The sequence below is a fragment of the Alkalicoccus luteus genome (assembly GCF_012034335.1).
In the GTDB taxonomy this organism is placed as follows: domain Bacteria; phylum Bacillota; class Bacilli; order Bacillales; family Salisediminibacteriaceae; genus Alkalicoccus; species Alkalicoccus luteus_A.
Window position 1 is genome coordinate 1 of record NZ_JAATHJ010000020.1, and the last position, 57,671, is coordinate 57,671.

Genomic DNA, 57,671 nt, shown 5'->3' on the forward strand with positions numbered 1-57,671 from the left:
CCTCCCGTCACCCCCCATCCCCAAATCCTCCATCCACCTCCGCAGGCTCCTGCCTGCCTTTGTTAAAAACGATCTTTCAGAGGCGGTTTCAGCTGGATGGCTGTTGGATGTTTGTCTGATCTCGCCGTTCAGGACCGAGCATACAAAAAGCCTCCGCCCGGAATTCCGGACGGAGGCTGCATGAAAAAGCGTATTAGAGGCTGCGCGCACCGATGTAAGTGCGGCTCCAGTATGGGTTGCTCAGGCTGGAAACTGTTACACCTGTAGAAGAACCAGAGTGGATGAACTGGTTGTTTCCAAGGTAGATTCCTGCGTGAGACGGGCCTGTGCGAGTTTCAAAGAATACGAGATCGCCGACAGATGGGCTGGATACGCGTGATCCGGCGTTCCACATTTGTGCTACTGTACGTGGCACGCTCTTGCCGTTCTGTGCGAAGCTGTACTGAATGAATCCGCTGCAGTCAAATCCGCGCGGGCTTGTTCCGCCCCATACATACGGGCTGCCGACGAGGCTGCGCGCTGTAGAGATGACACCGCTGTTGCTGCTTGAAGAGCTTGCGCCTGCTACAGAAGTAGACTGGCTGCTGTTGCTGCTTGAGCTGGAAGAGCTCGCCGCAGTGGAGTTATTGCTTCCGCCTGATACGCCGAGGGAGCTGAGCGTACGTGGACCAGCTACGCCGAAGAAGTTACCGCGCGGGCTGGAGATACGGTTGGAAAGCTGATACGCCTGAACAGCTGCGAGTGTCTTAGGTCCGAAAACGCCGTCAATGTTAGAAGAGCTGTTGTAGCCCTGGCTTGCCAGAGACTGCTGAAGTGTTTCCACGCTGTTTCCGCGGTCACCCATCTTTACTGAAGCTTCTGTAACTTCCGGAGCAATAAAAATCGCACCTGCAACTGCCAATGTCATCATAAGTTTTTTCATGTTTTTCGTCTCCCACTTTCTTATTTTGTTTTTATATTTTTTGTTTTTGTTTTAGGTTTCCTGCTAACGAGATTAATCATATTAAATTTCTTCAGAGAAATAAACCTATTTTAGAAAATGACAACAAACTTCAATCAACCTGACATGCTTATGTAACAATTCGTCTTATTTGAACCATTTATTTCCTTTTAAATGTTCTTAAAGTCCTTTAATTAGGACAAAACTTGTCGTACGACCGTTTATTTGTTTGTTACAGAGCTAATTTAGCATCAAAATGGCTGGTTCTATTGAGTGAATTGATTGTGAAATACCCTCAATTCCCTTTTCTACTATAGCATTATGCTTTCTTCCGCTGCAGAGCTGATACGGCATCATGGGAAAATAGTTATTTTTCTGAAAGATTATCGTTCGTCCGGCTTCATCGGCATCGCTTTCATGCTATACTGGACAGCGACAGCCTTACATAAGAAAGTTTGATTACATGCATGGAGGGACAATCATGAGCTATTTTCCAGAAAATACACCTGTTGAGGAGCTTCAGCTGCTCGGTGCAGAGACCGCAGCTTCTCCGAAAAAACGAACAGAGGAAAACGACGAGCCTGCACAAACAGAGCTTTCGCTGCACCCGGACTGGGACGTAACCGAAACCGACCAGGCCGCATTTGAAAAACTGCACGGCGATTTGAATGAATTGCAAAAAGACCAGCTTTCGCTTGCCGGAATCCGCTGGGACCAGCAGGAAGACGGCGACTATGTCTTTCTTGCTTTCATTCGTCAGACGCTTGAGAAAAGCGCTGCATTTAAGTATACGGTCATCGAGCTTTACGACGAAGCGGACACGCTGCTTGGCCGCAAAGAGTTTGATCTGACCGACCTCGGCGAGCTGCCTGCCATGAGCAGCCGGCCATATACATTTACGTTCGGCGAAAAAGATATGTTCGGTCACGATGTGCCGGAGAGCGGCTGGAAGCTCGTCTTTAAGAAGAAAAAGAAAGAAATTCCAGAGCATCAGCTCTCACTCACGCCTGCTTGGCGGAAACGACTGACAGCGGAAAACAAGCGTCAGCTGAAGCAGGTCGTCGACAACATGAAGCCGCCAAAGCATGGACAGGTTAACTTCGTCGGACTCCGCGCTACATTTTTACGGGATCGGAAAGAACTGCACGTTACGATGCTGATCCGAAACGGCAGCGACCGTAACGTGAATATTGAGACACTCCCGCTTCAGGTAGAAGATGCAACAGGAGAAATCGCTGCCCGCGGCGGCTTCCGTCTTAAGCCGAAGCTTCAGGTGAAAGCACATACGACAACGCCTTGGAATTTCGTATTTCCAGAGCGCATGCTGCTAAAGGAAAAGCCTGATCTGACGAAGTGGAAGGCGTATCCGCCGAAACGTAAAAAGGAAGAAGACAAAACCGAAGAATAATCACCGAACGCCGCAGCTGTCTGCGGCGTTTTTCTATTGCGAGCATATGAAAAAGCCGCCCGGATGGACGGCTTTTTCGCTACGGCGTGTGAAATTTTTGCGTGAAGAACGGCCGGTCATCTTCGCCGTAATCGGCTCCGACGCCGAGCTGTTCAAAATCAGGGCTGAGCAGGTTTTCGCGGTGGCCCATTGAATTCATGAGGCCTTGCTGGGCAAAAATTGCACTCGCCTGTCCCGACGCCAGGTTTTCGCCTGCTCTGGAATAGTTCAACCCTGCTTCCCGCATCCGGTTAAACGGCGACTGGCCTTCCGGAGATTCGTGCGCAAAGTAGTTTCGCTCCGCCATGTCGCTGCTGTGCGCTTTCGCCACCTCTGCAACCTCGTCGTTCCAGTCAAGCGGGTCAAGGCCGTGTTCAACACGGTCCGCATTCACGACTTCAAACATGAGCGCCGATGCTTCTTCTGCAGCTGCTTCAGAGCCTTCGCCGTAGTAGCCGTCCAGCGACTGCTCCGTTTCGGTCTCAATCAGCTGAATCGCGGCCACTTCCATGTTTTGATGCACATCGTAAAATACCGTTAAATAGCCTTCCTCTGTTTCAAATAAATCAAACTCGTCGCTCTCTGCCTGAGAATAACGCGTATTGCCTTTCGTTATATATGCGGCAGGTTCGCCTAGTGCCTCACGTGCCTCGGTTTCGTCCGCCGGCATCGATCCGTCCGGCAGCTGCCATTCTGTATTGCTGTAAAGCGCCGTGACTTCGCCATCCTCCATCCCGATCAGACGGAAGTTGTCATAGCCTTCATGATAGCTGTGCCAGTCAAAGCCGTAATGGCTTTCCATCACACGCTCCGGCTCACCGAACAACGCTTCCACGTCCTCGGCGCTGTCACCGATCGCAACACCGTTCACTTCAATTACTTCCCGTTCTTCCTCCGGCTCCTGTTCATGCTCGGACGGTGCCTCTCCCAGTTCCGGCGCATCTGAACCAGCGCGGCTCATCATCACCGTTACTTCCTTGCGTCCGTCATGAATAACAGCACGGTCCTGTCCCTCTTGAAAATCCGTATCGACATCCAGAGTCTGTTCCAGGAAGGAAAGCGGCAGATACTGGTCCTCATCGGCGCTGTAAACCGGCTTTTCCAGTTCGACATAATCACCGTTCACGTTTATTTCTTCGTCTTCCGGCGCGAACTGGAAGATGACGCCTTCCCGCTCTGCGGTATACAGGTTTTCCTCTTCATTCCACGTGAGCTCGGCCTCAAGCTCCGTCATCGTATCGTGGAACGGCACCATCGGCACGTCGTCCAGGATAAGGCCTCCGTCTATCGTGACATCCTCCGATCCCATCGTCGTCGTAAGCTCCGGCTCCTGCTCCCGGACATCACTTACTTCATCAAAAGGAAACCAGAATACAAATACGATAACGGCGAAGAAAAAGAAAATAGAAAATCCGGGTGTTGCTGCTCGTCGATGACGCATCACGCAAAACTCCTTTATCCTTACGCATCCTCCATCGTAAAGTAGCGGCGGAGTTCTTCCAGCTTTTTCGCTCCGATGCCTTTTACGCGGATCAGTTCGTCGATGCTCTCAAAATTTCCGTTCTCTTTACGTTCCCGAATAAAGCTTGCTGCAAGCTCAGAACCAACCCCGGGAATCTGAAGCAGTTCCTCTTCATAGGTTCGGTTTGGATGAATAAGAACCTCATCGTCCTCTTCATCAGCTTCCGCTTTGCTCTCTGATTCACTCTGTTCGTCTTCCTGCGGCACTTCCGAATCCTCTTCCGGTTCGCTGTCCGATGCTGCATCGTTCTCCGGTTCTTCCTCAGCGGCTTCTGCGCCGCCATCTGACTCTGATTCAGCCGGCTGTTCCTTTTCCTCTGCCGGTGCTGAATCCTCTTCCTGCACGTTTGAATCAGCCTCTTCTTTACCCGGTGCCTTTACCGGCTCATCCTCCAGCCAATTCAGCAGGCTGCGTCGTACGGCAGGGAAAAACTTATAGGCTGCTCCTGCTGCAGTTAAAAAAGCGATGATTTTCTTAAGCATGTTCCAGGTCTCCTTCCGTACAGGCAGTCTGAAACTGCGGCCGGCTGTGTGAAACAGTATATCAGCCTTCCGCAGCTGTATCCTCCTGTATCAGGTCTTTTTTATCATATTCCACATTATACCTGGAAACAAACCGGTATAACAGCAGGTTCAGGCAGGATTTTAAGCGTTTATGTCGAATAATACAAGACGCTGAAACCATTGGCCCGCATGAGCCTGGTTTTTATAAGTCGTGATGACCATTATGTGCTTCCTCATTTTCCCACATTCCTTCAGAATTCCCCTAAGCGAATGCCTCTTCATGACATTTTCAGTAAAGGAACGATGTCCTGTGACCTCACCTGCTGTCCATGCCCTGCGCCTGCGCTCACCCAGACTGGCGGAAACTGCCGCCGAGCTCGACCTGCTTTTGCACATAACCGCTTCCATGAAGCAAAAGCAGCCATTTTCTCTGTTAAGCTACACTGTCTTAGACGATGCTTTTCACCTGACGTTACAGCACGAAGGTATTCGGCCGCTCCGCCTTCTGCAGCAGCTAGCCGCCCGTTACCACAACTCCCTGATAGAGTCAGGCCGCGGCCTCGTCCGCAGCGATTTTCAATGCCGGACGCTTGTTACACGCCGCAGCCTGCTCGAAACCGTCAAGTATCATCATCTCCTGCCGGTTTTGCACGATTACCATCCTTCCCCCGATGCCGGAGCACGCTCCAGCTACGCCGCATATATCCGGGAAGAAAACGGTTTTATCGATCGTGAAGCTGTTTTACAGTCCTTTCCTGGAGGCACCGATGCCTTCTGCCGGTTTCACGAGCGCGAGCTTTCTACAGCCGCCTCCAGCCTTCAGCTCCGTGAATATTCGGAGGCTTATCTTACAGCGCTGTATACGGTTACCGGATCGAACACGGTCAATATATAACATTTGCACACCCTCGGCTGATAATCCCTGTTTTTCTCATGCATAAATAGGACTGTAAACGACGAAAAAGCCAGTTATCATACTACTATTGGCCTGATACTTATGCTATACTTGCCTTACTTAAACAGACTGTATAAGAAGGCAGGTGAGGTCGTGCAGGAATCGCTTATCGTGTTAGACGTGCTTTATGACTGGAGGCTTGTGCTGTTCTCGGTGGTCGTCGCCATCGTCGGTTCCTATGTGGCACTGGAGATTAATACGAGATTAACCATCCTTCATTCATCAAAGAATCAGTTTTTATGGATGGGGATCGGTGCCGTCACGATGGGCGTCTCGATCTGGTCGATGCATTTCATCGCGATGTCGGCATTTCAGCTGTACGTTCCGCTCACCTACAATTGGTGGCTCACGGCCTTTTCCGTGCTGCCTGCGATTATCGCTGCGTTTACCGCCTTTTTCGTGCTGCACCGCCTGAAGCTGCGGGCGCTCACCATTCTTGCGGCAGGCCTTTTTATAGGCTTCGGGATTGTCGCGATGCATTACAGCGGCATGCACGCCGTCACGTTTGCAGGTGTCGTGACTCATTCTCCTGCACTCGTTGTCACCGCCTCTACCGTCGCGGTCGTCGTATCGTTTGCGGCGCTGCTCCTGTTTTCCCTGACGAAAAATATCCGCTCGATTCCCGTCCGGGCGCTGGTCGCGTCGGTGATGGGCCTTGCGATCGCTTCGATGCACTATACCGGCATGGCAGGTACGGATTTCTGTCTTCCCACCGGCATGAGCTCCATTATTCAGCCGGAGCCGGTAAGCTCAACGAACGTGTTTGGTGCCGCAACGCTGTTTACAGCCGGCACTATCTTTGTCGCGGTACAGTTTATTCTATACAGTGAAAATCGCTGGTTTAACCGGATGACGTTTACGGATGCCGCAACCGGACTGGCCAACCGCCGCCAGCTGGAAGGACTCTCTGCTGCCGCTCTTCAGCGCTTCGGTGTTGCCTGTGCGCTGGAGATTAACGACATGAAAGACTGGTCGCTGAACTACGGCTATGCTGCGGCGGACCGTCTGACAAAGCAGGCGGCTGAGGCACTGGAAAAGAAACTTCCGCTCCAGGCCGAGCTCTACAAGACGGAGGAAAACCGCTTTACCGTATTCCTCCCCTCTGCACCAAAAGAGGCCATGCGTGAATCGATCGCCGAGCTTGCTCAGCCGATTCAGGCGGAGCTCCCGGAATCAAATCAGATCATGGAGCTTACCTTTTCTGCAGGTGCTGCCTGTGCAGTTGATAAAAAACCGCTCGCTGAATTATTGAAGGAACTGGATCACGCGCTCAGAACGTCACTGCGAACGAAGCGGGACATTGTGTTTTACGATGAAGACGCAGCCGAGCAGGTTCGTGAAGAACGGATCATTCAGGAGCTTCGGCATGCGATTACCGAAGAGACGCTCGAAGCATATTACCAGGTGAAAGTCGATTTGCAGACGATGCGCTCAGAAAAAGTAGAGGCGCTTGCCCGCTGGACGCACCCGGAGCTGGGGATGATTTCACCGGGTGAATTTATCCCAGCCGCAGAGCGGGCCGGACTGATTGTGCCTCTGACCGAATACATGCTGCACCGCGTCTGCAGGCAGCTTCTGGAGTGGGATCAGTCCAGTGTACCTGTCCGGGAAGCGGCCCTGAACCTGTCTCCGGTCCACTTTCAGGCGGTCGGTGCGAACAAACGGATTCAGGATATCGTCTCCGGCTACGGGCTCGATCCCGGCCGAATTGAACTCGAAATCACGGAAACGGCGATGATGCGCAACCTGGAAACAGCAGTTGCCCAAATGGAGGATCTCCGCGCGTTCGGCTTCCGGCTTGCGTTAGACGACTTCGGCACCGGTCTGTCGTCGCTTACGTACCTGCAGCAGCTGCCGGTGCATACGTTGAAAATTGACCGCAGCTTTATTTCGCGTCTGACCCGGTCCCCGGAAGATCAGGCGATCGTGAAATTAATGATCGATTTCGCAGCAACGACCGGTCTGCACGTAGTCTGTGAAGGAATCGAATCCCGCGAAGAACTGCTTGCCCTGAAGCTCATGGGCTGTCAGGACGGTCAAGGCTTTCTCTTCCAGCGTCCCGTTCCCGCTTCGGAGATAACCATCCGCTACGACTTGGATCTCACCTCCTGAACAACGAAAAAAGCTGTCTCAGGTGATACACGGAGACAGCCGTAGTAAAAATGGCACAGCCAGCCCAGATTCGCAGGCAAAGCTGTGCTTTTTCGTACAAACGATCAGCTTACTTTACCGTCCATTTTTTCCTCAATCAGATTGCCGACGCGCGCCAGCAAAATTGTCACGATAACCGCCGTTACAGCAAGACCGTAAAATCCGGCCGCAATACTGATGCCGACTCCGCCGACGAAAAAAATCATCGCCGCTGACGTCAGTCCCGTCACGTTAAAGCCGTCTTTTAAAATAACGCCCGCACCGAGAAAGCCAAGTCCGGAAACGATCTGCGCCGCGAGACGCATCGGATCCATCATGATATTGTCAGACATCTCTGAAAAGTGTACGACGCTGTGTATCGAAATCAGCGTGATCAGGCAGCAGGAGGCGCAGACGTACATATATGTTTTGATGCCGGCTGGTTTGCTTTTGGAGTAGCGGTCCCAGCCGATCAGAAAGCCAATGACCGCGCTGCCGATAATTTGCAGCAGCATCACCGCGTACGGGGTAACGTAACTGCCGACTGACGTGATATCCACCATAACCAGCCACTCCCTTCCATGTGTTACTGTAAGTATACCGGAAACTGTCTTTTCTTAAACAGACGATTTTCATTTTACCCGGTTATTTAGTATCATAGAGAGTACAGGAGGTGGCGCGGATGAGCGAAGAAAAAGAAGAACTGCAAGAAAGAGTGATGGCCGAGCTGGAAAACGTGGTGGACCCGGAGCTAGGCATCGATATCGTCAATCTCGGGCTCATTTATGAAATCCAGCTTGATGACAACGATAACGTCACGGTTCTGATGACCCTGACTTCCATGGGCTGCCCGCTTGCAGGAACAATCGTAAGCGATATTAAAACAGCGCTGCAGGAGCTTCAGGAAATTCAGGAAATCGGAGAGGTCGATGTGCAGATCACGTTCAACCCTCCGTGGGATAAAAAAATGATGTCCCGCTATGCGAAGCTTGCCCTTGGTGTAGCCGACAACTAAAAAGAAAAACAGAGCTCCGCGGTGCGCCGCGGAGCTCTGAGTTTAGACAAAGTCGGTTTAGGTGAATCATGTTGCATCTGCCTGTATCTACGGGCACTCGCTTTCCGGAGGGAACGGGCTCAGCTAATCGCTTCCTCCTGCTGTCGGAAGCGCTGGATCTTCACCTCGTTCTGATCCTCACGGAGTCGAGGCCCTTCGATGTCGGCAGCTGGCAGTACGGTTCAACTGTGTCGTTACGGTTGGCACGAGCTTATAAGATGCAGATGAACCTTTCGTTATGCGATGTTTCTACGTGGAACAGCACTGCCTGTACGTTATCGAATTCATCAATAAAGCCAAAAAGCAGTCGCGTCTGCCTATCGTAACGTTATACTTCAATAAGCAGATCTGTTTTCTCAGACGTGTCCGGCGGGGGAGCAACAAGCAGTCTGAAGATTCAGTGCCGTTCAGATCTGTGAACGGCATGAACGCACGAGTGAAGCCTCATAGCCGTTCGATCTTGAACGGCATGAAAAGCGCGAGTGGAACCGGACCGGGTCTTAAAGGCTTCTCGCGAGAAGCCTGTGTCCGTGTGAAGCCGCGCCATCCTACGTGCCTATCTTCCATTCATACAGGATCCCCCTGAGAAATGGCTGAGGACAAGTCCACGGCAGGCTCGGTAAGAAGAGGGGAAAGACAACCAAACGAATAAACACGTAAGAAGATTTACTTTGTCAACAGCTAAAGCTCCGCGGTGCGCCGCGGAGCTTTTTTCGTTTGCGCTGTGATAATTGGCTTGGAGACGGGTATAGAGTCGTTGAAGGGAGAGGATTAAACATGGTTACGATGATACTTGTCGGTCTGACGCTGCTCCTGCTCGGGGCGACACTCGTCAGCTACTTGCGACATAAACGTTTTCAGGGAAGCCGCGTTCATATGGGGCTGCTTATTCATATGTTTTTTTGTGCTCACCGCGATTACCATCGGATTTACATTCATTTACTAAATACTGAATCTGCAAGGTCCGATCTTGCACGTGAACGACCCGACTGATGATTTCTGGGACCCGTCCTTTATGGACTTGCTGTACTTCAGCGGAGTGACGATTTTGTCCGTTGGTTACGGTGATTTTGTTCCGATCGGCGCCGCCCGCTTCTTTGCCCTGCTTCAGGCAGCGCTCGGGCTGCTCGTGCCGTCTGCGTTTTTCATGACGATGCTCGGGGAAAAGATACAGGAAAAGCATAAGTAAAGGAGCTAACGCCGTGAAACCCCTATTGACGATGCAGTGGGAGCACGTTTTGTTTTTACATTGGGAGGCTGACGCAGAGGCCTTCCAGGCGCAGCTCCCGGAAGGAATGGAGCTCGATACGTTCAACGGCCGGGCGGTACTCGGCATTATTCCGTTCTGGATGACGGGCATCTCGCTTACCCGTCTGCCAGCTTTGTCCCGCCTGTCTTTTCCGGAACTGAACTTACGAACCTACGTCCGCGTAAACGGTCGGCCCGGCATTTATTTTTTCTTTTTAGATGCGAGTCACCCGCTCGCCAATCGGATTGCGAATACATTTTTCCTGCTGCCGTACCGGCCTGCCCGCTTTCACGTAAGCGACAAAGGAGCCGTTTCGTTTCAGCACCGGCAGAAGCAGGGGGAAACGTTTCACGTCCGCTACCGTCCGGACAGTCCCGTGTTTGAAGCGGAACACGGCAGCTTCGCATGGTGGGCAACGGAACGCTATCATTTTTTCACGAAAAAAGCAGGGTCGATCTGGCAGGGAGACATCCAGCACCGTCCGTGGCCGCTTCAGAAGGCATCAATGACGATACTCGATAATACGATTTCATCGCGGAATATGCAGCCTGGCCGTATGCTGGATCCACTCTACAGCAGAAAGCTCGCCGTTACCGCGGCAGGAATAAAGCGGGTTCAGCTCTAACGGCTGACCCGCTCTTTTTTTTGGCTCCGTGCCTGATGAAAAGCCTGCTTTCGCTCCTCAAGCGACGCATCCAGGTCGACGATCGGAAACGGATATGTCTGTCCGAGCTCGACCGCGGCTTCCTTCAATCCTCTTTCATCGAGCTTAAACGGTTCGTAAATGTATTTATTCGGGACATAGTTGAGCTCCGGCAGAAAGAAGCGGACGAAGTCACCTTTTGAATCGTAGCGTTTGCCTTGATTGACGACGTGAAACGCGCGAAATTCCTTTGCATCCGATCCGACACCGGCGACATACTGCCAGTTGCCGTAGTTGCTTGCGACATCGTGATCGAGCAGGTGCGCTTCAAACCAGGCAGCACCCCAGCGCCAGTCGATGCCGAGGTTTTTCGTGAGAAAGCTCGCCGTATTCTGACGGCCCCGGTTGGACATAAAGCCGCACTCCTTTAACTGACGCATCGACGCGTCGATCAGCGGATAGCCGGTCATCCCGTCACACCAAGCCTGAAACAGCTCTTTATCGAGCTTCCATTCAATCGGCAGCTGCTGAAGCCCTTCTGCCAGAAACATATCTCTGCCCTTTTTTCGCATGAGCAGATGAAAAAAGTCCCGCCACAGCAGCTCGAAAAAGAGCCAGTAGGTCGAGTCGTTAGCGTGTACTTCCTCCTCAAACCGCTTCAGCTCCCAATAGACTCTACGCGGGGAAAGTGAGCCGGAAGCAAGCCACGGTGAAAGCTTCGAGCTGTCGTTAAAAACGAGCATGCCATTGCGTCGTTCCTTATAATCGAGAATATCGCGCGATTCGAATAAATAAGCCTGCAGCCGGCGCAGCCCTTCCTGCTCGCCGCCGTTGACGAACGTCTGCACATCGAGGCTGCGGAACGCTTCCATCAGTTTTTCGCCCGATGCGGCGTGCTCTTCCAGATAAAGGGGCTGCTGTTCCTTTGGCGCCGCGGCCTCCTCGCGCGGGAGAATGTCCTGCTTCTCCACTTTTTTGCGGAAGCCGGAAAAGCCTTTCGGCAGCTCGGAAATGGCAAACGGCAGATCCTCTGTATGCAGCAGCGTATCGCCCTCGTACCAGATGACGGGAATGCCGGCTTGTTCCGCTGCTTCCGCCACCGCCTTTTCGTCCACCTGTTCCTCTGTTCCCGGGTATGTGTAAGCGTGGATCCGCGTAACGTGAAAGCGGTCAATCCAGTCTGCCGCCTCCTGGCCGGCCTCTCCTTCAGCAAGCATAAGCGGTACGCCGATTTGGGACAGCTGCTGGTGAATCTCCAGCAGAGACTCGATTAAAAATTTATGCCGTTTCGTATCTTCACGCGCGAACCCTGCTTCCGTCAGCTCCTGACGCCGCCGATTAAATAGATAGCCTGCCATTACCGGGGTATCGGTTTCGAGCGCCTCTGAGAGCGGAGCGTGATCATGTACGCGCAAATCGCTGCGCAGCCAAACCAGTTCCATGCCTTTTCACCTCGCTTCTGTTACGTGCTCTATTCCCCGCTGTGCCGGGAAAGAAACAAGCAGTCTTGGATTATGTATAATGGAGACAGGGAAAAAGAAGCAGGACAGAGGAGGATGAGACATGAAAATCAAAACAGCACTCGTACAAATGGACGTCGTCTTCGGTGATCCCGGGGCGAACCGGCGGAAGGTCAAACAAGCGGTGGAAGACGCCGTCGCAGAAAAAGCTGACGTGATCGTCCTGCCGGAGATGTGGACGACCGGCTATGACTTTGATTTCATTAAAGAAGAGCTCGAGGACGAAGCTTCGGACACAATTTTATTTTTACAGGAACTTGCCCGCGGCCATCGTGTGAACCTGATTGCAGGCTCTGTGGCGAAAAAAACGGAAGACGGTACGTTCAATACGCTGCTCGTGTTTAACCGCCACGGCGGTCTCCGCAAGGAATACAGCAAAGCGCATCTGTTCCGGCTTATGAATGAGGAAAAGCACCTGACGCAGGGAGACGAGGGCGGTATGTTTAAGCTGGAGCACGGCTATGCGGCCGGGTTTATCTGTTACGACATCCGCTTTCCGGAATGGATGCGCACGCACATGCTGCATCCGAAGTTTACACCGGACGTGTTTTACGTCGTCGCCGAATGGCCGAAAGCGCGGATTGAGCAGTGGCGTGCACTGCTGATTGCCCGCGCGATTGAAAACCAGGTCTTTGTCGTCGCCTGCAACCGCACCGGTTCGGATCCAAACAATGCGTTCGGCGGCCATTCCCTCGTGATCAGCCCGCTCGGTGAAGTACTCGCTGAAACCGGCGAAGAGGAAACGACGCTTTACGCGGAGTTTGATACCGAAGACGTGCAGGAGATCCGCGAAAACATTCCCGTCTTTCAGGACAGACGAACGGATTTATACCGCCAATAGGAAAAACACCACCGGCGCATCAGGCTTCCGGTGGTGTTTTCGTTTCGGACAGATTACTGGAAAAAGATCAGGTTAACCGCGGCGAGCGCAACGGTGATCCCTGCAATGCGGCGCATATTATCCTGCGACAGCTTCTTGAAGCAGGCGACGCCGAGCCTAGTGCCGACGAGCACCGTCAGCAGTCCGACTGCGAAATAAAATGGAAATTCGGAGGAGAAATCTCCGTTAAACGCATGCAGCAGCACCGTCGTTAAATTGGTCACGAAAAACGTGACCTGCAGGTTGGCGCTGTAGCGGTATTTGCTGTCTGCGAACAGCAGCATCATGACGACGACGAAAAATGGGCCTCCGACGGCATAAATGCCGCCGACAAATCCGCCGAGAAAGCCAAATACGACCGGAATCCAGATCGTTTCCTTTGGAAGCATCTGCGCATATTTACTCCCGAAAAATAAGTAGGCCGTTACGAGCAAAAGAAACAAGCCGAGTATGTCGCGCATGACGTCAAGCTCTCCGTACGCGGAGAGAACGAGAAATCCGCCAAAGCGGCCGACGAATGCTGCTGATAGAATGACGAGCAGCGAGCGCCAGACGATATGCCGGCGCAGTTGCCAGGCGATGCTTGTACACACCACAAGTGCAAGAGAAACGACGAGCAGCGTGCTGTCCTTAACGGTAAAAATAAGCGGCATGAAGCTCATCGCAATCAGGCCAAATCCGAAGCCGCTTACCCCCTGGACAAAGCTTCCTGCCAGTAGAATAATGGTAATCAGTAACAGTTCGATCCACATACATAAAACCTTGCTTTCTATTTATCATTTTCAGCCGCTGAGGAGGACTTTATGGACGTCATCACCGTCGCGACCGCCATCTCTGTGATGGGCATTATTATTGGAATAGGCGTGCTGCTTTCCTCCAGAATGGAAATCGGCACGCAGGCAAAACAGGTTCTCGTCATCACCGTGCTGAACGTCGCGGTCCCATCCGTCATTTTAAACGGTGTATTCAACACTGATGTGTCCGATGACCTGCTCCGCCAGGTAGGGATCATATTCGGTCTTTCCGTCGGGCTGCATCTTGCTGCCGTCGTACTCGCTCTCGGCATGGCGAGACTGCTCGGCTTTACAAGCACAAAAGCGCGGCAGCTGACCGTGCTTGCCGCACTCGGCAATACCGGGTTTATCGGCATCCCGCTTTGCGCAACAATCTTCGGTCCGGTCGGCGGCCTGCTCGCAGCTGTCGTCGACGCGGGACTCGACTTTGTCGTTTTTACCGTCGCGATCTATCTGCTGCAGGCTGGCAGCAGCTTTCGTCTGCGTCAGCTGAAGTCGCTCTTGAACCTGCCGCTTGCCGCCGTCATTGTCGGAATCAGCTCGGCCTTTATCGGCTTTGAACCGCCTGCCGTCGTACGCCAGCTGGTTGAGCTGCTTTCCGGACTCGCGGCGCCGCTTGCTATGCTCTATATCGGCATTCTGCTGCAGCAGCTGCTTGCTAGAACCGGGTTCCGGATCGAAGCAGCCGTCTTCTTCCCGCTCGTCTTCCGGCTGCTTCTGTTTCCAGGGCTCATGCTGCTCCTGCTCGCTGCGCTTCCACTGGCCGAGCTCACGCGCAACGTGCTGATCATTTCGTTAAGCATGCCGACCTTTATGCTCGCGGCAATCCTCTTTTCCCGCTACACCGATCAGGAGGATACGGCGGTCATGACGATCTCGTTTTCCACGATTTTATCCCTTGCGACGATTCCGCTTATCACGTATGTGAGTCTGTTGCTTTTTTAGAGCTGCCGGCATACGTCAGCTTACGCCAGAGCGCCTCCATTGGGCCATACTGCCAGCGCCTCAGAATGATCGGACTCCACCAGAGCTGGAGGGCGACCACGGCGATCACGACGATGACGTTGCCTGTGACAGTCAGCGTATTGAACAGGCCGCTGACGTGAATGAAGAGGACGATCAATACCGTATGGCTCAAATAGTTCGTCAGCGCCATGCGCCCCATCGCACCGAACCGGTTCAGCAGCGGCCCAGCGCCGCGGGACGTGACGTACAACGTAATCGCGCTGATGTAGACGAGCGCAAGCGGCAGAGAGCCGATCCGGAGCAGCAGGTCATACTGATAAATGACTCCCGGATCCGTAAAGAACGTATCGGATAAACGCATCGGAATCATCAGCGCAAGAAACGGCACCGCGGCGATCAGTCCGCCGATGAGCATTCGCTTAAACACGATCCGCTTTTCAGCAGCACGCTGAAACCACTCTTTTTTTGCTGCATAAAACCCGAATAAAAACAGGCCGAGCACGTAGGGAATCAACAAAGGGATCTGCCCAAGCACAAGCAGCACTTCTTCCTGAAACCGGAACTGCCAGTACGCCGCGCTAAAAAACGGCACTTCATAGGCAGCTTCTGCTTCGTCCAACACGTTGTAGCCGGTTGCCTGCATCGCTTTCATGAACGAGTCCGGAATGAGCAGCTGCGTTGAGTAAAATAAGAAAAATACCCCGAGCAGCACCAGGCTCCAGACGAGCAGAAACTTCTCTCTCACTTTATAAAACAGCAGCAGGAAAAATCCGCCGACAGCGTAGTAAAGCAAAATGTCCCCGACCCAGAAGACGATCAGGTGCAGCAGGCCGAACACACCGAGTGCCAGCAGCCGCTTGACGAACAAGCGCCGCTCCGGCCACCCCTTCGCTTCTGCTCGCGTCATAAATAAGTAAAAACCGATCCCGAATAAAATCGAGAACGTCGAAATAAATGATCCTTCAATGAAAAATTCAATCAGTGCCGCCAGAATGTTATCGAACGCCGTTTCCGGCTGCGCCTGAATTCCGTACGCCTCTTTGAAAAAATCAAGAGACGTCATAATATGTACGTTAATCAGCAAGATCCCCATCAGCGCAATCCCGCGGATGATGTCGAGCGTCTCCACCCGCTCGTGTTGTTCGACTCCACGCATGCCTCCCACACCCCTTTTCTGTACGTTCCACGTTCTACTATACTATGTTTCCCCGCCGCTTGGAAAATTTCTCATCGATCGGCAGCGTTTCGGGCCGCTGTACCGAAACGCTTCCTTCTGCAAGGATCAGACCGGGTGCCTGCCCGGTTTCCTTATCAAGCAGTTGGATGATTGGTCCGGATGTTCCTTTTGATCGGCGTTACGTTGCGTCAGTTACGTTGCCTCCCTGTTACGTTACTTTGCAAGCTTGCCGCCGCACCCGAATCCCGAAAAAACACGCTGCGGAGGAGATCCGCAGCGTGCTTCCCTCTTACTGTTTTTCAATCTGTACATTATCGATGACGAGATGCTCGTCATCGGTGCTGCGTACGGAGAAGATCAGCTCGGCTTCTGCATCGCCGGGTGCTGTGTATTCCCACGTCACTTCCGTCCAGTCTCTGCCGTCAAGCACCGTATACGGAGAGTAGTTACTGTAGTTGTTTCCGTGCAGTCCTTCCGCGAACATCGCATTCCGGATTTCGCCGGTGCCCTTCACCTGAAACGTCACTGTGTACGTCGCATCTGCTTCAATCTGATAGCGCTCGGATGTGAAGCGGTTGTGCGACGTGCCCGTGTTCACAAGCTGCGCTGCTTTTTCACCGGAGAAAGCATCATCAGACTCGTTTACCCGCGACTGAGCGATGTTGCTCGCTCCGCCGAACCAGGCAACGGGCAGTCCGCTTTCCCACTGTTCGAAATCAGCATTTTCCAATGTTTCCAGTGCAGCTTCGTTAGAGAGAACGCGCACGTCCAGCGTGAGCAGACCGCGGTTTCCGGAGCTGTCGACCGCTTCGTAGCGGACGGTATAGCTGCCGGCACGGTCCGGATCGACGTTGTTCGTTACGTCCACCTGATCCGTGATGTCGCCGTCAACGTCATCGACGGCTGTCACTTCCGGCACGTCAAAAGAATCGCCGGCATTGATTTCCACGTATGGATTTTCGTTCAGCGCCTCATCCACGAAGCGGATTTCCGGAGGCGTTACGTCGCCCATGTCGTAGTCCGGGTCGATGTCCGGAATCGTCAGCTGGACCATGATCGGATCATGGTCGCTCGCACGACCGTGCACTTCCATGAACTCGGAGTTAATCGCCATCGCATCGACATCCAGCCCATCCTGCAGATGGTCGGAGACGAGAATGGAATCCAGTGACTGGGAGCTTCCGTTGTAGTTATACGTATACTGCTCGCTGCGCGGCAGCTCGTAAATCGCGTTGTACAGCCCGCCCTGATCCACAAGCGCCTCAACCGGCGGGGACCATGGGAAATCGTTAAAGTCTCCAAGCACAACGACGTTCGGATCTTCCGCCTTTTCATTAAGCTCTGCGACAAAGTCCCCGATAACGTTCGCAATTTCCAGACGCTGCTCGCGGCTGCCTTGTACCGGTGGCTGGACCATGCCGAATGGAGCAAGGTCGCCCCGCTTCGAGTTCCAGTGGTTGCCAATCACGTAGACCGGCTCGCCTTTAAAGACAAATTCCGAAATGACCGGCTTGCGGGAGCTGCGGAATGCATCGTTGCCCGGGTCAATAAAGCCGGTGCCGTGGCTCAGGCTGCCGTCTTCGGCAATTTGCACCGCTTCTTCCGGATCAGCGACGCTGTCATCTGCCAGCTGGACGCGGTCGGTGCGGTAAATGTGACCGACGCGGATGTTGCCGCCCGGAATACCGCCGTCCATGCCGTCAACCGGCGCGACGTCCGTCCACGCGTACTGCGGTCCACCCTGGCTGCGAATTTCATCAATCAGTCTCTGATAGCTTTCACTCGCATCTGTATTACCGCTGTCTGTCGTACCATCATTATCCATTACTTCGACGAGCGTGATAATATCCGGTGCGTTCAGCTCGTTCGCCATGGAGTTGGCTAGACGCTCTGTTTTCTCACGCGGAACACCAGGATAATAGTTTTCCACGTTGTACGTGGCAACAGTCAGCTGATCGTCTTCAAATGAGATCGTCGTTTCATCACGGCGCTCGTTTCCGCCGTCCATGAGCTCCGGCAGGCCGTTTACTGGCTCCAGCTTGAAGTTGCCGAAGTTGTAGCCGATGACGCCTGTAATGCTCTCTTCAAAATAGTCGCCTGTTTTTGCGACCGTGCCGCGCGGTGCGTTAACAAACATAATTTCCGTGTTCAGCTCTGCGTCAAAAGCTGATTCTTCGAGGTAGACACCGCCGGAATCCGTCCGGTTTTCAATACCCCACTCTTCCGAAATAACCGTCAGTTCGTCGTATTTCTGCGGTCCAGTAACGGTAACCTGTCCTGGAATTTCGACGAGCATGCCTTCGAGGCTTTCGTAAAAGTCGAGTGCATTTGCTTCTGCATCAAAGGTAGCCGGGTCGTAAATATCGTACGTATCCGGATCAGCTGTGAGCACTTCCGGAATGTCGCGGTCTACGCCGATCACAATCGGATCGGGCACATCGTTGCCGCTTGAGATCACGTTGATCGCAGATCCTGTAATCTGCGTCGTCGTGAGATCATCATTTCCATCAAAACCGTTTTCTTCCCACTCGACGACGGTTCCGTCAACTGCAACGAGATCGCCGACAGAGGTTCCGTGATTGGAGCGGAAAACAAACACCCCTTCAGACGTGTTCACGTCGCCGTCCGATTCAGCGCTTTGGAAATAAAAGCCGTTGTTTTGCGTGTGCGTGACAATCCCTTCGACACCGCGGACTGCCTGATCGACATACGGTGAAATGTGGGAGGACCCCTGAATATCGTAGATTTCCACCTCACCAGCTTCTGCGCGAAGCGTGTACGTAAAGGTTTGCACCGCGCTCGGCTCCAGGTCTTCACGGAATGCCGCAGCGCGGATTTCCATATCCTCATCTACGACAATCGGCCCTTCATAAAGCGTGCTGTCCGTCGTCGGGTCAGAGCCATCGACCGTGTAATAAATAGCTGCGCCGCTCGTTGCCGTGCGGAGCGTCACTTCCGTACCGGAAGCAACTTCCCCGGAATCAGGAGAAGCAGTGACTGCCTGCACCATTCCGGCATCTTCCAGGATGTCCGCATTGTCGCGAGGCATCAGCTTATTTTCGCAGAAATGATAGTTCACGACGCCGGTGATCAGATCATAATCTGTCTGCTCCAGCAGATCACCCCACGCACCGAGTAAGCGAAAATCGTTTCCGTCGCCGTCAAGTGCGTCAAAGTCGTTAAAATCGGTATTATCAAGTACGGATACATCCTCGATTTGAATCAGCTTTGCCTGCACATCGTCTGCATCCTGCTCAAAAAAGGAAGCATCTACCAGCTCAGGTTCAATCGCGTTCACATCTGCTTCCACGAGCTCGGAGTCCGTCACAAGCAGCTGCTTCATGTCACGGAACTCATCCAGTGTTCCTGTAAACGATACAACGTCGCCGCGGTCATAGCGGCTTCCGAGTTCCGATCCGCGGACGAGAAGAGCTGCCGTCTCGTCTTCGATGTACATGTTTGTCTGACCACCCTCTTCAAACGCGGCCGTCACTTCACCGGAAACGGTCCAGAACTCATCCGCGCCGACTTCCTGGCTGCGGACGTCAGCGATGGACATGCCGTCTTCTTCGTCTTCATCTTCTTCAGGCGCAAAGTTAAACGAAGCTGCTGTACCGTTTACGATGAGCTCACCTGCAAGACCATCCAGGCTGTCGTTCTCATGAAAAACGGTCAGCTCGGAGCGGTTTTGACGGGTAACTTCCTGATCCGTTACTTCCGGCTCTAGCGTCTCTCCGTTGTCCAGCTCAACGGAAATATCCAGCATCCTTTCTGCAGGAATCCCTGCCGGGTAGGTTTTATCAAACTGAACGGTGAAACTTGTTTCATCCTTCACGTCAACGGAGCGGACTTCCCGATCCGGACCTTGTGCTGATGCGGCCGGAAGGTAGCCGGAAATCATCAGCGCTGCTGCCAGTACAATAACTAGCAGTTTTTTTGCGGTGTGCTGCATCGTATGCATATGTATGTCCTCCTTTTAAGGTATGAGTTGAGCGTAGCACGCACCTCCTTTTCCTGCCATGCAGGACTTCAGATGACAGACCTATTTGACGGTGCCTTATGTCCCTTGCGCTTTATACGAACGTACTTTCGTCATTCCTTGCCCTGCATCGATTTCGAACAATTCTGTGAGCTGGCGCTGTTTTATGTATCCGTTTACATCTGTAACAATATTCATCCTTGCTTCACACTAAAACAAGATAAGCCTGTTTTTCAGGATAAATTTGGATGTGAAAACAACTGTCTCTTTCACCCTTCGGTCCACATAAATAATACACTGTTGAGCCGGCACCTTGGTAAAAGCGATGCCTTAAGCCGTCCCATGCTGAGCGCTCTCTTTCCATTCATTCATAAAAATACCCTTCCTGCGTCTTTAGACTCAGAAAGGGGTATTTACATACGATTGCATTAAACTTTATAGGAAAGTCACACGGCGTGAAGCCGCTGCATCAGCCTCCAGATGGACTCCCGTTTTTTATAAAGCTCGTGCGCTTCTTCGAGTGTAACGGCACGAAAACCAATTTCATCATCCGGAATCAGCTGGGCCGCAGTGGACAGATCCTCCTGAATGACGGCGCCGATGCGTGGATAGCCGCCTGAAGTCTGCCGGTCGGCAAGCAGCAGAACCGGACTGCCTCCTGACGGGAGCTGGATCATGCCGGGGACAGTGGCATCCGATACGCCGGTATTTCCTCCTGCAATCGGAAGCTCCGGCCCCTTGAGCCTGATCCCCATCCTGTCGAGCTCGCTGCTGACATGAAAAGAGGTCTGATAAAATGCCTGCAGCGCAGAGGATCCGATCAGCTCCTGGTCCGGTCCTTCAATGATGCGCAGCGTCCGCCTGCTGTAATCCGGCTGCAGCTCGAAAGGCAGCCTTCTGCGTCCTGGCATTTTGTACGCCGCTCCGATGTCAAGGACGTCTCCCGACCGAAGTTCACGCCCGTCCAGTCCGCCCAGACCGGCACGTACAAACGTAGAGCGGCTGCCTGCGGCAAGCGGTACGGAAATGCCGCCGTGAAAGGCGATATATGCTCTTGCTCCCTGCTTCGGCTCGCGAAACGCAAGCCTCGATCCCTTTTTCATCGGCACCGATGTCCACATCGGCAGCGCACTGCCATCCAGCTCCGGGGACAAGTCAGCACCGGTTACAGCGATGATCAGATCGTCATTTGCCGTGAGCTCCGGTCCCATCATCGTCACTTCAAGGCCAGCCGCTCCTGCTGTGTTGCCGACGAGCAGATTCGCCCAGCGAAGCGCCCAGCGGTCTACAGCTCCGCCAGTTGGTATTCCGTGACGGAGCTGGCCGAATCGGCCTTCATCCTGAATAGTTGTTAAAAGTCCCTGCTTCGTAATCGTGATTGATTTCATACGACCGCCTCCGGTGCAGTGACGTTTACTCCGGCCTGTTCAAGCCGGTACCGTATAGCTTGTGCGGTTTCGACGGCGTGTCGGCTGTCTCCGTGCACGCAGATTGTTTCGACTTCCAGCTTTATGATGCGGCCGTCTGAGGCGGTTACCTGCCGGCGCAACGCAATATCCTCTGCCTGGACCGCTGCTTCCTCCGCGCTTTCAAGCAGCGCCCCCTGCTTCGTTCTCGGTCTGAGCGTGCCGTCCGGCTCATAGCGCCGGTCCGCAAACGCTTCCCGAACTGCCGTGAGGCCCTGTGCCATAGCCGCTTTTTCCAGCTGGCTGCCCGGCGGTGCAAAAATCGCGTGTACTCCCGCAGCTTCTGCTGCACGGACGACTGCTTCTGCTGCATATTCGTCAGCGGCAGCATGATGATACAGCGCACCGTGCGGCTTCAGGTGGCGGACGTGCGTGCCATTAGCTCTGCAGAAAGCCTGCAGCGCGCCGGTTTGATACAGCACGAGTGCATAGATTTCTTCCGGACTCACTGCCATCATTCTCCGGCCAAAGCCGGCGAGATCCTGAAATCCAGGATGAGCCCCGATCGCCGTATCTGTTGCGGCAGCGAGCTCTACCGTCCGCTTCATCACCTGCGGGTCACCTGCGTGAAAGCCGCACGCAATGTTAATCGAGGTAATCGATCTCATCAGCTGTTCGTCATTTCCTAATTCATAGGCGCCGAAGCTTTCGCCTCCGTCGCCGTTCATATCGATCATCACGGCTGCCGCGCCCCTTTCCTGTACTCGTAGGCCCCTGCTTCTATTTGCTCACAAATGCGCGTATACACGTCTTCACTTACGGGCTTAAAGACGACGGTATCCCCTGCTTCAAGCAGCACCGGCGGTTCCCGCCGGTTATCATACAGTCTGACAGGCGTTCGCCCGATCAGCTGCCAGCCCCCGGGGGAAGCGAGCGGATAAATACCGGTCTGACTGCCGGCAATCCCGACCGATCCGGACGGCACCTCCCGTCTTGGCTTCGCGTGACGAGAGAGGGTGAGGCTTTCATCCATGCCCTCCAAATACGGAAAGCCTGGCATAAACCCGAGCATGCGCACCGCATAAACCGGCGCTGTATGCCGTGAGATAAGCTCCTCTTCTGTCAGTTCCAGTTTTGCTGCCGCGTCCGTAAGATCCACTCCGTAAGATCCGCCGTAGCAGACCGGGAGCTCCCAGCACACGCCCTGTGACGATTCCGTCTCCTGCTGGGCCTGAAGAAGCTGGTTTATGTCGTCTGCCAGCGTGTCCGGATCAGACTCCAGCGGATCGTAAAAAATCGTCACAGCATGAAAGGCCGGCACCCATTCGCGCACCCCGCGCGGACGATGCTTCTGAAGCAGCTGTGTCAGCATGCGCACATCTGCGGCGGCCGTTTCAGGTGGAAAGGCTGCACGTACAGCGGTATCACCGTAAGCGTGGATCATCGGCTTCATACGGTCCCTCCTCCAGTGGAAATTCAAGACAGAATAACGTCTTGCCTTGCTGCGATTCCATTAAATAAATCGAGCCTTGATGATTGTCCATCATCCGTTCTGCGATCGGCAGACCTAAACCTGTTCCATTTTTTTTCGTTGTCGTAAACGGTGAAAAGAGCTGCTCCTGTGTACTGTCCGGAATACCAGGGCCGTCATCTACGAACTCAACGCAGTAAAGATTTCTCCGTCGCTGACCGAAAATCGATATTTTTCCCTTTCCGTCCATCGCTTCCGCACTGTTGCGGATCAGGTTATGAAAAATCTGCTTAATCTGATCCGGGTCTGCCTGCACCGGCACCCGTTCCATATCAAGTGTGAACGCAATGTTTTTCGTTTCCGCCGTCCGTTCCACAAGCGGCATAATTTCTTCGACGACGTCTTCGAGAATAAGCTCCTCATAGGACGGGTCACGAGGCTTCGCCAGCAGCAGCATATCCTCAATGATGCCGTTGATGCGGGTAATTTCCTTCAGCAAAAGCTCCAGCCTGAACCGCTCCCGCTCCTCCTCCGGCAGCGACTGCTGCATCAGCTTCAAAAAGCCGTCAATCACAGCAAGCGGGTTGCGGATTTCATGAGCCGCCCCTGCAGCGAGTGAACCGACGAGGGCGAGCTTTTCCGTATGCTGCACCTGCTGCTCAAGTGCCTCCGTGTCGGTGATGTCGATGAAATAAAACAGCTTGCCGATCGTCACCCGATGCTCATTGACGAGCTCTGCCTGTGAGCAGAGGAAAATCTGCTCTTCCTCCTTCTCATTTGTCACGAACACTTTTTCATTTTGAAAAATTTCTTTTGACGACAACAGCTTCCAGAAGTTCTGCATGCCGTCCTGCCTCGCCGCAAGCTCCGGCAGCTCGTCTTTATTAAACCCTGCACCGAGCACGTCGCGCGCCGTTTTATTCAGGCGGATTTCGCCTCGTTTTTCATCGGACGTCACGACGCCGACCGGAAGCGAATCCAAAATCTGCTCGCGGTACATTTTATCGAGAATAAGAAGATCAAAAGAACGCTTCAACTGCTCGGAAAGCTTGTTGACCGAATGAGCCAGCGGAATAAGCTCCGGTTGGTTCACGCCGCTTATTTGTTCGCCGTAGTTTCCTTCTGCGATATAGTGCAGCTCGCGCTGAAGCCGGTTGACCGGTCTCGTCAGCCCGGAACTGATCCGATAGGCCGCTACGAGCGCCAGCACGAATACGGCTGCAGCCGTCAGGACGAGCAGGTCGAGCGACTCCTGAATGATGGAAGTAAACCTCCCCTGCTGTGTCTCCAGCATCTCCGTCACCTGTGTCCGTTCAGCTGCAAGTCTGACTCGAAACGTCTCAAGCTCATCCATGTAGTCTGTTTCTAACAAGCTCGCCGCCTCTGCTTCATTGCCGATATCGAGCAGGCCGCTAACCTGATTAAATACGAGAAAATCGAGCCGCTGCAGCTGCACATTCGCAGGCTCGAGCTGAGCAGGAGGCGGGCCGTACGCCTCACGCATTGAAGCCTCCCCCTCGTCCCTGAACGATTCATAACCTTCAATAAAGCCGCAGCAAAAGTCAGTCTGAATGCCCATTTGTATGTATTGTTCCTTCATCAGCACTTGGGATTCCCAGTGGGAAAGCCATACGAGCTCAGGCACCTGATCTTCGGTGATCGACTCACTGACGTCGTGAATTTCCCCTAGCGACTGGATAAAGAAAAAAGAAAGGCTGACCAACAGACCGGTCAGCAGAAGCAGCACCGCCATAATTTTGGCGCGCAAACTCCACGTTCGCTTCTCTCCGTCCATCCGGGCCCTCCTTTCTCATCAGCGTGATCCATCGTAAAGATGACGGAGCACGCGGCTGTCATGTTTTTTCAGTTCGTCCATATCCGCTTCGCTGAACATCGGTCCAAACGGCGCCAGATAAAAGACGCCATCCTCTGCTGATAATTCGACAGTTCCTCCCGTCAGTCCTTCTTCCGACAGATAATCAGTCATGATTTTTTCATAGACGAGCGGCACGTTGTTGACGATGCTCGTCAGCACATGTTCCCGGCTTAGGTAGCTTTGATCATCAATGAAGCCGATCACATAAAAGTCATCTTCTGCTGCCTGCTGAATCACGTAGCGGTTAAACGTATTGCCGCGGCTGTAAATGACGTCTGCACCAGCGTCACGAAGTCTTTCCAGCGCTTCCATTGCCTTTTCCGTATCATTGCGATCTTCCACGACTTCGTAATGAAGCTCCGTATCGAGCTCCTGCAGGCGTTCTTCCACCAGTTCGCGGCTGCGCCAGTCTCCGTATTTACTGAGCACTCCGACGCTGCCGCTTTCTGATTTGATGGTGGCCGCCGTCATCGCAAGCACTTCCGTAGGAGCCACGTCAAACGTGTAGACGGTATGATTGTCATGATTCGTTTCGCCGTGCAGCGAGACAAATTCCACTTCAGGATACTGCGGCGCATACTCGGCAAACGTTGCCGCAAATTCACGTCCGTGCCCGATAATCATATCAGCACCGTCTTCCGCTTCTTTTGCTGTCCGGTAATCACGCAGCGTTTCCGTCGTTAATTCCGGATGCAGCTCCGCCTGGATCCCAAACTCATCGCGGATCATCACCTGACTCGTAAATGCAAAGCTTCCCCAGCTCTGATCGCGGATCGCATCCGACGTTAAAATTGATATATTCGGACCTGAGGCTTCCGATTGGTTCGACTCTTCTGTAATCACCCTGCTGGACAACAGCTGCATGGACAGCACGATGATAATCGCAACCGCTGCCCCTGCAGTCAGCACGATCACACTTTGCCGGAAAGCAGAACGCATCCGAAAACCTCCCTTCCTTCAATCGACATCGTTCGAGTTATTTCTTTATAGTTTACAGGAAGAAAAAGCGCTTCGTCTAGGTATATTGTTTATTTCCTGCTTGATTTTAGCGCCCTTCATATGTACGCCCTGTTATGGAAAAGCTTCCTGATTCTATCATTTTATTTACACACACTGCTATGCAAATGATGAAGAGAAGCAAGACTAATTTTACAACTATTTACATGTCTGAGAAGGTAAACGTGGAAAAACAATAAGAACAGCCGAATTACCAAGCTAATTTACAAAAGTTCCGTATTAATTTCACTCCCTTTTGAGAGACGCTTGCCAGGGCACTTTTTTCAATAGCAATGTCCTTCTCCATTCTGAGAAAGATTTCTCGCAAAAAGCCATGTATAGATAGTCCGGTTTGACCCGTGCGTTCATCAATGATCTTAGACATTGTTTTCCTCTGGAGTCGCGGGTAAGCCAGTGTCTTTCAGTCGCAGCAAGTTCGAATGGAGTAGTTACAAAGGAGTTGGAAATGAATGAAATACCTGAATCAAAAGCAGCCCGTTTTCGACTTTACGAAGCTCTCACTTGTAAAGTCCGTTAAGCAAGGATGGTTACAATGAAGAACAGAATTGCAGCGGTCATTACCATAACAACTGGCATTGCGCTTTATTTCTTTGTAACTTATGAAAGCCCGGAGTATGTAGAATTAGCAGACGGCAGTGTACATGAAATCACTCGTTCCTCTGACGCAGAGAATGTACAGTATGCCGAGAGAAGGACAGATATTCACGCACCTGACGACCTGCCGCCCGAGGACGTCTTCTTATTAAAGCTCGATGATTTGTACGAGTCCTTCCATCAAATCGTGAAAACACATAACGATGCAGTTATTTCCAATGAGATTTACGATATACAGGCGTTAGAGTACGGTAGTGAACATTTTGCCAGACAAGTGGAACGGGCTATCGAACAGCTGGAAGATTCCAAACTTAAGTCCGATGTAAGAAACTTTGGAACACTGATGGCCATTGTTTTACAAGACCCTGATCTTGAAAATTTAAATGCCGCTAAGAATCTTATTGATGAATTAACAAGCCTCCGTCTTCATCAAGGCTTCACCCGGGCAGTCGATGATGAGGTGGTAAAACAAGCCGAGTTTGTTATTCGAGTGAACAGCAGTGACATATCGGAATAAATGAAGCCTGCGTTTATATTTAATTGCGCAAGCAGGTGCTCCACGTTCAGACCGGTGACCTGCCATTGAATGCGGGAAGCCCGTCATTGCTTCACACCCTCTCGGACTATCGTAAACAAAATCAAAAAACCGCCTCCGAAGGGAGACGGCTTCTCGCTGGTATCAGCCTGTGTTAAGCAGTCCTGCTGCCACACCGCTGATTGTCAGCAGTACTTCCGTTAAGATTTCTTCTGTATGCTCTTCTTCGTCTGTAGCACGAAGCTTTTGAATCAGATCCACCTGCAGGAAGTTCATCGGATCGACGTACGGATTTCGCAGATGAACAGACCCTTGAATGTTCGGTGAAAAATCGAGCAGCTCCTCGGACTTGGAGATTTGGAGCAGCACGTTCTTTGTGCGGTTATACTCCTCTGAAATATCGCCGAAAATACGGTCGCCGATCGCTTTATCCTCCACGAGGTTGACGTATTCCTTCGCCGTCATCAGATCCGCTTTCATCAGTGCCATTTGCAGGTTGTTGATGGTAGACCGGAAGAACGGCCAGTTCTCATACATCTCCTGCAGCAGTTCCAGATTCTCGCTGCTTTCTTCGGCAAAGCCTGCCAGTCCGGTCCCGGATGCGTACCATGCCGGAATCATCTGGCGGCACTGCGTCCACGCGAACACCCACGGAATGGCGCGCAGGTCTTCAAACTTCTCACTGTTTTTACGGCTCATTGGACGGGAGCCGATGTTCAGTTCACGCAGCTCGTTCAGGGGCGTCGTCTGTTTGAAGTACGTGAGGAAGTCTTTATCGCCGAATACGAGCGACTGGTACTTCTTCAAGGAAGCATCTGAAATTTGTTCAATTGCCTGCTCGTATTCCGGCTTTAATCCCGTCGCTTGTTCAGACGAATGATGCACCTTGGACGTCGACTGAATCAGCGCAGACGCAGCCTGCTCCAGATTACGGAAGGCAATGTCGCCAAGCATGTAGCGGGATGACAGAACCTCACCCTGCTCGGTAATCTTCACGCCGTCGCCGAGCGTTTCAGCAGGCTGGGAAATGATACTGCGGTTCAGCGGTCCTCCCCCGCGGCCAAGTGAGCCGCCCCGGCCATGGAAAAACTTCAGGCCGATGCTGTAGTCGCGCGCCATGTTATGAATTTCCTGCTGGGCTTTATACAGCTTCCAATTGGCTGTAAGCGTTCCGCCGTCCTTGCTTCCGTCGGAATAGCCGAGCATAATCTCCTGATGGTCCCCGCGCTGCTGAATGTGGCTGCGGTATAGATCCATATCAAACAGCGTCTGCATGATTTTCGGTCCGGCAATCAAGTCGTCTACTGTTTCCAGAAGCGGTGCAACGTTGATGTTGCTTTCCACGGTACCGTCCACGTGTACGCGGTAAATTCCAGCCTCTTTTGCGAGCACGAGCACTTCCAGCAGGTCGCTTGACGACTGGGTCATGCTGATCAGATATACTTCGATCGAGCGGCGGCCGAATTCCTCGTGCGCACGCTGAATCATCTTAAACACTTCGAAAATCTTCTGCGTTTCTTCCGAGTAGTCTTCATTCAAGAGCATGAGCGGACGAGGGTCCTTCAGCACGCTTTCCAAAAGCTTCAGCTTCTCCTCTTCGTCCATCGACGCGTAGTCGTCAGCGAGCCCGACAACCTTCAGCATCTCGGAAACAGCTGTTTCATGCTCCCCGCTGTGGTTTCTCACATCGAGCGTTGCCAGGTGGAAGCCGAACAGTTCCACTTGCCGGATCAGCTTTCGAAGCTTTTTCAGCTTCACGTTTTCCAGCTGATGCGTCAGTGCGTTTTCTTCAATCAGCATCAGGTCGCGTAACAGCTCTTCTGCATGATCATATGCACCCTTTGACTTAGAGCCGACCTGACGAAGGCGCTTCAGCATCACCGCAAACATACGGCGGTACACTTCGCCTTCGATCTGCCACTTGTCCTTGCTCGTTAAATATTTCTTCTCCTGTTCGGCTACGTGCTTAATAAACGCATCCGGAATCGCCACACGTGACGTGGACTGACTGAACCGCTTCATGAGCTCGGTCAGGCCATCATCGTACTTTTTCACAGCAAGGTCACGCTGCAGTTTCAGCGTTTCCCACGTCACATCAGGCGTCACGAACGGATTGCCGTCGCGGTCGCCTCCGATCCATGAACCAAAGTTAAGGAAATTCGGCACTCTCCAGGTTTTACCCGGGAAGTAGTCGCTCAGCTGATCCTCCAGCTCCTGATGGACAGCCGGCAGCACGTCAAACAACGTCTGATCAAAGTAGTACAGACCATTTTTCACTTCATCCAGGACAGTCGGCTTGCGGTGGCGCAGCTCGTCCGTCTGCCAGAGAACCGTTACTTCGTTAATCAGGCTCTCCTCCAGATTGCGGCGCTTTTTATATGGCAACGTTGGATGATCCAGCTTTTGCAGAATGGTGGAAATCCGCTTTTGAATCTCCAGAACCGTCCGCTTTGTCGCCTCGGTCGGATGAGCCGTCATAATCAGCTCAATCGACAGATCATCAATAATTTTCTGAATCGTTTCATCTGCGTGCTCATCGTTTTTCAGTGCGAGAATCGCTTCCTGAATGGAATGCTTCTGCACGTCGCTGTCACGCTCCAGCCGGTAAAACTGCGACCGGCGAATCCGGTGGTTCTGCTCGGCAATGTTGACGAGGTGGAAATAAATCGAAAAGGCGCGGATCACCTGTTGACGCATAGGTGACTCCAGCTCAGAAATTTCTTTTTTCAGAAGCTCGTATTTATCCGGATCGTAATTATCCCGAAGACCTTTCGTTAACTCACGGATATCCTCAACCTTCTGAAACAGCTCCTCCCCGCCGTGCTTTTTCAGCACGTCACCAAGAATACTTCCCAGCTTTTTCACGTCATTGCGAAGCTGCAGGTTCTGATCTTGTGTTTCCGACATAGATGATTCCCTCCTGTTACAGCATCATCGAGCGCCCGATGACAGTACCGCCAGCATGCGGCAGTCGGAATGGGACAGTTTGTGTCCTAAGTGACGCAAACTGTCCCACCCAGGCCATAGGACACTCGTTAGACCTTATAGTAACAGAAATCATAAAAAATAATCAATTTTTTCTCACTATTTTATGAAAGCTATACATATAGGTAGAAATCCGGCGCCACAGCCACGTCATCGCTCCCAATCCCCCGATGACGCTCCTGACTCTGCTAAAAGCATGTCCCCGCAGGTTGAAGATTCATCACCGTTTGATCTTGAACGGCATGAGAGCGCGTGCGGAGCCGGACCGGGTGTTGAAAGCTTCTCGTTAAGAAGCCTGTGTCCGCGTGAAGCCGCGCCATTCTCCTATACTAAAGATGTTTCTCTTGAGAAATGGCTGAAGGCAAGTCTAAAGCAGACAGCGTGACATCTTTTCAAAATAGAAAAGAACCGGCCGCAGCCGGTTCTTCGAGTGTTGCTTATGCACCTTTGTCCATTGCGCGAGCGCGTTCGAACTCTTCCTGCATTTCTTTCGTCGGCTTAGCACCAATTTTACTGAAGATGATGATGAAGATCGACGAAATGACAAATCCGGAAACGAGCTCATACAGGTCGAAGATGCCGCCTTCGAGCAGCGCCCAGACGATAACGGTCACACCACCGGAGATCATTCCGGCAAGCGCCCCGTTTCGCGTCATATCCTTCCAGAAGAGACTGAACAGTACGAGCGGTCCAAAGGCAGCACCGAGTCCGGCCCAGGCGTAGCTGACGAGCTCGAGTACCGTCGCATCCGGGTTCTGCGCAAGAATCAGGGCTACAACTGCTACGGCAAGTACACCGATCCGTCCAACTGTGACAAGCTCCTTCTGAGAGGCGTTCGGACGAATAAAGCCTTTGTAAAAGTCCTCCGTCAGTGCAGACGAGGAGACGAGCAGCTGGGAGTCAATCGTACTCATGATTGCGGCAAGCACCGCTGCAAGCAGCACCCCTGCTACGACCGGATGGACCAGCACCTGGGTGAACTCCAGGAACACGGTCTCCGGATTATCAAGCGGTGCATCCGCAAAGTAGGCAATCCCGACAAGACCAGTGAATACAGCCCCTGTCATCGAGAGAACAACCCACGTGATCCCGATGCCCTGTGCCTTCGGAAGCTCCTTCATCGAACGAATCGCCATGAAACGAACGATAATGTGCGGCTGGCCGAAATAACCAAGTCCCCAGCCAAGCAGGGAAATGATTCCGATAATGCCAACCCCGCTAAACAGGCTCAGGTTGTTTGGATCGATTGAACGAATCTGATCGAACGTGGGACCGATGCCGCCAAAGTCCATGATGGCCACAATCGGAATGACAATAAGGGCCAGGAACATCAGAATCCCCTGCACAAAGTCAGTCCAGCTGACGGCCAGGAAGCCGCCGAGGAACGTATAGGCGATGATAATAATTGCACCGACCCAGAGTGCCGTCGTCTGATCGAGACCAAACGTGCTTTCAAACAGAACAGCACCGCCAACGAGACCGGACGATGTATAAAACGTAAAGAAAATAAGAATAAGCAGTGCAGAAACAATTCGCAGGGAACGGGAATTATCCTTAAACCGGTTCTCAAAGAAGTCCGGCAGCGTGATCGAATCGTTTGCGATTTCGGTATATGCCCGCAGCCTGCCCGCTACCAGCATCCAGTTGACAACTGCCCCGATCGCAAGACCGATCGCAATCCATGCTTCCACCAGGCCTGCCGCGTAAAGTGCGCCAGGCAGCCCGAGCAGAAGCCAGCTGCTCATGTCCGAAGCACCGGCTGACAGGGCTGCTACACCCGCACCAAGACGACGCCCGCCAAGTACATAGTCAGATAGGTTGTCCGTCATTTTGTAAGCGATAAGTCCTAATGCAATCATACCGATGAGATACACGACAAATGTAATAATAATTGGTAAAGAACCTTCTACCATGTTACATACCCCCTTTTAAGATGGTGTTCCTGCCGAAACGCCCTCCTTTTTTAATAGTCTGACATTTTATCTCTATGCTCCTATTATAATCTGAACGCTATGAAAACACTAGAGATGATTTGCTCCTTTCGTAGCACATCGTGCATAGACGTTTTAACGCAGGCAATAGCGGGAAAACGAGCAAATGTGACTTACTTTTTGAAAGGAGATTTCGCTCATGCAAAAATATGCCAAGCAGTTTATTAACGGAGAATGGACAGACGGCACCAGCGACAAAACGCTGGAGAACGTCAACCCGTTCAACCAGGAAACGCTCTTTACGATGGCTTCTTCTTCTGAAGAAGACCTCGATCGTGCGTATCGCGCAGCGGAGCAGGCTTTCCCGGCGTGGAGAGATACGCTCCCGTCCGAAAAGCAGCAGCTCTTGCACCGCGTAGCAGAAATTATGCAGGAACGAAAAGACGAGATTGTCAGGCTATTGGTAAAAGAAGCGGGCAGCTCCGGCATCAAAGCCCAGATTGAATTCGGTGCAGCACTCCGCATCGTGCAGGAATCTGCTTCGTTCCCATACAGAATGAAAGGCCAGATTATGGCATCTGACTTCCCTGGTAAAGAAAACCGCGTTTATAAGTCTCCGAAAGGCGTCATCGGGGTCATCGGACCTTGGAACTTCCCGTTCCACCTGTCGATGCGCTCGGTAGCACCTGCAATTGCAGCCGGCAACACGGTAGTATTAAAACCGGCAACGGACACGATTGTTACGGCAGGCAGCCTGATCGCCGACATCTTTCATGAAGCCGGTGCCCCTGCCGGCGTGCTTAACGTGACAGCCGGACGAGGCTCTGAAATCGGCGATGCGTTCGTAGAGCATCCGGTCCCGAAAGTCATCTCCTTTACCGGGTCGACAGAAGTCGGATCCCATATCGCTTCCCTTGCCGGAAAGCATATTAAGGAGACAGCGCTCGAGCTCGGCGGCAATAACGCCTTTATCGTACTGGAAGACGCGGATGTCGACCGCGCTGTAGAAGCTGCGGTATTTGGCAAGTTTCTGCATCAGGGTCAAATATGTATGAGCGTCAACCGCTTCCTGGTTCACGATTCGATTTACGATACGTTCGCTGAGGCGTTTAAAAAGCGGACAGCTGCGCTTCAGGCAGGAGACCCTTCCGAACGTGAAACGGTCGTTGGTCCTCTGATTAAAGAGGATCAGGTCGAGCGCATTATGAAAGACGTAAACGAATCGATCGAGCAGGGCGCGACACAGATTCTCGGCGGTGATGCCGAGGGAACTCTGCTGCACCCGATTATCCTAACAGATGTGACGGAAGACATGCCAATCGCAAAAAACGAGATATTCGGTCCCGTAGCGCCGTTAATCCGCTTCAGCACGGAGGAAGAGGCCGTCAAGCTCGCAAATAGTACGCCTTATGGCCTGAGCGGCGCAGTTCATTCGACCGACATTCACCGTGCAACCGAATTTGCCAAGCAGATCGAAACCGGCATGATCCACGTCAATGATCAGACGGTTAACGACGAAGCACATGCTTCCTTTGGTGGTGAAAAAGCCTCCGGTATCGGCCGTTTCGGCGGAGAATGGGCACTTGATAAATTCACGACCGAAAAATGGCTTTCGATTCAGGATGGCAAACGCGAATATCCCTTTTAATAAAAAAAGAGAGGGCCTCTTCAGACGGAGAGGCTCTCCAGAGTGTTGATAAAGTCATTTTAGGTGAATAAGATTGCATCTGCCTGTATCTGCGGACACTCGCTTTCCGGAGGGAACGGGCTCAGCTAACCACTTCCTTCTTTCGTCGGAAGCGATGGATCTTCGCCTCGTTCTGATCCTCCTGGAGTCGAGGTCCTCCGATTTGGCAGCTGGCAGTCCGTTTCAAGTGCCTGGTTAGGACTTCACGATCGGCTTCCATACAGATAGAACCTTCCCGATAAAACGTTTTGATGTTAAATAGGGGTGCCAGTCCTTCATCGAATTCATGATAAACGTAAAAAAGCAGTCGCGTCTGTCGTGACGTTGTTCTCCAAAAAGCCAAGCTGTTTTCCCGATGTGTCCGGCGGAGACGCCAGTGGAAGCCGCGCAGTCTGAAGATTCAGTGCCGTTCAGATCTGCGAACGGCATCAACGCACGAGCGGAGCCGGACCGGGTCTTAAAGGCTTCTCGCGAGAAGCCTGTGTCCGTGTGAAGCCGCGCCATCCTACGTGCCTTTCTTCCCTTCATAACAGGGGCCCCCTGAGAAATAGCTGAAGGCCAGCCCACGGCAGGCTCGGTAAGCAGAGAAAAATGCAATCAAACGAATAAACATGTAAGTTGAAAGACTTTTTCAACAGCCTGGAGAAGCCCTCTCGTTTTTTAATAGGCACGCATTGGCGACTGCACGTATGCCTTTAAAAGCCGGTACGTCGCTTCGAGGCTTTCAATATGCGTGCGCTCATATGCATGGGAGGAATCAATTCCGGGACCGACCAGCCCGTGAATCACATCGTGCCCTGCGCGGACAGCAGCCGTTGCATCTGATCCGTAATGCGGATACATATCGACCTGATAGCCGATGCTGTTCACTTCTGCCAGCTCCACAAGATGCTTTCGGAGCCCGAGGTGATACGGGCCGCCGGAATCTTTGGCACAGATCGATACGGTATGCTCATCGGTCGTCTGGCCGTCCCCCATGGCTCCCATGTCGACGGCCAAATATTCTACCGTTTCCGGACGGATGCCGGCGTTTCCGCCGAAGCCGATTTCTTCGTTGTTCGAAATCAGCAGCTGCACGGTGTACGGCAGCTCAATGGCTTCCTCCATGATCTCTTTGGCAAGCCGCATCAGAACAGCCACGCTCGCTTTATCATCCAGATGCCGTGATTTAATATAGCCGTTCGGCAGCACCTGTACGCGTGGATCAAAGGAAATAAAGTCTCCCGGTCCGATGCCGAGTGCTTCCGTTTCTTCTTTGGAGGACGTTTTTTCGTCGATCCGCACTTCCATATTATCGATGCTGCGCTCTGCTTTACCTGCATTGTCATAGACGTGTACGGACGTTTGCTTCATTAAAATGGTGCCCGTATAGCGCTCACCGCCTGCCGTCTCAATTTCACAGTACTCCCCTTCAACCGCGTTGTAAAGAAAACCGCCAATCAGATCGAGCTTCAGCCGGCCGTCACTTTTCACTTCCTTTACCATCGCACCAAGCGTGTCGACGTGCGCTGTCATCATGCGCTGCTCGGCTTTTTCTCTGCCTGGAAGCTCGGCCAGCAACCCGCCTTTGCGGAGCCGCTCTGTCCGGATGCCCAGATCCTCAAAATAGGCTTCTACTTTACTGATGACCTCTGTCGTACTGCCGGAAGGGCTCGGAATCAATACAAGCTCTTCGATCAGCGTACGGACATCTTCTGCCTGCTGCATCGCCATAAATCGGTTCATCCTCTCCTGTGCAAAAATGTCTTCTTCCATGAGTTTACAAAACTTTGACGCTCATGAACAGGGCTTCCCCGCTTTCTGCCCGAATGAGCTATAATGAAAAAGAAGGCATACAGAGGGGGACGAGAGGATGAACGTGATTATTGCACCTGATCAGTTCGGCGCAGGCATGACCTCAACCGACGCAGCAGAGGCGGCTGCGGAAGGAGTACGGAAGGCAGCAGGAATCGAGGCTGTCATCTGTCCGATGGCAGACGGGCACGCCGGCACATCCCGGGCACTGCTGTACGGAAAATCCTACGAAACCGTCAGCGTCACAGCCGCAGACCCGCATTTACGGGAACGCACCGCCGATTACTATGTCGATGAAGACGGGCATGCCTTCATCGACAGCGAAGCGATTCTCGGACTCCAGCTGCTGGAGCCGAACGAACGCCAGCTGCTCGATACGTCCAGCACCGGCCTGGGCCAGGTGATGGCTCATGCAGCAGGGGCGAAATCGATCACGATTGCCCTTGGAGGCACAGCATCGGTCGATATGGGACTTGGCATGCTGGAAGCACTGGGAGCAAAAATCCGCGGAGAAGACGGCTCCCGCCTGCAGCACCTGCGTACGAAAGATATTTCAGGGGCCGCCGCCATTCAATTTCCGACGAAGAAACTCCCGCCCATTCGTGTATTGTGTACATCCTTTTACCCGCTTACCGGCATGGATGGCGCTGTGTACCGTACCGGAAGACAGGCCGGTGAATCCGACAGCGTCATGGAGTTTCTGCATCAGGCTGTGCTCAATACCGTTCCGCTCTTCCCGGTTCCTGACGCTGCCGCTAAACCTGGAAGCGGCGCAGGCGGCGGAATCGGTTTTGCACTCGGATGCCTCGGTGCCGAGCTGCATGAAGCCGTTGTGTATACGGCAGGCGTGCACCAGCTCGCTGCTAAACTGCAGCACGCTTCCCTCATCCTCACAGGCGAAAGCCAGGATGGAATGCCGGAGCATACGAGCCATGTCGTCCCATATATTCAAAAGCTCGCTGAACAGGCAGACGTTCCGTGCGCCGATATGACGATCACCACGGATCGTACCGGCGATACGAGAGCTACGGTTGAACGAGCAGCCATCGAGGCGATCCGTCCTTACCTGAAATAATACTGTTATTTTTTGACTTAAATAAAGGACAAAGACGGATGAAAAAAGATTCATATTTCGACTTTTTATGGTACAATAGAAACACCTTACAGACAGAAAGGAATGAACGATTTGGCAAGACTCCGATCTTTCCGGGGCGACTTCTATGAAGGAACGCTCGTCATTCTCGATATTGAACGCAGCACACCTGATGAAACTTACTATTCCGGAGTCCTGCTGAATGAAAACAACGACCCGGTCTTTGAGTGGGTGCACGCTGAGGACCCGCGAATCGTCCACGGTCACGAAAGCCATATGTACGTGAGCCCTTACTTAAAAGAACTTGGCGGTCGAGTCGGTCTCGGAACGAAGCTTCGAAACATTCTCGAGCAAGAACCGCTTCCGACCAAAACCCGCTGATTCCGCACTGAAAAAAAGCATCAGGATCTCTCCCGATGCTTTTTTCTATGCTTATGAGAGAAACTGCTACACGCGAATCAACCGGCGCAGGACAGCAGCACCGATGACCCCGGTTGAACGCCCGAGTGCTGCAGTGCGCAGATCAATCGTCTCTGCAGCACTTTTATACACCTTAGCAGCAACCGCCTCCCTCAGCTGCTTCATAAAATACGGTGCTGAGCCGGAAACGCCTCCTCCGATGACGATGCAATCCGGGTCTACCGTATGAAACAAATTAGCCAGCCCGCGAGCCGTGAAATCGATCCACTCGGCGATCAGGCCTTCCGCCGCCTGATCCCCGCTGGATGCAAGCGAAAACAGTTCCGGTGCGCCGCCGCGAATGCCCGCAGCATGTGCCCGTCTGCCAAGCGCGGTCCCGGATGCAAGCGACTCCCATGACCCTCTGTTCATTCCCTGCTGATGAGGCCCGTCGTCGGCGATGATCATGTTGCCGACCTCGCCCCCGTTACCGCGAAAGCCGCCAATAATGCGGCCATCGACGATCAGCCCGGCACCTACTCCAGTGCTGATCGTTACGTAGGCGAGCGACGCTGTCCCTTTGCCTGCGCCGTGCACCCATTCAGCTGCGGCTGCAGCATTCGCATCATTTTCCATGATCACAGACAGGTCGGCTGCTGCTTCCAGCTTTTCTTTAAACGGAAAGCCATGCCATCCGGGCAGATTGGGCGGATCGAGAAAGAGCCCTTTCTCTGCCTGCAATGGTCCAGGTGCTGCAACTCCTATGGTGCTTCCGCTCTCCCAGCCGTCAATCGTTTGCGCGATCCAGCGAACTGCTTCCTCCGGATCAAACGGTGTCCTGATCTGTTCAAACGTCGTGACGTGACCACTTTCATCAACGCTTGCCGCACGGATCGATGTGCCGCCGATATCAATGCCAATTGCCTGCATATGCCCACCCCTTCGCTCTGCTTTTTCTTTTCAGCATACCGGATTTATGCACAAAAAAATACCTTAAGCTGGGCAGGCTTAAGGCGAGAGTGGGTCCAGATCTGGGCATATCCGGCACCCGAGGGGTAAGACAGTGGATATGGAGGCTGCATAGCCCTCATATTCGCTTGTTCTTAGTATAAAAGAGAGTAAAAATTCATGCAGAGTGCATATTCACTCAAAAAAGCGGATTAGCCACTAAAAACAGACTGTCACATGCTATTTGCTCCGATAATATTCATATAGGAATATTTTTTTCCAACGTTTCGCTAATTGACACACCGGCTGGAATCAGTACAATAGAAAGTGGATTAGCACTCAGATAGTCAGAGTGCTAAAATTGCAGCGAAGGAGCGGATCCACCATGACGAAAAAAGAATTTAAAGCCGAATCCAAGCGGCTGCTGGAGATGATGGTCAACTCCATCTATTCACAGCGCGAAATATTTTTGCGCGAGCTGATTTCTAACGCCAGCGACGCCATTGATAAAATGTATTACCGTGCGTTAACAGATGACACCATTGCGTTTAACCAGGAAGACTTTTTCATCCGCGTCAGTGCCGATCGGGACGCACGAACGCTGACAATTGAAGATACGGGCATCGGCATGAATGAAGAGGAGCTCGAACGCAACCTCGGAACGATTGCGGAAAGCGGCTCGCTTGCGTTTAAAAAGCAGACCGAAACCGAAGACGGACGCGACATTATCGGTCAGTTCGGCGTCGGCTTTTACTCTGCGTTTATGGTCGCAGATCACGTGACCGTAGAAACAAAATCAGCAGGCCAGACGGAAGCATTCCGCTGGGAGTCGAACGGTACAGACGGATATACGATTGAACCCGGCACGAAGGAAACGACTGGTACGACGATTACGATCAAGCTGAAGGAAAACACGGAGGACGACTCCTTCGATGAATTTCTCGAAGAGCACCGGCTAAAGCAGATTGTGAAAAAGTACTCTGACTTTATCCGCTATCCTATTCTCATGAATGTCACCGTACATGAACCGAAGGACGATGACAGCGGTGAAACCGTAGAAAAACACGAAGAACAGACCGTAAACAGCATGGTGCCAATCTGGCGCAAAGATAAGTCAGAGCTAACGGATGAAGATTATGAGAACTTCTACCATGAGAAGCATTACGGCTTCGATAAGCCGCTGCGTCACGTGCATATTCACGTCGACGGCACGATCCGCTACAGCTCCATTCTCTACATTCCGGAGACGACACCGTTTGATTATTACTCCAAGGAATTTGAGAAGGGACTTGAGCTTTATTCCAGCGGTGTGCTGATTATGGAAAAGAGCCCGGATCTGCTTCCGGACTACTTCAGTTTCGTGAAAGGAATGGTCGATTCTGAGGACCTGTCCCTTAATATTTCCCGGGAAATGCTCCAGCATGATCGCCAGCTAAAGCTGATTGCCAAAAACATTAAGTCAAAAATCAAAAAAGAACTCCAGAGCATGCTGAAAAATGACCGTAACAACTACGAGACGTTTTTCGAGTCATTCGGCCGCCAGCTGAAGTTCGGCGTTTACAACAACTTCGGCCAGGACAAAGAAGAGCTGCAGGATCTGCTTCTGTTTACGTCTTCCAACGAAAACAAGCTGGTCAGCCTGAAAGAATATACCGAGCGCATGCCGGAAGAGCAGAAGTACATTTACTATGCTTCCGGTGACTCCGTTTCCCGTCTGGAAAAGCTGCCTCAGGCAGAGCTCGTGAAGGATAAAGGCTTTGAGCTGCTTTACTTTACAGAAGAAGTCGATGAATTTGCGATTAAAATGATGCGCGAATATGACGGCAAAGAATTCAAATCCGTTTCCAGCGGTGATCTGGGTCTCGAATCCGACGAGGAAAAAAAAGAAGCCGAAGAAACAGCGAGCGAGCACAAGGAACTGTTCGCTGCGATGAAAGACCAGCTCGGCACGGCGGTAAAAGACGTTCGTCTTTCCAACCGGTTAAAATCTCATCCGGTCTGCCTCACCGCTGAAGGTGAAGTTACTATCGAGATGGAGAAAATTCTCGCACAGATGCCGGAAAATCAAGGCGTAGAAGCCGATAAAGTGCTGGAGATTAACCATCAGCACGAGGTCTTTGCGTCCTTGAAGCAGGCTTACGAGCAGGATGACAAAGCCACCTTTGAGCTGTACACGAACCTGCTTTACAACCAGGCCCGACTCATTGAAGGTCTGCCAGTGGAGGATCCTGTCTCCTTTACGAATGACGTCTGCAAAATTATGAAATAGTCAGTTGAAACCTGCCCCGCTGCGATTGCGCAGCGGGGTTTTTGGGGCGGGATCGCAGAAGGATGGGTAAGGTGCCTCAAACGCAATCACAAAAGAAGCTTTCGGCACCAGCCGAAAGCCGTGCCCTTGAACTCTCCAGTTCGCTCAAATCCCGCCTGCGGAGACGATCATGAGAAAAACAGAGACAAGGACGATCCAGCCGCGCTGACGCTTTTCCGGCGAACGCCGCCGGACACTGATCAGCCACAGAAACAGGTAGCCCAGAAAGAATACGAGGGCAGCTGTGAAAAGAACGTCCCAGCCGCCGGTGAAGCCGGTTCCGGCCGAGGTAAGCAGCATGCCTGCCATCGTCATCCAGACCGGCAGCCGGTAGTCAAAGCGGCGCTTCTGCACGAGTCCCTTTACGAGCCGGACGACTGTCCAGATCATACCCGCCAGCAGAAAAAAGACACCGGTTTCTTCCACGACGCCAAACACGTAAGAGGCGATAAGCAGCAGCGATCCCGGAAGCGCGTAGCGAAGCACCTGGGTACGCACGCGCTGGTCTTCCCGGTGTGATGCGGAGGCACGGAAGAACTCACTGTTTTCTTTTCCGCCCGTTTCAGTTGAAGCGAGCAGCTCATCGCTGCGACCCTGTTCGACCATAGTGACAATATCCTCATTCCGAAGCCGGTTTCGAAAAATGCGGCGATCGGCGCCGTGCTTAAGCAGCAGATATACCGCCTCTGCGTTTTCCGCGTGCACCGCATAAACGAGCATCGTCGGAAACCCTCCGACAGACAGATCGGGATGCACATCTTTGCGTTGCAGAAACGCATCCAGGCTGGTCATATCTCCTTCTTCCAGCAGCTGTTTGAATGCAGCTCGGTCTGCTTCCGCTATCTCCGTCCATTCGTGGTCGGCACAGTAGCCAAAGCCCGGATGATCAGTAGCAGCTCCGGCCGCATTCGTGCACACTGTTTTATCATCGCGAATGTAGCGGCACCATTCCATCGCCTCCGCACCTCCCTTAGTCTGTATCCTCAATCGCACGTCCGGTTTCAACCTGCCACAGGCTAACGAGCAGTGCCGCGGTCAACACGCCGGTAGCGTTCAGCATAATGTCCAGCGCGTAAGCTTCGCGCGTGAAAAATTCCTGCAGCACTTCTACTACCGCTACGCCGAGAAGCAGGCAGACGAGTGCGTCCAGCTTCAAACCGATCCAGCGGAAAAACAAAAGTCCAAGCAAAAATGAACTGACGACGTGCGCGACCTTCGACACGAGCAGTCCGCCGCTGTGACGCAGCGCCTCTACGTAGTCCGTGGACCAGAAGTTTTCCCACGATACGTTTCTCGTCAATGTAAAGGCGACATGCTGATCATAAATGAGGCGGGTGGAGCTCTCTGTCCACATACCGATTAAAAACAATGCCAGCCAGATAAAAAAGTAAATGCCTCTCAATCGTTAACTCCTTTTCGACCACCGCTGTGGGCAGTCCTTTCCAATAGATGGTATTAAGCATACCCGTCAGCTTCCGCTCCAGTCAAACACTTCTTCACGCTGCTTCGGGGTCTCTGTGCTGAAGGATGCCGATCCGAGGTCCGCTACCCAGCCGACGAGCCAGCGCTTTGTTTCTTCATCAAACTCTAAATGTACGATTCCGCTTCTTTCTGAACTGCTTTGTTCGAACGCATCTCCATGCCGGTACCAAGTATCTGTGCGTTCTATGTGAAACGGTATCCGCCCGATCCAGACTCCTTCTGTTTCGAATACTTCAGCCTGTTCAGGATCCGTTTCCAGCAGCAGTTCATCCGTTTTTCGCATAAACCCCTGAGCGCGGCGGATACGCATCTCTTCTTCGATCGCCCGGCGTAGAGAATCCTTCGCACTCGTCAGAAGGTTCTCATCGTTCCGTGACTCTGCAGCTGCCACTCCCCACACGTAGTTTTCAAATGTTTCCGCCAAATGAGCAGCAAGCTCCGAATCCGCATCCAGGCTGCTCAAATCCGGACTGCTGTCCTGCACGATTGTGTCACCGGTGGAGGCCCTCCCATCCGGAAACGGACGAGCTGCTTCGATCGAAAAGCTTTCGTCAAAAGGAAAAACGGCGTCTGTCGTCAGCCGGTGATCGATCTCCTGACCGTTCCGTCGTATCGTAAGAACCGCACTGTCAGGCACTTCTATATCGAGTCGTCCTGCACCCGGTTCCAGTTCGATTACCGCCGTATCCGGCCCTTCAATCGTGAATGAGGCCGTCTGATCCACTGTTGTATATTCTCCTTCAAAGAAAAGCTCTGCTTCATAAATACCAGGCAGCACCGGTCCGTACAAGGCGTGAACGTCTTCTGAAACGGTGACAGCCGTTCCGTCCTCCATTAGCAGTTCAAGTCCTACGAATCCCCCTGCCGTAAAAAAAGGAACAGGCGTTACTTCTATCGAGTAGCTGGAGAAGAAATTTCCTTCGCGGACGATACGCCACGGTTCGTCTTCAGAAATCTGTGCTCCATCTGCGACTTCAGCTGCCTGATCGTAAAGCCGGTCGAAAACGTCGTGCCCCTCCTCTTGCAGATAAAGGCTCATAGGGGCTGCCTGATTGATCGTCAGCTGCTCATCACTGTTCGCTAAAACGGTTAATTCCGCTATTCGTTCCGTATCCCCCTGCGCGACGGCTTCTTCCAGCTCCGCCACTGTTTCCTTCGGCGGATTGCCGGCTGAAAGCAGCTGTGGTATAGCAATAAATAACAGCAGTCCCGCTCCGACCGCTCCAAAACTGATCCACTGCGCGGTTTTTTTCTTCCCGTATCCACATCCGCTGCACACTCGTTCCGTCCGTTCCGATCCGCAGACCGGGCAGTCCTCCATCCCCGTCACCGCCTTCCTGGCAGCCGTGCCGCCTCTGTTTCGTTCTATACCCGTTTTTCAGGAAATTGAGTCAAAAAGTCCTTGCTTATGTTCGCAATAACGAATACAATGAAAGCATACATCCGTTCTTTTTAACGAACAATTCGCAGCTTACTAAGAAAGAGGGAGTCTGATGAAAAAATTGGTGCTGCTTCTCGTCATTCCATTTCTTGTTGTCGTCGTTGGCGTTGTCGGGATGGGCGGTTATTTGTATTATTCGCTGCAGCGGACAGTATCTGCAGAAATGCAGGAAGGCCTCGAACGCTATCAGTCTCCCCACCGCTATGGCGAGGTGCAGGAAGGCGATCCGCTTTCGCTGCTGTTTATCGGGGTAGACGCTGAAGATGGGGAAGCAGGACGAAGCGACACAATGATCGTTGTCACTCTCAATCCGGATAAAGGCTCTTATTACATGGTAAGCATTCCCCGCGATACGCGCACTGACATTGTCGGGCACGGTACGGTCGACAAACTGAACCACGCGTATGCGTTTGGGCGTGAGGAAATGACGGCTGCTTCGGTAGAACACTTTCTTGATATTCCAATCGATCACGTGCTTTCTGTAAACATGACTGGTTTTCAGGAAATGATTGACCTCGTCGGCGGTGTAACGGTGCAGAACGAGATTGATTTTCAGTATAACGAACATGTTTTCCGGACAGGGGAAATGCATCTGGACGGGGAGCAGGCGCTTGCCTACACGCGGATGCGGAGCGAGGATCCCCGCGGCGATCTGGGCCGGAACGACCGTCAGCAGCTCGTGATTCAAGGTCTGCTGCAGGAGGCTGCATCGCTTCAGTCGATCACTAAAATTCCCGGTTTTCTTGATATCGCCGGCGATCACATTCGCACCAACATGGACATGGGCGACGTCACCACACTATTTCAGCACTACCGCCCCGCTCTTGAAACGAAGGAACAACTTGCGATTGAAGGCACAGGAGACACGATTGACGGCGTCTGGTATTTCATTGTCGATGAAGCCGAGCAGGAACGGATCTCATCTGAACTGAAGCGCCACTTGGACCTCTAAAAAAAGAACCGTTCCTGAAAAATACGGGAACGGTTCTTCTGTCTATTTAATTTGCCGCGTGCGACGTCTGCATAAAGCGAAGGAGATTGTTTGTGCGATTGAACTGTTTTTCGGCGGTGTGTAAGGATATATTCAGCGGCATCCGCGTTCCGTTCCACGTCACCGCAGTCGCGAGTTTTTTAGACAGCGGCTCTTCAGTCAGCATGGAAATGTGGGACGCGAAGACCCAGGCGCATTCGTGCCTTTCCGGGGAATGAGTCGGAAAGCAGGCGGTATCCTTGCCGTTAATGACGACCGGGACTCGCTTTTGATAGTTTAGCATGTTGCGGGCAGCATCGATCCTGCCTTTATACGTGGCATACCCCTGGCGCCAGCAGTTCTCCTCGATAATCTGCAGAGGCGTCTGGTAGACGTGGAGCGTTTTAGTTGTTTCCTGAACGATCGTGCCTCCCTGCTCGTGTATGGCAGGAGTCAGCATTTGGGTATCACATGTAATCACATATCGATATGTCTTCATCGTCTACTCTCCCTGTTCAAATAATAGCTGCATCTAAAGTTTGATGAATATGTCATGTGGAGTCGGCAAATCAACAGACTGGTACCCAGTGCCTCATTCCTTTCCTCGGTCATGCCTCCCGCCCTCGGGAGCCCGTTTTTCTTTATCTCTCAAAGCAAAATCACCCAAGACTTTATGACTAATTCTGCTTCTTTTTTATCATATACGAACAAAAAATGAATATCAATTCATTTTTCATATTTTTTCTAATTTTTCTTTCAATTCCCTTATTAACATGTATTTCACTCACTGGATCCGTGACGTTTCCTCAGACAAACATCATGTTCACCTACAGGACGTGCATTCCTTTTCCGCCTACACTGATTTTACCGCGGAATACTTGAAGGTGCGCACCTTCCACTGGTTGTGTACGATGCAGTTTGACGATGTACTGGAACAATTTACGCCGATGATTAAAGGATGTATCAGCCGCTGGCGGCTCTACGGGGAGCTGGATGAATTTGAACAGATTGGGCGAATTGCGCTCCATGAAGCGTGGGAGAAGTATGATCCCGAGAGCGGACCGTTTGCGCCGCTTGCAAAAAGCTACGTGTACGGCCGTATCCAGCAGGAGTTGACGAGGCAGAACCGCCGGCGCGAACGATCGGTCGCGATGGAGCACGAGCATATGCTCCCTGATCAGCAGGACACAGCCGGGCTCATCTGTCTGCTCAGCTTTATCCAGTCCCTCCCGCTGTCCGGCCGTGAAATGGAATGGCTCCGGCTTTATGTAACCGAAGGAAGCGGACCGAGCGAAATTGCGGAGCGCCTGGGCGTCTCCGTCCACACCGTAAAAGGATGGCGCAAACAGGCGCTGCACAAACTGCGGGCACTCGCCCATCAGCAGAAGCTGGAATGGTAGACTAATAGCGCACAGCGCATTTGGGCGGTAAGGCGCGCGCCTCAGCTGCTTGCTTTTGAAGAAACGAACAGCTTCTTCGTTCTTTACTTGCAGCGGAGAAAGCCGCTGTCTTTTTAATCGATGCTTTTACTTTGGCTCTCTAATGACTGGTGTTGATAGAAACAAACTACACCTGCCGCTGATTTTTCGCTTACAGCATAGAAGTCCTTCCACTATTCTTTCCTTGCGTACGGGATAATAATTACGCTTTCTCTTCCCGCAGGCATTTTGAAGATCACCTTGTCTTTCCTTTTTTTTGAGTGGAAAGGTGGAGAACGAAACGATTTCTCTTCTGTATGATCGAATAGCAGCGAAAACCGGCGGATGCCAGTGAGCCGGGAAGATCCCGCAGCGCAGCGAAGAAGCTCGTCCACGGCAAGCTTGCCGAGCTGCAGTGACATGTCCTTTCATCAGCAATAAACATGAACAGAGGCACTCATGCAATGACAACCTGCACCATGAAAGATGAACATTACGAACGCTGTGGAACAAAGGCGAGAACACCCAAAGGATCAGCGCAGTGCGAGAATTCATGTTGGCGACACACTCTTTCGCCAATAGTAGTCGGGAACAAGCCCTTGGGTAAGCCTTCGCCGAGAGTGGAACAGCTTGATGTACGTTGGTTGAACGACCTATTTCCAAGGCAGCTTTTACTTTAAGCACTTACTTATAAGTGAACTGCAAAAAAAAGACCGCCACAACGGCGGTCTTTTCCAGAGTGTGGATAAAGTCATTTTAAGTGAATAACGTTGCATCTGCCTGTATCTGCGGACGCTCGCTTTCCGGAGGGAACGGCCTCAGCTAACCGATTCCTCCTGCTGTCGGAAGCGCTGGATCTTCGCCTCGTTCTGATCCTCCCGGAGTCGAGATCCTTCGATGCCGGCATCTGGCAGTGCGTTTCATGTGCTGGTTATGAAGGTACGATCCGGTTCCATATGGATAGCCCCCCAGATCAGACGTTTCGATGTTAAATAGGGATGCCAGTCCTTCATCGAATTTATGATAAACGTAAAAAAACAGTCGTGTCTGTCTGTTGTGACGTTGTTCTCCAACAAGCAGAGCCGTTTCCCCGATGTGTCCGGCGGGGACGCCTGTGGAATCAGCGCAGTCTGAAGATTCCGTGCCGTTCAGATCTACGAACGGCATCACCGCACGAGCGGAGCCGGACTGGGTCTTGAAGGCTTCTCGTGAGAAGCCTGTGTCCGAGTGAAGCCGTGCCTTTCTTCCCTTCATACAGGGGTCACCCCGAGAAATAGCTGAAGACAAGCCCATGGCAGGCTCGGTAAACAGAGGGGAAATACAATCAATCGAATAATCATGTAAGCTGATTGACTTTGTCAACAGCCTGAAAAAGACCGCCACAACGGCGGTCTTTTCAATGCGGCAGCTCAGGAAGAACTCCGGGGAGGCGGCAGTATGTACTGGTTGTATACTTATGTATGGCAGCTGCATTTAAACGGTGTATCAATAACGGCAATTGGTGCAGGTCTGTCCCTTCCGATCTGCCTCCCCGGTGACGGCTCTTCCGAACTTGAAGGGAAGTTCTTCCTGAACGCCGCATCACTTTGTAAAGTATAGCATTCTGTTTTGGACCTGTCAGCCCGTTTTTTATGATTCCTGCTTTTCTTTTTTGTCACGTACATGCGGATCAGCAAAATCGATAATGGACAGTCCGCTCCCGCGCAGATGAAAAGCGTTTTGCCCGACGAGTACGAGCGGATGCTCCAGATCATCTGGTGCCAGCTGAATGATTTTCCCGATTCGTCCGTCCGATAAATAGACGTCCGCTCCCGTGTACAACTGCAGCATTTGGGCGGTAAATGGGAATCCAAACCGGCTCGACAGCTTTCCGGCAAAAATTTCTTCCGTTACAATTCGGAGAGCTCGCAGCGGGGACGACTTTTTCTGATAGCTGCGGTCTGAAGAAATAGCATCAAATACGTCCGCTACTGCAACGATTAATCCGGCAGCAGAAAGCTCTGCCTCCTTTAGACCTTGCGGGTATCCGCTTCCGTCAAGACGTTCATGATGCTCGAGCACGCCGTCCCGGATAATACCCGGGGCGTCTCCGCCTGCTTCAAGGAGAGCAACCCCAAGCTCCGGGTGCCGTTTCATCTCCTGAAACTCTTCCTTTGTAAGTGCGGATGGCTTTTGAATAATACTCTGCGAAATACGCAGTTTGCCAATGTCATGATAAAGACCTGCCTTCCCAATTTCCATCACCATGTCGTGCGGGAAGTCGGCAAGCCTTGCGATCAGCGAAGAAAGCATGCCAACGTGAATGCTGTGACGGTACGTATAGTCGCTGTGCCCCTGCAGCTGCTGAAGAGCAACCAGCATGCTGCCGCTTGCCAGTGCTTCCTCGGCAAGCTGCTCAAACTGACGCGAGCAGGCAGTGACGTCGATTTCGCTCCCTTCTGCAGCTGCGGCAAATACACGCTTAATTTCTTCATACTGCAGCCGGTAGGCACGCACAAAACCGCTGTGCCGTCCTTCCCATTTCTGCTCCAGCTGCTCCAGCACCGACGCTGTTCCTCCAACGGCAACCCGGCTGATACCATGCTGAAAAAGCAGCTGGATATGGGCTGCTGTGACGACAGTCCCTTCTTTAAGCAGCAGCGTTTTATGTTTGGAATATACGTCTTCGACCAGCTTGCGATCAAGCGCACGATACGCGTGACGATGAATATAGACCCACTCCATTTGTATGATCACCTCTTCTCCTCTTATTAAATCAGATTCGAGGCTGGATTTCCACGATTCATAACAGGACTTTCATGTAGTTTTATTATGTAAAATGGCTCATTCCTCTGCCATAACCGTTTCACTCACCTTAAAGGCATGCATATTTCCCTATGCAGAAATGGCAACATACACGTATCTGCTGGCTGCCAGTTCTCTCTGATGCGAAGTTGAAGTCGCGCGAAACCCTGGCCTACAAGATTCCAGGACGCTGTCGGCAACCGATAGTTTCTCAGACGATCCTCTCTTAAAATGACCGCCTCCATCCTGGCAGACTGCAGTTTCGGCAGGTTGTTCTCTTTACATCGTAATACGTTACAGCTAAGGAAGCTTACGATATGTTATTCGTTATCAGGATCTGTTACGTTACGTCAATCACGTTCGGCCGCTGCTGTGTTCTAGTTGGATACTAAGCCGTTTTACCAAAACGCAGTGAAGCCTATGCTCGAAGTTACGCTTGAAGCAGAAATGTTCCGCCGAGACTAATCCGCACCCGCTCATTTTCCGAAAAGCAGAAGCTGCAATCTGCAAAATTGCTGACACTCTAACCACGAGAAGGCCCTCCGCGTGAATCACGGAGGGCCTTCGTCTATCTATTTATAGGGGGAATAGATATCAGTCTTCTTCGCTGAGGATGCGTTCTGCCTGCTCCTTCAGCTCCTGTCGTGCTTCTTCTTCGACATGACGCTCTGCATGATTAGAGTCCAGCCTGTCGGCGTAGCGCTCCATAAAGGAACGTGCCTGATCAGATCGTCCTGCTTCCTGATGGTGCACAGCTTGTCTTGCCGTATTGGAAAGCTGTCCGCGCATCGGGCCGGTAATATAGCCCTCTTCAATATACGCGTCCGTTTTTCCGTACAGCTCTGTCATTTCCTGCAGCTTTCTCTCTTCCGGATCGAGCTCGTCAGCCGGCTCTTCGCCGCCCGTCTGCACGATAACCGCCGTCAGCGGGTCGATCGTCAGTGACTCTTCCGTCAGGTTAAAGCCGTTCGGATCCGCGACTTCTGTCACACCGGCTTCATCTGCATCTGCAAGCACGATGCCGTCTGTCAGATCCATGTCGAGCGTCAGCGTGCGCTCGCTGTCGTCTGCGTTGATGAAGACGTGATACGCTGCATCGGATTCCGAATCTTCCGCCCGGTAGCCGATCAGAAGATCTTCGTCTTCAATTTCCGGTGCATCGATGAAGGACACGTGCTCATCAATCGCGTCCATCGTGCCGTGACGGAACGCATCCGTGGAACGGCGCAGCTCGATCATACCGGTCATCATCTCACGCGTCATGCTGTTCAGCGGGTACGCCTCTTCGTTCGTGGCGAGCTCCCAGTCAAACTTGTTGATTGCATCAGTGGAATCGTACGAATCATGGATAAAGTATGGATATTCAAACGGATTGCCGTCTGCATCCTCCATGTATGTCGACTTGTACGGTGCATCTTCCTCCGCTACCGGTCCGATGAAGTCATCGTCACGGAACTGCTTCGTCCGGCCAAATTCCTGACCGCCGTGCACGAAGGCTGTGCCCTGCGCCGTCATCACCATCGCATTTCCTAAACGGATGCGCTGATGAATTTCCTCCTGATGGTCTTTTGGATCTTTTTGAATCGACTGGGCAATCACGTCGTGCAGCGTCAGGTTATCGTGCGCTGCGATATATGGAACGACGTCACCCGGGTTCGTTGCCGTAAAGTTGGACGGATTCGCCGTTACGTTGTTGTAAATCCGCTCAATATCACGCGCGCCGCCTGTAATAAAGCGCGGCTCGCCTTCACTGCCGAAGCCGGACTTGAGCTCATTACGGAAGTCATCTGAGAAAGACCCGACGCTTTCCGTATGTTGCATCCACTGCTGGTCAGCCGGCTGCACGTCCGGATCAGTTTCATCTCCGACGTACGTCACCCAGCCTTCGCCGATCATAACGACGTTCGGATTCACTTCCTTCGCTTTGTCATAGGCGATTTGAATGCTCTCGGCATCGTGGTCGCCCATCATGTCAAAACGGAAGCCGTCCACTTTAAATTCTTCAACCCAGTACATGATCGAGTCGACCAGAATTCGTCGTGACATCTCATGCGTCGTGCCGAGACGTCCGCCGCCAAAACTGATGCGGGACGTGCCGTCAGCGTCCATGAAGTGGTAGTAGTTTGGCTCCAGGTCCTCGAAAATGTGCTCGCGGGCCGTATGGTTGTAAACCACATCGAGGATCACACCCATATCGCGTTCGTGGATTTCATGGATCAGATTCTTAAATTCTTCGATCCGCTTTTCTGCATCTTCCGGATCTTCAGAATACATGCCCGTCAGCGAGAAATAGCTGTGCGGGTCGTAGCCCCAGTTGTAGTTCGTCTGGGTCGATGCGTAATCAAGCATCCGCTCATCTGCCGCAAATTCATTGGAGAAGAAATAGCTCATCACCGGAAGCAGCTGTACGTGTGTTACGCCAAGCTCCTCCAGATAGTCGAGCCGCTCTGCAAACGCGGAGAACGTTCCGAACTCACTATCCAGCTCGTCTTCAATAGACGGGTCAGACGTGAAATCACGGACGTGCAGCTCGTAAATAATCGCATCCTCGCGCTTTTCAAAGCCGTCAATGTCTGCAAAATCAAGCTCTGGTCCGATAGCAGACGGATCGACAATCGCTGCTTTGCCGATATAGGCATCGTCAGCTCCGCTGTCCCAGGCTGCCATGGAAGGCGCATATGGATCCAGCGCTTCAACCGTTTCGCCGTCGCGTTCAATCATGTAGTGATAGTAGTAGCCCGTATGGTCGGACACGCCTGTTGTATTCTCATCAAGCGTTACTTCCCAGACGCCTCTGTCCTGACGCTCCATCGCTACATCGTCACCGATAACATTGTCCTGATCGTCTTTATCATAGAGACGAACGGATACGTCATCTGCGCTTGGCGACCAGACCTTCAGCGTCACCGAGCCGTCCTCGTGCAAATCAGCTCCGAGATCGCCCTCATAGCTGTAGAGCTCATCCTTCAGCTGCCAGCCGATAATCGCCTGGGCTGTCCGTTCGTTAAACGTAATCGTATACGGTGCTTTTTCTAAATCAAACGATCCGTGCAGGGACACAACTGTATCGCTGTCGATCGTGACGCTCTCAAAGGAAACAGCCTCTCCGTCGCGGTCCGTGATCGTCAGCTCTTCCATCAGCTGTTCTTCACTCAATCCGCCCGTACCGCTGAAGCGGACTTCAATCCGCTCATCTGACACGACTTCGGCACTCTGTACGCCGTCCATCATGACATAATACGGGTTGTTAAATGCCTGATCGGTGCCGGCTTTCACGAAAATCTGGTTCGAACGCTCCAGATCGCTGTAGCTCATGTCCCCCGACTGCTCTCCAGACTCCTGATCCAGGAACAGGAAGCCGATTTCTTCTGCATTCTCGGCAAGCTCAATGTCAGCGTAAAGACCGTAGCGGCCTTCGCCGGCAAATGGCGTCGCGCCTGTCGGCCAGTCTTCAGACGGGCTCAGCGTATCTCCAAAGTGCCAGATGCTGTCAAAATCATAGCCGTCCTCGCTGTAATAATGAACCCGTACCTCATCGTCGCCGATGTCAGCCGGTTCCGCGAGCGAGTAGCTTCCGTCTTCGTACATCCAGATTTCATTCATGTCTTCGTGAATCAAATCGACATTCACATCACCGGTAATGTTGTCGCCTCCGGTATTGTTCACGAGCATGCTGAGGCGGTCTGCTCCTGCCTCAAGCTCAATGTCATAGTACGGACCGAAGTCGGACATGCGATCTTCACTGAAGCGCTGCTCGCCAGGCCAGCTTGCATTCTCTTCAGCTGGTACTGCTGCGCCGTCCCAATACCAGACGCCGAGAGATGAAATGTTTCTGTCTCCCGCGTCAAAGTGCACGCGCAGGTGATCTTCCGGAATGTCGCTGTCTTCCACCGGTGCGTCCGCTTCCTCACCGTCAGCGATCGTTCCGTTTTCCGTCGTTAAAAGAACCGTTCCGCCGTCCGCAGGTGCCGGAATCGTCATCGTGACCGTTCCTTCTTCTGCTGTGACGCTTTCACCAGAATACGCATCCGTGACGACAGTGTCTGCTTCCGTCGTGTTCAGCGTCACTTCCTGTGCATCGTCTGCTGTGTTCAGTCCGACGAAGACATTTTCGCCTTCATAGGCACGCTCAAAGACGAGGTAGCCTTCGTCATCTGATCCTGCTGTTTCCGAGCGGGTACCCCGGGCAAAGAGCTCCGAATGCTCGCCTCGGAAATCAAGCAGCTTCGCGTAATGCTCGTGGAACGGATTGCCTTCCACGTCATCCCAGGCAAAGTCATAGCGGTTGTCATACTCCGGCCAGTTATCGTCGCCCGACTGCCCGAGCTCCTCACCGTAGTAGATCACCGGCTGCCCTTTTGCTGTCATCTGCAATGCAGAGCCAATCATAAGCGCCTCTTCGCCGTGATTGTAGAGGAAACCTTCCTCATCATGGCTGCCAAGGAACTGTCCGAGAAGCGCAGCACTGTCCATGCCTTCATTTCGTTCAATCAAATCATTGTTCACGGATTCCATATCACCGCGTGCAAAGTCACGGGCGCTGTTTTTAAACTCGAAGTCGAGCAGGGAATCCATCGTCCCTGTGCGCAGGTAACCGTGGTCGTTGTTTTGACCTGCGCCCCACGATTCACCGATCATCTTAAAGGACGGATCTTTTTCTGTCAGTTCATTTTTAAAGTGCTGCCACGTCGTATCATCGACGTGCTTGACCGTATCGACCCGGTAGTAGGAAATCGCGTTTCCGTTTTCCGTCGTCGAGCGGTCGAGCCACGCTGTCTGCCAGTCGACAAGCTGCTCACGGACTTCCGTATTTTCCGTTTCAAAGTCCGGCAGACCGGCAAGCTCCATCGTTAAATCGTCGCTGCCCGGGTTATCACGGATCATGCCGTCAAATCGTTCCACAATTTCCTCATCCGGATAGCCGGCCGGCGCTTCGTCTTCCGGCAGCGCGTCTTCTGCCTTCACCCCGTAACCAGGATGGTTCAGCACAACGTCGACCATGATTTTCATGTCGCGCTCTGCCGCTGCGTCAATCAGCTCGTGAAACTCTTCCAACGTACCAAGGTGCGGATTCAGCTCCTCAAAGTCGCTCGCCCAGTAGCCGTGGTAGCCGAAGTAGTTTCCGTCAGGAGCGTCCCACTCCACGTCATGTGCGACGTTTTCCACGATCGGCGTAATCCAGACCGTGTTAACGCCGAGATCATCCAGGTAGTCCAGGTTCTGCGTTACCCCGGCGAAGTCGCCGCCCTGGTACGTGCCTCGCGGATTTTCGTCGTCATACTGGCTGTAGTCCAGGCCGTATGGATCGTTGTTGTCCGGGTTGCCGTCGTAAAAACGGTCTGTCAGCATGAAATAAATCATCGCTTCGTCCCAGTCAAAGTCGCCTTCTGCTTTCTCACGTGCCGCTACTTCGACCGCTGCACTGCCCTCATACACGCCGCCTTCTTCATCGACTGCGCGAATAGGCAGCTCGTACGTGCCCGGATCCGTGTCATGGGTCGCTGCGATCGTCACGCGGTTTAACTCCGTCGATACGTTCAGCTCGCTGCTTCCGCCAAGCTGGCTTGCGTCAATCGAAAGCTCGTCTATTTCCACATCGCTGTTGTTCTCGATGTCGATGTCCACGACCGCATTTTCATCATAATGAAAAGCATCGTCAGCCGAACCGGAAACGGCAATGTCGTACTCGCCTTCCCTATACTCACGCTCTTCCTCTTCGTGCGCTACGTAGTAAGGGTTCGTGTAAACCGTATCGTCCCCTTCACGCATAAAGATCTGGCTGTGCACGTCGCGCTCGTTAAAGTTGAGATCGTCCGTCTGGTCTCCCGTCTCCGTATCAACTAACAGAAAGCCAAATCCATTGGCGTTTGATTCAACATCAACATCAATATAAGGGCCGTATGCTCCGGCCTGATCGTCAGAAAAACGCAGCGCGTCATCCAGCCAATCGTCAAAGGAATGTGCTACACCACCCCAGCCCCAGAAGCCGAGCGGTTCAACCGTGTCGCCTTCCGGCTGATAATGGAGCCTTACCTGATCGTCAAACTCGATCGGCTCGTAGTAATACACGTGTTCCTCGTGCGAAATCCACACCTCGTCCATTTCTTCTGCGAGAATGTCGATCGTGATATCATCTTCTGACACATTATTTCCATCACGGTTATTGATAACGAGACCTAATTCTTCAGTTCCATCTTCAAATTCTATGTCAACGTAGGCGCCGTAGTCGGTCGTCCCGTAGTCCGAAAACCACTTTCCTTCCGGCCATTCACCGGGCATTTCTTCTATACCCTCTCCAAAAAACCATAGCCCAAGTTCGGATACGTCGAGATCGCCGTAGTCGTAGTGGACGCGAAGGCTGTTCGTGTCGTCCGCGCTCTCTTCTGCTGTCACTACCGGTGCAAATGACGAGAATACGCTTAGTCCCATCACCCCGGCCATCATCGTTGCCATTCGTTTCGTTTTTCGTTTATACACGCTCTTCTCTCCCCTCGTGAATAAGTGACCCTGAACCTGTCGTCTTACTCAGCCCCTTCCTGCACGTTTTGAATCCGGACGTGCAACGTTGTGCAACTTGCGAAAACGTTTGCACTAACGCCATAAATAAAAGCGCAGCCGTATATTCTTTTTCAGAATGATTTGCAAGCGCTTTCGTTGCCTATTAGCATACCGTATATTTTTTGACAATTCAACATAATCCGGAACAAATATGACTTCGGCTCAGTCTTTCCTGCAATATTCAGGTCGACCTGACTAGGAGTGCACGCGCGTGCACAGATTCAGGAATCGATTCCCTCCTACTTTCTGCTTGGGACCGTGCAGTCATTTTGGGAATGTTACTTGAATCGTATGAAAAATTCTGATAAAGTCTATATAACCGATTAAGCTGATATGTTTTAACTACTATTAAGGGGGAGTTCTTTATGAAGAAATGGACAGCCGGCCTTTTAGGCGGAGTTCTGCTGATTGCAGGTGCGACGCCTGCAGCAGCGGAGAGTGATGCCCAGTACGAAGTGTGGATGGCCGATCAAGGGACGGATACGATCCATATTTATAACGAGGATCACGAAGAAATTGATACGATAGATTTTGATGACGTCGGTGAAAACCCGCACATGCTGCTTTTTGATGATGACTACGAATATGCGTATGCTGCAAACATGGGCAGCGGTACCGTCTCCGTCATTCACGGGGAGAGCCGGGAAGTCGTTGGAACAATTGAAACAGATGAAGGTGCTCACGCTGCCGTTCCAAATCCAAACGGGGAAACCGTGCTCGTCGCCAACACGCCTGGCGAGAGCCTGTCGCAAATTTCCCTGGATCATGAGAACGGGGAATATGAAGTGGCACAGGAGCTTGATTTGACAGAGGTGGACTCCCTGCAAAACGAAGACGAATTTCCGGATCACCGGCCGATCTGCCTCGACTTTAACGCAGACGGCAGCAAAGCCTACGTAACGATTGGCGGCGGCGGACTCGTCGTAGTCGATACCGAAGAACTTGAAGTCATCGAGCAGTTTGATAAAAACGATGTTCATCCACACGGCTGCGGCACGCTCCTGTCCCCTGACGGATCGGAAATGTACGCAAACTCAGGCTCCGTGGATGACGGCTATTTTTACGTATTTGATACCGAAACGGATGAAATGATCCATAAAGCAGATGCCGGCGGTCTCGATACGCACGGCAAAAACTTCACAACAGACGGCAAGTATCTCTACACCGTTCACCGCGTATCGGACAGCCTGACCGTCATCGATACCGAAACAAAAGAAATTGTAGCAGAACAGGAATTTGTCGGAGATGCACCGGACTTAGCCGTTACGTCACCGGATAACAAATACTTCTACGTGACGCTTCGCGGACCAGAGCCTGCAACTGGCACGCATGACATGGCTGGCGACTCTCCTGGCATTTCCGTCATTGACGTGGAAACGCTGGAAATCGCCCATACGATTGACTTTACCGGCATCGACGGCACCGATCCGCACGGAATCGACATCCGCGTGATTGATGCGGGCAGCACCACGTATGACAACTACCAGTTCGAAGGCGACGAACTGCCTGACACAGCAGCTGGCGTACCGTTCTCCATCTGGATCGCCCTCGCTGCAGCCGGCATCGGCGGCGCCCTCCTCTTCGGAAAGCCAAAAACAGCACGTTCATAACGAAGAAAGCTGTCTCCCGACTGACGGGAGACAGCTTTTTATGTAATGGAAGGGCTCGGCGCCGTTGCCGAAAGGCCATTGGCGGGGCAAAGTAACTTAACGTCGGACAAAGGCAACTTAACAGGCCGTTATAACGAATAAAACAACTTAAGCGGGCCCAAGTGTAACTTAACGACACCCAATTGCAACTTAAGCCTAATATAGAGGCTTTCGGCGCCGTTGCCGAAAGCTCCCGCCTTGGAAAGTAACTTACTTGCAACTTAACCCTCAGACGGAAACCGGGCCGGTGCCCGCTAAACCCACCTGCCCTGAGCAAAGGCCGGCAGCTGCCGGCAAAAGTAGATGTGCTCGTTTTCCAAATTAAAAAAGCTCCGTCTGCATGCAGACGGAGTGGCGCCTTATCCCGGCGGAGTGCGCGCGAGGCTTTCGAGCTGCTGCTCGCCTTCGCGCGATATTTTATACAGCTTGGAGTGGCTGTCCTTGCCGATCGTGATGATGTACTTTTTCTTTTGCAGGACGCTGATCGCCCGGTACGGATTGGTGAGCCGGATGCCGTTGTCTTTTAGCAGGTCATCCACGGCGCTCGACTTAAATACCCGCTCCTGGCTCTTTTCCTGAATGTACTTTCCCGCGACAAGCGCCTTGTCGACGTCCTTCAGATCATCGTGAAACTGGTAGAGCCATTCCCCGAACGCATCATCTTCAGGCTGCAGCTGCGGCCATTCTGCCGCGGCAGCCTGTGACGGCCCGCTCCTGACCCGATCTACGAGGTCATCCAGCTGCTCCATCTGTTCACGGACAAATTCCTCCGAGCCTTTAATTTCAATTTCTCCGGTGCGCACGTTCATCCTGATGCTTGCCTTCGCCACTTCATCACTCCTCTTAGTTATACTGACTGCTTTCACGCGCTTTCCTGACAATTCTCTTTTCCCTCTGTCAGTATACCCTGAAACATGACACCACATAAAAAAACAGGCAGGAGCGGTTCTCCCGCCTCTGCCTGTTTTTTTACTGATTAGTCGTTGATCGCGTCAAGCGACTGGACGAGTCCGCTTCCGTACTGATGAGAAGCACCGAGTGGAACGGCCGTGTCGTTAAGCAGATCACGCACTTCGGCGCTTGAAAGCTCCGGCTTCGCCTGCCACACCTGTGCCGCTACACCAGCTACGTGCGGTGCTGCCATGCTCGTTCCGTTAAACGACGCATATCCGTTACCTGGAACTGTACTTAATACATCCACGCCCGGTGCAGAAATTTCAACTGCCGGCCCGGTGCTGGAAAACGTCGCCCGGTTGTTGTTTTCGTCAACGGCTGCTACCGCCATCGCGGAATCGTATTTCGCCGGGAAGCCGACTGTGTCGTTATTGCCGCCGCGGTTTCCACTGTTTCCGGCTGCTGCGATCACTAAAGACCCTTCTTCAAAGGCGAGATCCGTAAAACTTTCCAAAACCGACGATCCGGATGATCCGCCGAGGCTCATGTTGATGATGTCGATATCGTTTTCGATCGACCATTCAATTCCTTCTGCAATTCCGGCGAGCGAACCGCTTCCTTCGTTACTCAGAACCTTCACAGCGTAAAGATCCGCATCCGGTGCTGTCCCGA

The 57,671-nt window shown here is 52.5% G+C and carries 46 protein-coding genes (1 of these 46 running past the window's edge); 19 read left to right on the forward strand and 27 right to left on the reverse strand.

From position 1 onward, the window contains the following. Positions 1-193: 193 nt before the first annotated feature. Positions 194-922: an NlpC/P60 family protein gene (locus HCN83_RS12150; protein ID WP_205774639.1), complete on the reverse strand. Its 729-nt coding sequence runs from the start codon at positions 920-922 to the stop codon at positions 194-196. Positions 923-1,421: 499 nt separating this feature from the next. On the opposite strand from HCN83_RS12150, the gene HCN83_RS12155 reads away from it, so the two are divergent. Then, positions 1,422-2,348, forward strand: a complete 927-nt coding sequence (locus HCN83_RS12155) for an accessory Sec system S-layer assembly protein (RefSeq protein WP_168007678.1) — start codon at positions 1,422-1,424, stop codon at positions 2,346-2,348. 79 nt (positions 2,349-2,427) lie between these two features. Here the strand turns inward: HCN83_RS12155 and HCN83_RS12160 are convergent, their stop codons facing one another. Both HCN83_RS12160 and HCN83_RS12165 read right to left on the reverse strand, forming a co-directional pair. Further along, a complete protein-coding gene (locus tag HCN83_RS12160; RefSeq protein WP_168007680.1) occupies positions 2,428-3,828 on the reverse strand; it encodes a CAP-associated domain-containing protein in 1,401 nt (466 codons plus the stop codon). 20 nt (positions 3,829-3,848) lie between these two features. Next, positions 3,849-4,391 carry a ComEA family DNA-binding protein gene (locus tag HCN83_RS12165; protein WP_168007682.1) on the reverse strand — a complete coding sequence of 181 codons (543 nt, stop codon included), beginning with the start codon at positions 4,389-4,391 and terminating at the stop codon, positions 3,849-3,851. A gap of 301 nt (positions 4,392-4,692) precedes the next feature. Here HCN83_RS12165 and HCN83_RS12170 point away from each other — a divergent pair, with 301 nt between their 5' ends. Then, positions 4,693-5,307 carry a hypothetical protein gene (locus HCN83_RS12170; RefSeq protein ID WP_168007684.1) on the forward strand — a complete coding sequence of 205 codons (615 nt, stop codon included), beginning with the start codon at positions 4,693-4,695 and terminating at the stop codon, positions 5,305-5,307. Between the two features lie 102 nt (positions 5,308-5,409). Then, positions 5,410-7,479, forward strand: a complete 2,070-nt coding sequence (locus HCN83_RS12175; RefSeq protein WP_168007686.1) for a putative bifunctional diguanylate cyclase/phosphodiesterase — start codon at positions 5,410-5,412, stop codon at positions 7,477-7,479. A 104-nt stretch (positions 7,480-7,583) separates the two neighbouring features. Here the strand turns inward: HCN83_RS12175 and HCN83_RS12180 are convergent, their stop codons facing one another. After that, positions 7,584-8,060, reverse strand: coding sequence for an MgtC/SapB family protein (locus HCN83_RS12180; protein WP_168007688.1), 477 nt, complete (start codon positions 8,058-8,060; stop codon positions 7,584-7,586). A gap of 119 nt (positions 8,061-8,179) precedes the next feature. Between HCN83_RS12180 and HCN83_RS12185 the strand changes: the two genes are divergently transcribed. The 4 genes from HCN83_RS12185 (at position 8,180) to HCN83_RS12200 (ending at position 10,425) form a co-directional block, all read left to right on the forward strand. After that, positions 8,180-8,512: a metal-sulfur cluster assembly factor gene (locus HCN83_RS12185; RefSeq protein ID WP_168007690.1), complete on the forward strand. Its 333-nt coding sequence runs from the start codon at positions 8,180-8,182 to the stop codon at positions 8,510-8,512. 816 nt (positions 8,513-9,328) lie between these two features. Next, positions 9,329-9,544, forward strand: a complete 216-nt coding sequence (locus HCN83_RS12190) for a hypothetical protein (RefSeq protein ID WP_168007692.1) — start codon at positions 9,329-9,331, stop codon at positions 9,542-9,544. Further along, the gene (locus HCN83_RS12195) at positions 9,528-9,740 is read left to right on the forward strand and encodes an ion channel (protein ID WP_168007694.1); all 213 of its coding nucleotides are present in this window, start codon (positions 9,528-9,530) and stop codon (positions 9,738-9,740) included. Before HCN83_RS12190 ends, HCN83_RS12195 begins: the two co-directional genes overlap by 17 nt. Positions 9,741-9,753: 13 nt before the next feature. Next, entirely contained in the window at positions 9,754-10,425 is a 672-nt protein-coding gene (locus tag HCN83_RS12200; RefSeq protein WP_168007696.1) for a DUF2071 domain-containing protein, read from the forward strand. On the opposite strand, the gene HCN83_RS12205 is transcribed toward HCN83_RS12200, so the two are convergent. Continuing rightward, positions 10,422-11,885: a cryptochrome/photolyase family protein gene (locus HCN83_RS12205; protein ID WP_168007698.1), complete on the reverse strand. Its 1,464-nt coding sequence runs from the start codon at positions 11,883-11,885 to the stop codon at positions 10,422-10,424. The two genes, HCN83_RS12200 and HCN83_RS12205, sit on opposite strands and share 4 nt — an antisense overlap. A gap of 121 nt (positions 11,886-12,006) precedes the next feature. Between HCN83_RS12205 and HCN83_RS12210 the strand changes: the two genes are divergently transcribed. Beyond that, on the forward strand, positions 12,007-12,804 hold the full coding sequence (locus HCN83_RS12210; RefSeq protein ID WP_168007700.1) for a carbon-nitrogen family hydrolase: 798 nt from the start codon (positions 12,007-12,009) through the stop codon (positions 12,802-12,804). A gap of 53 nt (positions 12,805-12,857) precedes the next feature. On the opposite strand, the gene HCN83_RS12215 is transcribed toward HCN83_RS12210, so the two are convergent. Then, positions 12,858-13,595 (reverse strand): sulfite exporter TauE/SafE family protein, encoded by a 738-nt coding sequence (locus HCN83_RS12215; protein ID WP_168007701.1) that lies wholly within the window; start codon positions 13,593-13,595, stop codon positions 12,858-12,860. A gap of 51 nt (positions 13,596-13,646) precedes the next feature. Here HCN83_RS12215 and HCN83_RS12220 point away from each other — a divergent pair, with 51 nt between their 5' ends. After that, positions 13,647-14,582, forward strand: a complete 936-nt coding sequence (locus HCN83_RS12220; RefSeq protein ID WP_168007703.1) for an AEC family transporter — start codon at positions 13,647-13,649, stop codon at positions 14,580-14,582. Here the strand turns inward: HCN83_RS12220 and HCN83_RS12225 are convergent. From HCN83_RS12225 to HCN83_RS12255, 7 genes are all read right to left on the reverse strand, one after another. Next, the gene (locus HCN83_RS12225; RefSeq protein WP_168007705.1) at positions 14,554-15,759 is read right to left on the reverse strand and encodes a DUF418 domain-containing protein; all 1,206 of its coding nucleotides are present in this window, start codon (positions 15,757-15,759) and stop codon (positions 14,554-14,556) included. The genes HCN83_RS12220 and HCN83_RS12225 overlap by 29 nt on opposite strands. 310 nt (positions 15,760-16,069) lie before the next feature. After that, on the reverse strand, positions 16,070-19,741 hold the full coding sequence (locus HCN83_RS12230; protein ID WP_168007707.1) for a chitobiase/beta-hexosaminidase C-terminal domain-containing protein: 3,672 nt from the start codon (positions 19,739-19,741) through the stop codon (positions 16,070-16,072). 464 nt (positions 19,742-20,205) lie between these two features. After that, positions 20,206-21,147: a biotin-dependent carboxyltransferase family protein gene (locus tag HCN83_RS12235; RefSeq protein ID WP_168007709.1), complete on the reverse strand. Its 942-nt coding sequence runs from the start codon at positions 21,145-21,147 to the stop codon at positions 20,206-20,208. Continuing rightward, entirely contained in the window at positions 21,144-21,902 is a 759-nt protein-coding gene (locus HCN83_RS12240; protein ID WP_168007773.1) for a LamB/YcsF family protein, read from the reverse strand. Before HCN83_RS12240 ends, HCN83_RS12235 begins: the two co-directional genes overlap by 4 nt. Further along, positions 21,902-22,618, reverse strand: coding sequence for a 5-oxoprolinase subunit PxpB (pxpB, locus tag HCN83_RS12245; RefSeq protein WP_168007711.1), 717 nt, complete (start codon positions 22,616-22,618; stop codon positions 21,902-21,904). Before pxpB ends, HCN83_RS12240 begins: the two co-directional genes overlap by 1 nt. Beyond that, complete coding sequence (locus tag HCN83_RS12250) at positions 22,590-24,431, reverse strand: sensor histidine kinase (RefSeq protein ID WP_168007713.1); 1,842 nt, start codon at positions 24,429-24,431, stop codon at positions 22,590-22,592. The genes pxpB and HCN83_RS12250 overlap by 29 nt, the downstream gene beginning before the upstream one ends. A gap of 18 nt (positions 24,432-24,449) precedes the next feature. Further along, a complete protein-coding gene (locus tag HCN83_RS12255) occupies positions 24,450-25,451 on the reverse strand; it encodes a BMP family ABC transporter substrate-binding protein (protein WP_168007715.1) in 1,002 nt (333 codons plus the stop codon). Between the two features lie 610 nt (positions 25,452-26,061). On the opposite strand from HCN83_RS12255, the gene HCN83_RS12260 reads away from it, so the two are divergent. Next, on the forward strand, positions 26,062-26,640 hold the full coding sequence (locus HCN83_RS12260) for a hypothetical protein (protein WP_168007717.1): 579 nt from the start codon (positions 26,062-26,064) through the stop codon (positions 26,638-26,640). Between the two features lie 162 nt (positions 26,641-26,802). Here HCN83_RS12260 and ppc read toward each other — a convergent pair whose 3' ends face one another. Beyond that, positions 26,803-29,565 carry a phosphoenolpyruvate carboxylase gene (ppc, locus tag HCN83_RS12265; RefSeq protein WP_168007719.1) on the reverse strand — a complete coding sequence of 921 codons (2,763 nt, stop codon included), beginning with the start codon at positions 29,563-29,565 and terminating at the stop codon, positions 26,803-26,805. A 184-nt stretch (positions 29,566-29,749) separates the two neighbouring features. On the opposite strand from ppc, the gene HCN83_RS12270 reads away from it, so the two are divergent. After that, positions 29,750-30,028, forward strand: coding sequence for a hypothetical protein (locus HCN83_RS12270; protein WP_168007721.1), 279 nt, complete (start codon positions 29,750-29,752; stop codon positions 30,026-30,028). Between the two features lie 52 nt (positions 30,029-30,080). Here HCN83_RS12270 and putP read toward each other — a convergent pair whose 3' ends face one another. After that, positions 30,081-31,556, reverse strand: a complete 1,476-nt coding sequence (gene putP / locus HCN83_RS12275; protein ID WP_168007724.1) for a sodium/proline symporter PutP — start codon at positions 31,554-31,556, stop codon at positions 30,081-30,083. 217 nt (positions 31,557-31,773) lie between these two features. Between putP and HCN83_RS12280 the strand changes: the two genes are divergently transcribed. Beyond that, positions 31,774-33,222: an aldehyde dehydrogenase family protein gene (locus tag HCN83_RS12280; RefSeq protein ID WP_168007726.1), complete on the forward strand. Its 1,449-nt coding sequence runs from the start codon at positions 31,774-31,776 to the stop codon at positions 33,220-33,222. A 234-nt stretch (positions 33,223-33,456) separates the two neighbouring features. On the opposite strand, the gene HCN83_RS12285 is transcribed toward HCN83_RS12280, so the two are convergent. Next, positions 33,457-33,690: a hypothetical protein gene (locus HCN83_RS12285; RefSeq protein ID WP_168007728.1), complete on the reverse strand. Its 234-nt coding sequence runs from the start codon at positions 33,688-33,690 to the stop codon at positions 33,457-33,459. A 231-nt stretch (positions 33,691-33,921) separates the two neighbouring features. Next, complete coding sequence (locus HCN83_RS12290; protein WP_246238222.1) at positions 33,922-34,986, reverse strand: M42 family metallopeptidase; 1,065 nt, start codon at positions 34,984-34,986, stop codon at positions 33,922-33,924. A gap of 127 nt (positions 34,987-35,113) precedes the next feature. On the opposite strand from HCN83_RS12290, the gene HCN83_RS12295 reads away from it, so the two are divergent. After that, positions 35,114-36,130 (forward strand): glycerate kinase, encoded by a 1,017-nt coding sequence (locus HCN83_RS12295; RefSeq protein WP_168007730.1) that lies wholly within the window; start codon positions 35,114-35,116, stop codon positions 36,128-36,130. Between the two features lie 102 nt (positions 36,131-36,232). Next, positions 36,233-36,529, forward strand: coding sequence for a hypothetical protein (locus HCN83_RS12300; RefSeq protein ID WP_168007732.1), 297 nt, complete (start codon positions 36,233-36,235; stop codon positions 36,527-36,529). A 66-nt stretch (positions 36,530-36,595) separates the two neighbouring features. Here HCN83_RS12300 and HCN83_RS12305 read toward each other — a convergent pair whose 3' ends face one another. Then, the gene (locus tag HCN83_RS12305) at positions 36,596-37,477 is read right to left on the reverse strand and encodes an ROK family protein (RefSeq protein WP_168007734.1); all 882 of its coding nucleotides are present in this window, start codon (positions 37,475-37,477) and stop codon (positions 36,596-36,598) included. Positions 37,478-37,880: 403 nt separating this feature from the next. Here HCN83_RS12305 and htpG point away from each other — a divergent pair, with 403 nt between their 5' ends. Continuing rightward, a complete protein-coding gene (gene htpG, locus HCN83_RS12310; RefSeq protein ID WP_168007736.1) occupies positions 37,881-39,764 on the forward strand; it encodes a molecular chaperone HtpG in 1,884 nt (627 codons plus the stop codon). Positions 39,765-39,908: 144 nt separating this feature from the next. Here the strand turns inward: htpG and HCN83_RS12315 are convergent, their stop codons facing one another. From HCN83_RS12315 to HCN83_RS12325, 3 genes are all read right to left on the reverse strand, one after another. Further along, on the reverse strand, positions 39,909-40,757 hold the full coding sequence (locus tag HCN83_RS12315; protein WP_168007738.1) for a sulfite exporter TauE/SafE family protein: 849 nt from the start codon (positions 40,755-40,757) through the stop codon (positions 39,909-39,911). 16 nt (positions 40,758-40,773) lie between these two features. Continuing rightward, positions 40,774-41,205 (reverse strand): VanZ family protein, encoded by a 432-nt coding sequence (locus HCN83_RS12320; RefSeq protein ID WP_168007740.1) that lies wholly within the window; start codon positions 41,203-41,205, stop codon positions 40,774-40,776. Between the two features lie 66 nt (positions 41,206-41,271). Further along, complete coding sequence (locus HCN83_RS12325) at positions 41,272-42,606, reverse strand: hypothetical protein (protein WP_168007742.1); 1,335 nt, start codon at positions 42,604-42,606, stop codon at positions 41,272-41,274. Between the two features lie 172 nt (positions 42,607-42,778). Between HCN83_RS12325 and HCN83_RS12330 the strand changes: the two genes are divergently transcribed. Further along, positions 42,779-43,678 carry an LCP family protein gene (locus HCN83_RS12330; protein ID WP_168007744.1) on the forward strand — a complete coding sequence of 300 codons (900 nt, stop codon included), beginning with the start codon at positions 42,779-42,781 and terminating at the stop codon, positions 43,676-43,678. A gap of 46 nt (positions 43,679-43,724) precedes the next feature. Here the strand turns inward: HCN83_RS12330 and HCN83_RS12335 are convergent, their stop codons facing one another. Next, positions 43,725-44,195: a competence protein ComK gene (locus tag HCN83_RS12335; protein ID WP_168007746.1), complete on the reverse strand. Its 471-nt coding sequence runs from the start codon at positions 44,193-44,195 to the stop codon at positions 43,725-43,727. A 412-nt stretch (positions 44,196-44,607) separates the two neighbouring features. Here HCN83_RS12335 and HCN83_RS12340 point away from each other — a divergent pair, with 412 nt between their 5' ends. Then, complete coding sequence (locus tag HCN83_RS12340) at positions 44,608-45,096, forward strand: sigma-70 family RNA polymerase sigma factor (protein WP_168007748.1); 489 nt, start codon at positions 44,608-44,610, stop codon at positions 45,094-45,096. Positions 45,097-45,936: 840 nt separating this feature from the next. Here HCN83_RS12340 and HCN83_RS12345 read toward each other — a convergent pair. After that, a complete protein-coding gene (locus tag HCN83_RS12345; RefSeq protein WP_168007750.1) occupies positions 45,937-46,281 on the reverse strand; it encodes a hypothetical protein in 345 nt (114 codons plus the stop codon). Positions 46,282-46,551: 270 nt separating this feature from the next. Here HCN83_RS12345 and HCN83_RS12350 point away from each other — a divergent pair, with 270 nt between their 5' ends. Next, positions 46,552-46,713: a hypothetical protein gene (locus tag HCN83_RS12350; protein WP_168007752.1), complete on the forward strand. Its 162-nt coding sequence runs from the start codon at positions 46,552-46,554 to the stop codon at positions 46,711-46,713. Positions 46,714-46,743: 30 nt separating this feature from the next. Here the strand turns inward: HCN83_RS12350 and HCN83_RS18445 are convergent, their stop codons facing one another. Further along, positions 46,744-47,850 carry an HD domain-containing phosphohydrolase gene (locus tag HCN83_RS18445; RefSeq protein ID WP_168007754.1) on the reverse strand — a complete coding sequence of 369 codons (1,107 nt, stop codon included), beginning with the start codon at positions 47,848-47,850 and terminating at the stop codon, positions 46,744-46,746. 642 nt (positions 47,851-48,492) lie between these two features. Beyond that, positions 48,493-54,375 carry a pullulanase gene (locus tag HCN83_RS12360; protein ID WP_343033727.1) on the reverse strand — a complete coding sequence of 1,961 codons (5,883 nt, stop codon included), beginning with the start codon at positions 54,373-54,375 and terminating at the stop codon, positions 48,493-48,495. Positions 54,376-54,821: 446 nt separating this feature from the next. Here HCN83_RS12360 and HCN83_RS12365 point away from each other — a divergent pair, with 446 nt between their 5' ends. After that, positions 54,822-56,066, forward strand: coding sequence for a YncE family protein (locus HCN83_RS12365; protein WP_168007756.1), 1,245 nt, complete (start codon positions 54,822-54,824; stop codon positions 56,064-56,066). 398 nt (positions 56,067-56,464) lie between these two features. On the opposite strand, the gene HCN83_RS12370 is transcribed toward HCN83_RS12365, so the two are convergent. After that, positions 56,465-56,935, reverse strand: a complete 471-nt coding sequence (locus HCN83_RS12370; protein ID WP_168007758.1) for a hypothetical protein — start codon at positions 56,933-56,935, stop codon at positions 56,465-56,467. A gap of 146 nt (positions 56,936-57,081) precedes the next feature. Then, positions 57,082-57,671: the 3' portion of a S8 family peptidase gene (locus HCN83_RS12375; RefSeq protein WP_168007760.1), read on the reverse strand. The gene runs 547 nt beyond the window's last position; 590 of the gene's 1,137 nt are visible here — the last part of the coding sequence; its start codon lies off the right edge, out of view — the gene reads right to left on this strand; it ends in the stop codon at positions 57,082-57,084.

Excerpts from the sequence above, each read along its gene's own strand:
- HCN83_RS12150 (WP_205774639.1), bottom strand. The coding sequence starts at position 922 with ATGAAAAAACTTATGATGACATTGGCAGTTGCAGGTGCGATTTTTATT.
- HCN83_RS12155 (WP_168007678.1), top strand. The coding sequence starts at position 1,422 with ATGAGCTATTTTCCAGAAAATACACCTGTTGAGGAGCTTCAGCTGCTC.
- HCN83_RS12160 (WP_168007680.1), bottom strand. The coding sequence starts at position 3,828 with ATGCGTCATCGACGAGCAGCAACACCCGGATTTTCTATTTTCTTTTTC.
- HCN83_RS12165 (WP_168007682.1), bottom strand. The coding sequence starts at position 4,391 with ATGCTTAAGAAAATCATCGCTTTTTTAACTGCAGCAGGAGCAGCCTAT.
- HCN83_RS12170 (WP_168007684.1), top strand. The coding sequence starts at position 4,693 with ATGACATTTTCAGTAAAGGAACGATGTCCTGTGACCTCACCTGCTGTC.
- HCN83_RS12175 (WP_168007686.1), top strand. The coding sequence starts at position 5,410 with ATGCTATACTTGCCTTACTTAAACAGACTGTATAAGAAGGCAGGTGAG.
- HCN83_RS12180 (WP_168007688.1), bottom strand. The coding sequence starts at position 8,060 with ATGGTGGATATCACGTCAGTCGGCAGTTACGTTACCCCGTACGCGGTG.
- HCN83_RS12185 (WP_168007690.1), top strand. The coding sequence starts at position 8,180 with ATGAGCGAAGAAAAAGAAGAACTGCAAGAAAGAGTGATGGCCGAGCTG.
- HCN83_RS12190 (WP_168007692.1), top strand. The coding sequence starts at position 9,329 with ATGGTTACGATGATACTTGTCGGTCTGACGCTGCTCCTGCTCGGGGCG.
- HCN83_RS12205 (WP_168007698.1), bottom strand. The coding sequence starts at position 11,885 with ATGGAACTGGTTTGGCTGCGCAGCGATTTGCGCGTACATGATCACGCT.
- HCN83_RS12210 (WP_168007700.1), top strand. The coding sequence starts at position 12,007 with ATGAAAATCAAAACAGCACTCGTACAAATGGACGTCGTCTTCGGTGAT.
- HCN83_RS12215 (WP_168007701.1), bottom strand. The coding sequence starts at position 13,595 with ATGTGGATCGAACTGTTACTGATTACCATTATTCTACTGGCAGGAAGC.
- HCN83_RS12220 (WP_168007703.1), top strand. The coding sequence starts at position 13,647 with ATGGACGTCATCACCGTCGCGACCGCCATCTCTGTGATGGGCATTATT.
- HCN83_RS12225 (WP_168007705.1), bottom strand. The coding sequence starts at position 15,759 with ATGCGTGGAGTCGAACAACACGAGCGGGTGGAGACGCTCGACATCATC.
- HCN83_RS12230 (WP_168007707.1), bottom strand. The coding sequence starts at position 19,741 with ATGCATACGATGCAGCACACCGCAAAAAAACTGCTAGTTATTGTACTG.
- HCN83_RS12235 (WP_168007709.1), bottom strand. The coding sequence starts at position 21,147 with ATGAAATCAATCACGATTACGAAGCAGGGACTTTTAACAACTATTCAG.
- HCN83_RS12240 (WP_168007773.1), bottom strand. The coding sequence starts at position 21,902 with ATGATCGATATGAACGGCGACGGAGGCGAAAGCTTCGGCGCCTATGAA.
- pxpB (WP_168007711.1), bottom strand. The coding sequence starts at position 22,618 with ATGAAGCCGATGATCCACGCTTACGGTGATACCGCTGTACGTGCAGCC.
- HCN83_RS12250 (WP_168007713.1), bottom strand. The coding sequence starts at position 24,431 with ATGGACGGAGAGAAGCGAACGTGGAGTTTGCGCGCCAAAATTATGGCG.
- HCN83_RS12255 (WP_168007715.1), bottom strand. The coding sequence starts at position 25,451 with ATGCGTTCTGCTTTCCGGCAAAGTGTGATCGTGCTGACTGCAGGGGCA.
- HCN83_RS12260 (WP_168007717.1), top strand. The coding sequence starts at position 26,062 with ATGAAGAACAGAATTGCAGCGGTCATTACCATAACAACTGGCATTGCG.
- ppc (WP_168007719.1), bottom strand. The coding sequence starts at position 29,565 with ATGTCGGAAACACAAGATCAGAACCTGCAGCTTCGCAATGACGTGAAA.
- HCN83_RS12270 (WP_168007721.1), top strand. The coding sequence starts at position 29,750 with ATGAAAGCTATACATATAGGTAGAAATCCGGCGCCACAGCCACGTCAT.
- putP (WP_168007724.1), bottom strand. The coding sequence starts at position 31,556 with ATGGTAGAAGGTTCTTTACCAATTATTATTACATTTGTCGTGTATCTC.
- HCN83_RS12280 (WP_168007726.1), top strand. The coding sequence starts at position 31,774 with ATGCAAAAATATGCCAAGCAGTTTATTAACGGAGAATGGACAGACGGC.
- HCN83_RS12285 (WP_168007728.1), bottom strand. The coding sequence starts at position 33,690 with ATGCCGTTCGCAGATCTGAACGGCACTGAATCTTCAGACTGCGCGGCT.
- HCN83_RS12290 (WP_246238222.1), bottom strand. The coding sequence starts at position 34,986 with ATGAACCGATTTATGGCGATGCAGCAGGCAGAAGATGTCCGTACGCTG.
- HCN83_RS12295 (WP_168007730.1), top strand. The coding sequence starts at position 35,114 with ATGAACGTGATTATTGCACCTGATCAGTTCGGCGCAGGCATGACCTCA.
- HCN83_RS12300 (WP_168007732.1), top strand. The coding sequence starts at position 36,233 with ATGAACGATTTGGCAAGACTCCGATCTTTCCGGGGCGACTTCTATGAA.
- HCN83_RS12305 (WP_168007734.1), bottom strand. The coding sequence starts at position 37,477 with ATGCAGGCAATTGGCATTGATATCGGCGGCACATCGATCCGTGCGGCA.
- htpG (WP_168007736.1), top strand. The coding sequence starts at position 37,881 with ATGACGAAAAAAGAATTTAAAGCCGAATCCAAGCGGCTGCTGGAGATG.
- HCN83_RS12315 (WP_168007738.1), bottom strand. The coding sequence starts at position 40,757 with ATGGAATGGTGCCGCTACATTCGCGATGATAAAACAGTGTGCACGAAT.
- HCN83_RS12325 (WP_168007742.1), bottom strand. The coding sequence starts at position 42,606 with ATGGAGGACTGCCCGGTCTGCGGATCGGAACGGACGGAACGAGTGTGC.
- HCN83_RS12330 (WP_168007744.1), top strand. The coding sequence starts at position 42,779 with ATGAAAAAATTGGTGCTGCTTCTCGTCATTCCATTTCTTGTTGTCGTC.
- HCN83_RS12335 (WP_168007746.1), bottom strand. The coding sequence starts at position 44,195 with ATGAAGACATATCGATATGTGATTACATGTGATACCCAAATGCTGACT.
- HCN83_RS12340 (WP_168007748.1), top strand. The coding sequence starts at position 44,608 with ATGCAGTTTGACGATGTACTGGAACAATTTACGCCGATGATTAAAGGA.
- HCN83_RS12345 (WP_168007750.1), bottom strand. The coding sequence starts at position 46,281 with ATGCCGTTCGTAGATCTGAACGGCACGGAATCTTCAGACTGCGCTGAT.
- HCN83_RS12350 (WP_168007752.1), top strand. The coding sequence starts at position 46,552 with ATGTACTGGTTGTATACTTATGTATGGCAGCTGCATTTAAACGGTGTA.
- HCN83_RS12365 (WP_168007756.1), top strand. The coding sequence starts at position 54,822 with ATGAAGAAATGGACAGCCGGCCTTTTAGGCGGAGTTCTGCTGATTGCA.